Source organism: Maricaulis sp., from assembly GCF_017642925.1.
Lineage (GTDB): Bacteria > Pseudomonadota > Alphaproteobacteria > Caulobacterales > Maricaulaceae > Maricaulis.
Genome location: NZ_JAEPOL010000013.1, coordinates 1 through 57,671, shown reverse-complemented (window position 1 = coordinate 57,671; position 57,671 = coordinate 1). Strand labels below are relative to the sequence as shown.

Annotated in this window: 47 protein-coding genes and 4 tRNA genes; 30 read left to right on the top strand and 21 right to left on the bottom strand. The window is 64.5% G+C overall.

Annotated features, from left to right (window positions below; genetic code table 11):
• Positions 1-110: 110 nt before the first annotated feature.
• Entirely contained in the window at positions 111-788 is a 678-nt protein-coding gene (locus tag JJ918_RS11805; protein ID WP_291887444.1) for a hypothetical protein, read from the bottom strand.
• Positions 789-1,229: 441 nt separating this feature from the next.
• Here JJ918_RS11805 and JJ918_RS11800 point away from each other — a divergent pair, with 441 nt between their 5' ends.
• The 10 genes from JJ918_RS11800 (at position 1,230) to JJ918_RS11755 (ending at position 15,335) form a co-directional block, all read left to right on the top strand.
• Positions 1,230-2,948, top strand: coding sequence for a carboxylesterase family protein (locus JJ918_RS11800; protein WP_291887442.1), 1,719 nt, complete (start codon positions 1,230-1,232; stop codon positions 2,946-2,948).
• A gap of 114 nt (positions 2,949-3,062) precedes the next feature.
• Positions 3,063-4,934 (top strand): monovalent cation:proton antiporter-2 (CPA2) family protein, encoded by a 1,872-nt coding sequence (locus JJ918_RS11795; RefSeq protein ID WP_291887440.1) that lies wholly within the window; start codon positions 3,063-3,065, stop codon positions 4,932-4,934.
• 96 nt (positions 4,935-5,030) lie between these two features.
• Complete coding sequence (locus JJ918_RS11790) at positions 5,031-6,599, top strand: L,D-transpeptidase family protein (protein ID WP_291887437.1); 1,569 nt, start codon at positions 5,031-5,033, stop codon at positions 6,597-6,599.
• Between the two features lie 247 nt (positions 6,600-6,846).
• A complete protein-coding gene (locus tag JJ918_RS11785; protein WP_367277698.1) occupies positions 6,847-7,965 on the top strand; it encodes an OmpA family protein in 1,119 nt (372 codons plus the stop codon).
• Between the two features lie 251 nt (positions 7,966-8,216).
• Positions 8,217-9,503: a cystathionine gamma-synthase family protein gene (locus JJ918_RS11780; protein WP_291887431.1), complete on the top strand. Its 1,287-nt coding sequence runs from the start codon at positions 8,217-8,219 to the stop codon at positions 9,501-9,503.
• Between the two features lie 82 nt (positions 9,504-9,585).
• Positions 9,586-10,848, top strand: coding sequence for a hydrolase (locus JJ918_RS11775; protein ID WP_291887428.1), 1,263 nt, complete (start codon positions 9,586-9,588; stop codon positions 10,846-10,848).
• A 25-nt stretch (positions 10,849-10,873) separates the two neighbouring features.
• Positions 10,874-11,890, top strand: coding sequence for an arginine N-succinyltransferase (locus JJ918_RS11770; RefSeq protein WP_291887426.1), 1,017 nt, complete (start codon positions 10,874-10,876; stop codon positions 11,888-11,890).
• A gap of 4 nt (positions 11,891-11,894) precedes the next feature.
• The gene (gene astD, locus JJ918_RS11765; RefSeq protein WP_291887423.1) at positions 11,895-13,343 is read left to right on the top strand and encodes a succinylglutamate-semialdehyde dehydrogenase; all 1,449 of its coding nucleotides are present in this window, start codon (positions 11,895-11,897) and stop codon (positions 13,341-13,343) included.
• Positions 13,343-14,686 carry an N-succinylarginine dihydrolase gene (astB, locus tag JJ918_RS11760; RefSeq protein WP_291887420.1) on the top strand — a complete coding sequence of 448 codons (1,344 nt, stop codon included), beginning with the start codon at positions 13,343-13,345 and terminating at the stop codon, positions 14,684-14,686. Before astD ends, astB begins: the two co-directional genes overlap by 1 nt.
• A 199-nt stretch (positions 14,687-14,885) precedes the next feature.
• Complete coding sequence (locus JJ918_RS11755; RefSeq protein WP_291887417.1) at positions 14,886-15,335, top strand: response regulator; 450 nt, start codon at positions 14,886-14,888, stop codon at positions 15,333-15,335.
• A gap of 10 nt (positions 15,336-15,345) precedes the next feature.
• On the opposite strand, the gene phhA is transcribed toward JJ918_RS11755, so the two are convergent.
• The 3 genes from phhA to JJ918_RS11740 all read right to left on the bottom strand — a co-directional run bounded on the left by phhA (position 15,346) and on the right by JJ918_RS11740 (position 19,933).
• Positions 15,346-16,227: a phenylalanine 4-monooxygenase gene (gene phhA / locus JJ918_RS11750; RefSeq protein WP_291887415.1), complete on the bottom strand. Its 882-nt coding sequence runs from the start codon at positions 16,225-16,227 to the stop codon at positions 15,346-15,348.
• 171 nt (positions 16,228-16,398) lie between these two features.
• Positions 16,399-17,637, bottom strand: a complete 1,239-nt coding sequence (locus tag JJ918_RS11745; protein WP_291887411.1) for a beta/gamma crystallin-related protein — start codon at positions 17,635-17,637, stop codon at positions 16,399-16,401.
• Between the two features lie 163 nt (positions 17,638-17,800).
• On the bottom strand, positions 17,801-19,933 hold the full coding sequence (locus JJ918_RS11740; protein WP_291887408.1) for an AsmA family protein: 2,133 nt from the start codon (positions 19,931-19,933) through the stop codon (positions 17,801-17,803).
• A 127-nt stretch (positions 19,934-20,060) separates the two neighbouring features.
• Between JJ918_RS11740 and JJ918_RS11735 the strand changes: the two genes are divergently transcribed.
• On the top strand, positions 20,061-20,876 hold the full coding sequence (locus tag JJ918_RS11735) for a M48 family metallopeptidase (RefSeq protein WP_291887405.1): 816 nt from the start codon (positions 20,061-20,063) through the stop codon (positions 20,874-20,876).
• Between the two features lie 320 nt (positions 20,877-21,196).
• Positions 21,197-21,273, top strand: a tRNA-His gene (locus JJ918_RS11730).
• A 70-nt stretch (positions 21,274-21,343) separates the two neighbouring features.
• On the opposite strand, the gene JJ918_RS11725 is transcribed toward JJ918_RS11730, so the two are convergent.
• The 4 genes from JJ918_RS11725 to JJ918_RS11715 form a co-directional block, all read right to left on the bottom strand.
• Entirely contained in the window at positions 21,344-23,437 is a 2,094-nt protein-coding gene (locus JJ918_RS11725) for a DEAD/DEAH box helicase (protein ID WP_291887402.1), read from the bottom strand.
• Complete coding sequence (locus tag JJ918_RS11720; protein ID WP_291887399.1) at positions 23,434-24,291, bottom strand: DUF1837 domain-containing protein; 858 nt, start codon at positions 24,289-24,291, stop codon at positions 23,434-23,436. The genes JJ918_RS11725 and JJ918_RS11720 overlap by 4 nt, the downstream gene beginning before the upstream one ends.
• A 144-nt stretch (positions 24,292-24,435) precedes the next feature.
• Complete coding sequence (locus JJ918_RS17250) at positions 24,436-24,579, bottom strand: DUF1778 domain-containing protein (RefSeq protein WP_367277702.1); 144 nt, start codon at positions 24,577-24,579, stop codon at positions 24,436-24,438.
• An 83-nt stretch (positions 24,580-24,662) separates the two neighbouring features.
• Positions 24,663-24,962: a HigA family addiction module antitoxin gene (locus JJ918_RS11715; RefSeq protein ID WP_291887396.1), complete on the bottom strand. Its 300-nt coding sequence runs from the start codon at positions 24,960-24,962 to the stop codon at positions 24,663-24,665.
• A gap of 235 nt (positions 24,963-25,197) precedes the next feature.
• Between JJ918_RS11715 and JJ918_RS11710 the strand changes: the two genes are divergently transcribed.
• Entirely contained in the window at positions 25,198-26,106 is a 909-nt protein-coding gene (locus JJ918_RS11710) for an alpha/beta hydrolase (RefSeq protein WP_291887393.1), read from the top strand.
• 10 nt (positions 26,107-26,116) lie between these two features.
• Here JJ918_RS11710 and JJ918_RS11705 read toward each other — a convergent pair whose 3' ends face one another.
• A complete protein-coding gene (locus JJ918_RS11705; RefSeq protein WP_291887392.1) occupies positions 26,117-26,614 on the bottom strand; it encodes a DUF6491 family protein in 498 nt (165 codons plus the stop codon).
• 177 nt (positions 26,615-26,791) lie between these two features.
• On the opposite strand from JJ918_RS11705, the gene JJ918_RS11700 reads away from it, so the two are divergent.
• The gene (locus JJ918_RS11700; RefSeq protein ID WP_291887389.1) at positions 26,792-27,616 is read left to right on the top strand and encodes a hypothetical protein; all 825 of its coding nucleotides are present in this window, start codon (positions 26,792-26,794) and stop codon (positions 27,614-27,616) included.
• An 82-nt stretch (positions 27,617-27,698) separates the two neighbouring features.
• Complete coding sequence (locus JJ918_RS11695) at positions 27,699-28,835, top strand: DUF2336 domain-containing protein (protein ID WP_291887386.1); 1,137 nt, start codon at positions 27,699-27,701, stop codon at positions 28,833-28,835.
• 81 nt (positions 28,836-28,916) lie between these two features.
• Here JJ918_RS11695 and JJ918_RS11690 read toward each other — a convergent pair whose 3' ends face one another.
• From JJ918_RS11690 to JJ918_RS11675, 4 genes are all read right to left on the bottom strand, one after another.
• Complete coding sequence (locus tag JJ918_RS11690; RefSeq protein ID WP_291887383.1) at positions 28,917-29,411, bottom strand: Hpt domain-containing protein; 495 nt, start codon at positions 29,409-29,411, stop codon at positions 28,917-28,919.
• Positions 29,412-29,424: 13 nt separating this feature from the next.
• Positions 29,425-29,880, bottom strand: coding sequence for a response regulator (locus JJ918_RS11685; protein WP_291887381.1), 456 nt, complete (start codon positions 29,878-29,880; stop codon positions 29,425-29,427).
• A gap of 74 nt (positions 29,881-29,954) precedes the next feature.
• Entirely contained in the window at positions 29,955-30,719 is a 765-nt protein-coding gene (locus JJ918_RS11680) for an NAD kinase (RefSeq protein WP_291887638.1), read from the bottom strand.
• 42 nt (positions 30,720-30,761) lie between these two features.
• Positions 30,762-31,820 (bottom strand): DUF2336 domain-containing protein, encoded by a 1,059-nt coding sequence (locus JJ918_RS11675; protein ID WP_291887377.1) that lies wholly within the window; start codon positions 31,818-31,820, stop codon positions 30,762-30,764.
• A gap of 284 nt (positions 31,821-32,104) precedes the next feature.
• On the opposite strand from JJ918_RS11675, the gene JJ918_RS11670 reads away from it, so the two are divergent.
• Positions 32,105-32,872 (top strand): class II aldolase/adducin family protein, encoded by a 768-nt coding sequence (locus JJ918_RS11670; protein ID WP_291887374.1) that lies wholly within the window; start codon positions 32,105-32,107, stop codon positions 32,870-32,872.
• Positions 32,873-33,089: 217 nt separating this feature from the next.
• The gene (locus JJ918_RS11665; RefSeq protein WP_291887371.1) at positions 33,090-33,857 is read left to right on the top strand and encodes a hypothetical protein; all 768 of its coding nucleotides are present in this window, start codon (positions 33,090-33,092) and stop codon (positions 33,855-33,857) included.
• A 170-nt stretch (positions 33,858-34,027) separates the two neighbouring features.
• On the opposite strand, the gene JJ918_RS11660 is transcribed toward JJ918_RS11665, so the two are convergent.
• A complete protein-coding gene (locus JJ918_RS11660; RefSeq protein ID WP_291887367.1) occupies positions 34,028-34,570 on the bottom strand; it encodes a cytochrome c family protein in 543 nt (180 codons plus the stop codon).
• A gap of 310 nt (positions 34,571-34,880) precedes the next feature.
• On the opposite strand from JJ918_RS11660, the gene JJ918_RS11655 reads away from it, so the two are divergent.
• Together JJ918_RS11655 and JJ918_RS11650 are read left to right on the top strand one after the other, a co-directional pair.
• Positions 34,881-37,988 (top strand): TonB-dependent siderophore receptor, encoded by a 3,108-nt coding sequence (locus JJ918_RS11655; RefSeq protein ID WP_291887365.1) that lies wholly within the window; start codon positions 34,881-34,883, stop codon positions 37,986-37,988.
• Between the two features lie 257 nt (positions 37,989-38,245).
• The gene (locus JJ918_RS11650) at positions 38,246-41,335 is read left to right on the top strand and encodes a TonB-dependent receptor (RefSeq protein ID WP_291887363.1); all 3,090 of its coding nucleotides are present in this window, start codon (positions 38,246-38,248) and stop codon (positions 41,333-41,335) included.
• A gap of 114 nt (positions 41,336-41,449) precedes the next feature.
• Here JJ918_RS11650 and JJ918_RS11645 read toward each other — a convergent pair whose 3' ends face one another.
• The 4 genes from JJ918_RS11645 to JJ918_RS11630 all read right to left on the bottom strand — a co-directional run bounded on the left by JJ918_RS11645 (position 41,450) and on the right by JJ918_RS11630 (position 44,910).
• The gene (locus JJ918_RS11645) at positions 41,450-42,217 is read right to left on the bottom strand and encodes a LytTR family DNA-binding domain-containing protein (protein ID WP_291887361.1); all 768 of its coding nucleotides are present in this window, start codon (positions 42,215-42,217) and stop codon (positions 41,450-41,452) included.
• Positions 42,198-43,892: a sensor histidine kinase gene (locus tag JJ918_RS11640; protein ID WP_291887358.1), complete on the bottom strand. Its 1,695-nt coding sequence runs from the start codon at positions 43,890-43,892 to the stop codon at positions 42,198-42,200. The genes JJ918_RS11645 and JJ918_RS11640 overlap by 20 nt, the downstream gene beginning before the upstream one ends.
• Positions 43,893-44,310: 418 nt before the next feature.
• Positions 44,311-44,386 (bottom strand) — tRNA-Thr (locus JJ918_RS11635).
• An 89-nt stretch (positions 44,387-44,475) separates the two neighbouring features.
• Positions 44,476-44,910: a DUF1761 domain-containing protein gene (locus tag JJ918_RS11630; protein WP_291887355.1), complete on the bottom strand. Its 435-nt coding sequence runs from the start codon at positions 44,908-44,910 to the stop codon at positions 44,476-44,478.
• 119 nt (positions 44,911-45,029) lie between these two features.
• Between JJ918_RS11630 and metG the strand changes: the two genes are divergently transcribed.
• Genes metG through JJ918_RS11610 form a run of 4 tightly spaced genes read left to right on the top strand, consistent with a single transcriptional unit; the run spans position 45,030 to position 49,251 of the window.
• Entirely contained in the window at positions 45,030-46,739 is a 1,710-nt protein-coding gene (metG, locus tag JJ918_RS11625; protein ID WP_291887353.1) for a methionine--tRNA ligase, read from the top strand.
• Positions 46,740-46,766: 27 nt separating this feature from the next.
• A complete protein-coding gene (locus tag JJ918_RS11620; RefSeq protein WP_291887351.1) occupies positions 46,767-47,690 on the top strand; it encodes a peptidylprolyl isomerase in 924 nt (307 codons plus the stop codon).
• Positions 47,687-47,980 carry a hypothetical protein gene (locus JJ918_RS11615; RefSeq protein ID WP_291887349.1) on the top strand — a complete coding sequence of 98 codons (294 nt, stop codon included), beginning with the start codon at positions 47,687-47,689 and terminating at the stop codon, positions 47,978-47,980. The genes JJ918_RS11620 and JJ918_RS11615 overlap by 4 nt, the downstream gene beginning before the upstream one ends.
• Positions 47,980-49,251, top strand: coding sequence for a flavohemoglobin expression-modulating QEGLA motif protein (locus JJ918_RS11610; RefSeq protein WP_291887347.1), 1,272 nt, complete (start codon positions 47,980-47,982; stop codon positions 49,249-49,251). The genes JJ918_RS11615 and JJ918_RS11610 overlap by 1 nt, the downstream gene beginning before the upstream one ends.
• A gap of 15 nt (positions 49,252-49,266) precedes the next feature.
• On the opposite strand, the gene JJ918_RS11605 is transcribed toward JJ918_RS11610, so the two are convergent.
• The gene (locus JJ918_RS11605) at positions 49,267-49,992 is read right to left on the bottom strand and encodes an ABC transporter permease (RefSeq protein ID WP_291887345.1); all 726 of its coding nucleotides are present in this window, start codon (positions 49,990-49,992) and stop codon (positions 49,267-49,269) included.
• Entirely contained in the window at positions 49,989-50,915 is a 927-nt protein-coding gene (locus JJ918_RS11600; RefSeq protein WP_291887343.1) for an ABC transporter ATP-binding protein, read from the bottom strand. Before JJ918_RS11600 ends, JJ918_RS11605 begins: the two co-directional genes overlap by 4 nt.
• Positions 50,916-51,102: 187 nt before the next feature.
• Between JJ918_RS11600 and JJ918_RS11595 the strand changes: the two genes are divergently transcribed.
• The 3 genes from JJ918_RS11595 to JJ918_RS11585 all read left to right on the top strand — a co-directional run bounded on the left by JJ918_RS11595 (position 51,103) and on the right by JJ918_RS11585 (position 54,865).
• Positions 51,103-52,452, top strand: coding sequence for a M20 family metallopeptidase (locus JJ918_RS11595; protein ID WP_291887340.1), 1,350 nt, complete (start codon positions 51,103-51,105; stop codon positions 52,450-52,452).
• 92 nt (positions 52,453-52,544) lie between these two features.
• On the top strand, positions 52,545-53,726 hold the full coding sequence (locus JJ918_RS11590; protein WP_291887338.1) for a DUF819 family protein: 1,182 nt from the start codon (positions 52,545-52,547) through the stop codon (positions 53,724-53,726).
• Between the two features lie 131 nt (positions 53,727-53,857).
• Positions 53,858-54,865: a DUF2807 domain-containing protein gene (locus tag JJ918_RS11585; RefSeq protein ID WP_291887333.1), complete on the top strand. Its 1,008-nt coding sequence runs from the start codon at positions 53,858-53,860 to the stop codon at positions 54,863-54,865.
• A gap of 34 nt (positions 54,866-54,899) precedes the next feature.
• Here JJ918_RS11585 and rlmB read toward each other — a convergent pair whose 3' ends face one another.
• A complete protein-coding gene (gene rlmB, locus JJ918_RS11580; RefSeq protein WP_271185290.1) occupies positions 54,900-55,748 on the bottom strand; it encodes a 23S rRNA (guanosine(2251)-2'-O)-methyltransferase RlmB in 849 nt (282 codons plus the stop codon).
• Between the two features lie 80 nt (positions 55,749-55,828).
• Here rlmB and JJ918_RS11575 point away from each other — a divergent pair.
• From JJ918_RS11575 to JJ918_RS11560, 4 genes are all read left to right on the top strand, one after another.
• A tRNA-Tyr gene (locus JJ918_RS11575) sits at positions 55,829-55,913 on the top strand.
• Between the two features lie 599 nt (positions 55,914-56,512).
• Positions 56,513-56,749 (top strand): GIY-YIG nuclease family protein, encoded by a 237-nt coding sequence (locus JJ918_RS11570; RefSeq protein ID WP_291887328.1) that lies wholly within the window; start codon positions 56,513-56,515, stop codon positions 56,747-56,749.
• A gap of 302 nt (positions 56,750-57,051) precedes the next feature.
• Positions 57,052-57,125, top strand: a tRNA-Gly gene (locus JJ918_RS11565).
• A gap of 407 nt (positions 57,126-57,532) precedes the next feature.
• Positions 57,533-57,671 (top strand): GTP-binding protein (locus JJ918_RS11560; RefSeq protein WP_291887634.1); only part of this gene is annotated, 139 nt, incomplete at its 3' end.

Below are 57,671 nucleotides of genomic sequence, written 5' to 3'. Positions count from 1 at the left end.
AGGCGTTGAATCCGCGTGGACCTGCCAATCCGCGGTGGCTCAACACTTCATGTTCTGAGAATGAGTCGGGCAGCTGGCAGACTGCGAGGTGCGAATCTCGCCTGCTTGGTTCAAATCCGTTGGATGGCTTTCAGGACGGCGTCATCGTCGCTGTAACCGTCGATGACAGACCAGCCTGCGAAGAGCTGCCAGAAATAGCCGCTCAGCGATTTGATTTCGTCATAGTCTTCGCTTCGGGTAACGTTGTAGTGCGTGTATTGGGTGAAACGCTTGAGGAGTTCCAAGAGTTCTTCATCATCCGACTCCACAGCGAGGAGGAAAATCCTGAACTCGTCTCGCAGGTGCTCCATCTTTCGCGCCAATGCATCAAGGTAGTACCCGTTCAAGCCGTTTAGAAAACAGTCCCATCGTTCTTTTTCGTTCGAATTTGTTTGCTTGAAGAAGGCGCGAAACTCTCCCAGGTCAAGCAATCGTTTGGCAGTGTCATTGTCTTGTGGGGAAGCCGATAGCACTAGAAAAATGTCGATGCACTCCAGTTTGAAGGACCGATATTGCTTGGCGAATATCCGTTTTAAGCGTTCGCGTTTCTGGTGGTGAGGCAGCTGAACTAGAACCCAGTAGAACAACACGCTGACTGCCGAGCCGGCCGAAAGCGTGTGAACTAGCGAATTCCAGAATTCTGGCTTTGGCGAATAAAAACAGACGCCAAAGGAACACAATGCGCTTCGGGCGAATGGATCTTGTGCGGTCGCTGCCAATAAGGCCAGCGCTCCGAAGAACACCAGCATCAGCCACGGATTGAATATCCGAATTATCTTCCGCGCGATCGGAGTTGAGGTCACAGGGTACGTCACGGCGACAGCTTACCCGTGTATATCGCGCGACTCTAGCTGCGTTGCCGGACTTAACGAATGCGGCAGTATTGGCGAGAACTATTTGCGATAATACTCGTATTGGTTTCGGGGCGGGCTCTTGGCGTCTGCCGGCCACTCGCGGGTTGGAGATTCCCAAAACAACGCATTGAAACGCATTGGGCGGTTAGTCAGTTTAGCTCATGTTAGCCCATTGAAATCCCACATCGTGCACCCCCCTGTCGGCTCACCATTTCGCCCCCAGCATTTTTGTTACGCCATTCGCGACCGCGGGCGATTTTCCCGACCTTGCCGCGATCTACAGCTTGACGCTGCCGCCGCCCCGGCCAAACCTTCCCGCTCAAACGGGAGGGGCCGATGAAGAGATGTGTGTGCTTGGCAGCCGTTGCAGCGCTGCTGACGCTGGCGGGGTGTAACGGGGCGGAGGAGACTCAGGTCCGGACCGAACCGGCGCCGGAGACGCAGCGCACGCTCGCCCAGGGCGAGATTGTCGGTTTCCATTCCGGAGAGGCGGCCTCCGCCTGGCTGGCCATACCCTATGCGGCCCCGCCTGAAGGCGATCTGCGCTGGCGCGCGCCGCGTCCGGCCCTGGCTTTTGACGGGGGCCGGCTCGAGGCGATCGAACACGGCGCCGTCTGTCCCCAGGTAACCAATGAACTTTCCGCCCGGGCAGCCGGTGTCGAGGCCGGCGTGCTGATCGGCGAGGAAGACTGTCTCACACTCGATATCTACGCCCCGCGCGATGCCGCGCCCGAGGCCGGGTTGCCGGTCATGGTGTGGATCCATGGCGGGGCGAATGTCTGGGGCTCGTCCTCGGCCTATGACGGCTCGCAGCTGGCGGCCGAGCGCGATGTCGTGGTCGTTGCCGTGCAATACCGCCTGGGCCCGCTGGGCTTCCTGTCGCATCCGGCCTTGCGCGAAAGTGCCGAACACCCGCTGGACGAGGCGGCCAATTTCGCGCTGCTCGACCTGGTCGCCGCGCTGGACTGGGTGGACGCCAACATCACCGCTTTCGGCGGCGATGCCGACCGGATCACGATCTTCGGAGAAAGCGCGGGCGCCTTCAATATTGCCGCCCTGATGGCGTCCGAACCGGCGCGCGGCCGCTTCGATGCGGCCATCATGCAGAGCGGCGGAACGGGAACGAACAGCCGTGAGGTCGCCGAAAACGGCGGCGGAAACGACCTTCATCCCGCCCTGGAAGCCGTGGCCGCCTTTGCCGGACCGGATGCGGACGGGGCGGCGATGCGGGCGGTGCCGCTGGAGGATGTCTACGCGGTCTATCGTGACGAAAACGGCGCCTTCACCTCGCTGCCGCGCATGATCGAGGACGGGGTGAGCCTGCCCGAGGACGGCATACTGGGCGCTGCGGCGCGGCCGGGCGGTTTCGCGCCCGTGCCCCTGATCACCGGTGCCAATCGGGACGAGATGAAGCTCTACACCGCCTTCGATCCGCAATTGACGCGGCGTCTGGGGCCGCTCGTCTGGCCGCGGGACGTGGCGCGCTACCAGGCGGCGGTCGAATATCCCAGCCGCAGCTGGCGGGTGGGGGCTGTCGATGGTCTGCTCGACCGTCTGCGGTCGGCCGGCCATGAGGATTTGTGGGCCTACCGGTTCGACTGGGACGAGGGCGGCAAGGTTCTGCTGACCGATACCGGCATTCTGCTCGGGGCCTCGCACGCCATGGAGATCCCGTTCGTCTTCAACCATTTCGAGCTGTTCGGCCCGTTCGATCGCGTCCTGTTCAATGACCGTAATGCGCAAGGCCGTGCGGCACTGGCCGATGCAATGGGCGGCTACTGGGGGCAGTTTGCCCATACGGGCGAGCCCGGCACGGGCGGTGGTGCCGGTCCGGACTGGCCGCGCTGGGGCGAGACGGCCCGGCTGATGCGGTTCGACACGCCGGCGGATGGCGGTCCGGAAGTCATGACCGGGCGGGACACCCCGGCCGCAATCGCCGCCGATCTTGCCGCCGACACCCGCCTGCAGCCGTCCGGGCGTTGCGCCGTGGCGGCCGGGATCATGCGCCGTCAGCCCGCCATCGCGCAGGCTTTCGAAAGCGGGATGGATTGTTGAGGCGGGGCGAAGCCGTCTGAGGGAAAACGCGCGCGGGGCATGGCGCCGCGGGCGCTGCGCGCTATTCTGGCGCCGACCATCCCTTCAACACGTCTTTGATTCGGCGGCCCGACCATGAACGAGCTTCTCCTGCAGGCGGTGATCTATCTCGGTGCCGGCGTGATTGCGGTACCGATCGCCCACCGCCTCGGGCTGGGATCTGTGCTGGGCTATCTGCTGGCCGGCGTGGCCATCGCACCTTTGCTCGACTGGATGGGGTCGGATCCGGAAAACGTCCAGACTTTCGCCGAGTTCGGCGTGGTGATGATGCTCTTCCTGATCGGCCTGGAACTGCAGCCGCGCCTGTTGTGGGACATGCGCATGCGCCTGTTCGGGCTGGGCGGCCTGCAGGTGGCGGTGACGGCGCTGGTCGTCGCGGTCGCGTGCCTGGGCTTCGGGCTGGACTGGCGGCTGGCGCTGGCACTCGGCCTGATCATGGCGCTGTCCTCGACGGCCATCGTCCTGCAGACGCTGGGCGAGAAGGGCTGGCTGCGCACCGAGGGCGGGCAATCGGCCTTCTCGGTCCTCCTGTTCCAGGACATCGCCGTCATTCCCATGCTCGCCCTTCTGCCCTTCCTGGCAACGGCCGGCGTGGACGCCGGTGCGGCGCATGGCGGCGGAGCTCATGGCGGGCCGGCGCCGTTCGCAGCCTGGCCGGCCTGGGCCCAGGGACTGATCACGCTCGCCGTGGTCGTCGGCGTGGTTCTGGGCGGACGCTATCTCACACGCCCGGCCTTCCGCATTATCGCGCGCACGGGGCTGCACGAGCTCTTTTTTACTGCGGCCCTCGTCCTGATTGTCGGCATTGCCGTACTGATGAGCATGGTCGGACTGTCGCCGGCGCTGGGGACCTTCCTGGCCGGGGTGCTGCTGGCGGAAAGCGAATACCGCCACGAACTGGTCTCCGATCTCGAGCCCTTCAAGGGCCTGTTGCTCGGCGTCTTCTTCATCACGGTCGGTGCGGGCATGGAGTTTGCCCTCCTGGGCGAGGAATTCGGCCTCATCATCGGCCTCACGCTCAGCCTGATCCTGGTGAAGGGGGCGATCCTGCTGGCGCTGGCGATCCTGTTCCGCATGAAGGGGCGGGCCCGCTGGCTGTTCACCTTCGCCCTCGCCCAGAGCGGCGAGTTCGGCTTCGTGCTGCTGGCCTTCTCGACCAGCCTGCACGTCATCCCCGACGAGATCGCCGCCATCGCCTCGCTGGTGGTCGCCCTGTCGATGATGGCGACGCCGCTGCTGATGATCGCCTTCGAACGTTTCGTGTCGCCGCGTGTGGCCCGCAGGACCGGGCATGAGCGCGCCGAGGACACGATCGAGGAGGAGGCGCCCGTCATCATTGCCGGCATGGGCCGTTTCGGCCAGATCGTGCACCGCCTGCTGGTGATGGATGGCTACAAGCCGATCGTCCTGGACAATTCGGCCGAGCATATCGACGGGCTGCGCAAATTCGGCATCCAGGTCTATTACGGCAACGCCCTGCGGCCCGGCCTGCTGGAGGCAGCCGGCATCGCCCGCGCCAAGCTTCTCGTCGTGTGCACCGATAATCGCGAACGCGCCGTCGAACTCGTCCAGCATGTCAAACAGCGCTACCCGCATGTGCATGTCATCGCCCGCGCCGCCAGCCGCGAGCATGTCTACCAGCTACGCGCGGCAGGCGCGGACAGCGCCGTGCGCGAGATGTTCGGCTCCTCCCTCGAGGCCGCGACCCAGTCGCTCGAAGTGCTGGGCGAAACGCGTGAGCGGGCCGAGAAGAAGGCGAAAGCCTTTGCCCATCATGACGAGGAAAGCCTGCGGCAATTGTTCGAGGTCTGGGATGCCGAGATCGATGTCTTCGACAATGAGGCCTATATCGAGCGGGCCCGGTCGCGCGTCGTCTCCCTGGCCGAACTGATGGCCGAGGATGTCGGCGAACCCGATCCCGAAGACGAGCGCGACCCGCTGTCCTGAGCGCCGCCGGCCGGCCGAAACACGGTTTCGTCCCGCATCCTTAATGGTTAATGTCGGCCCGCTTTCGACTCGGGGACAAGCTTGGGACGTTTCCTCTTGGCAATTTTTCTGGCCATGCTGCCAGGCGCGGTGACCGCTGCGTCTGACGACGAGCCTGTGATCGCCTCGGAAATTCCCGAAATGCCGCAGCCGGTGCGGACGGCCGATCTCGACCGCTGGGCGCTGCAGGTCACCGGATGGACGCCGGACACGGTCGCCGAACTGGCCGGCTTTCTCTACGAGGCACCGGGACACGGACTGCCGGCGCTGGATGCTGTTGCCGACTATCTGCTCAATCCGGATGAGGCATTCGAGCCGCGGGCCGCAGCGGCGTCGCGGGCGGCGCTGCAATACACCGCCTGGCTGGAATACGGGCTGATCGACCAGGACACGCTGACGCTGCGCCTGCTGACGGACAATGAGGCGTCCCGGCTGGTTGCGCGCCTCGTGGCCGCGCTGGACGCGGGGCATGTCGAACAGGCGATTGCCGAAAGCCTGCCGGCTGTGCGCGACTACGACATTCTGCGCCGGGAGATGTTGCGCCTGATGATGCTGCGCCCGATCTGGCCGCAGATCGAGGGCGGTGATGCGCTGACGCTTGGCGATACCGGCGCCCGGGTCGACCAGCTGCGCGCGCGGCTGGCGGCCGAGGGGCTCCTGGCGCCCGGCTGGTCGAGCGGCGATGCGTTCGACATGCGGCTGGACACCGCCCTGCGGCGCTATCAGGGGCGGGTGAACCTTTCGCCGACCGGGCGTCTGGACCGGCCGACCCTGCGCCAGCTGAACATCACGCCGCAGGAGCGGATCGCGCAATTGCGCGCCAATCTCGAGCAGCGGCGCTGGCGCACCCGGCAGCTGGGCGAGCGGCATATCTGGGTCAATCTCGCCGATTTCCATCTGGAGGCCTGGGAGAACGGGCAGCTGGCGCGCGAGCATGAGGTGATGATCGGCGGCCAGACCTCCTCGACGCCGGAATTCTCCGAGGAGATGCAATACATCGTCCTCAATCCCTGGTGGGGGCTGCCATCCAGCTCGGCGCGCGCACGCTTCGCCTCGATCCGGCGCAATCCGGGCATTGTCAATTCGCACGGTTTCCGCATCTACAATTCGGCCGGCGAGCCGGTTTCGGTCTACGAGGTCGACTGGAGCCGCTGGAACGACCGCTGGCCCTACCGGCTGTCGCAGCCGCCCGGGCCGACCAATCCGATGGGCGAGGTGAAGTTCATCTTCCCCAACCGGCACAATATCTACATTCACGACACGACCGAGCGCGACCGTTTCGTGCGCACGCGCCGGGATTTTTCGGCCGGCTGCATCCGCGTGCAGGACCCGCTCGCCCTGGCCGAATGGGTGCTGGCGGGCCAGGCGGACTGGTCGCGGGCGCGGATCGACCAGGTCGTGTCGGGCAATACGCCCACCGTCGTCTGGCTGGACCGGCGCATCCCGGTCCATATTGCCTACTGGACGGTTGTGGGGGAGGCGGACGGTTCGGTGCGCTACCTGCACGACCTCTACCGTCGCGACGGCCGCCTGGTTGCTGCGTACGCACAGGCGTTCGCGACGGCAACCGCAGCGGGTGAAGCTGGCCGCACAGGGGTGTTCGACACGATTGCAGCCCTGCGCTGATTACGGGTTTCGGCATTCTCCGAAAAAAAAGCGGGAACCGATCGTGAGGCTTCTGCGTTGTCCGGTTGTACGGGGATGTGTGGCCCGGTCCCGGGACACACTGTATCCTTGCTGCAACGCGACAAAATTTTCCGGTCTTATCGGGGCTTTACCTGTCTGACCTATGGCGCTCGCGAGGTAATTGTAGTAGGGGACGTACTAGGAGCGTCCGTCAGGACGATTCTTCGCGCCCGGCACAGTGCCGGGCATGGTCAGTCACACCAAGGAGGCGCGAGCCTCTGGAGGGGGAATGATGAAAAAACGGCTTTTTACGGCGGTCGCCGTTGGGGCCTTCTTGGCAGCGGGTCCCGCGTTCGCTGACGAAGGCTGGTATGTCCGTGGTGCAGTCGGTTACGGCGGCCCGGGCGACACCGACGTTTCCGGCTCGCTGAATGGTGAAATCAACGGCAAGGGCAATTGGCGCGAAGCGGCAGCTCTTGGCTATGAATGGGCTGACGGCTTCCGCCTCGAAGGCGAACTGGCTCACCGTTACAACGACACCGGTGCGGTCGGCGGCTTCGAGCACAGCCTGAGCGACTTCCAGATCTGGTCCCTGATGGCCAACGCCATCTTCGACTTCAATCCGGATGGCGCCTACCACCCGTATGTCGGTGTCGGTCTGGGTCTGGGCGATGTGTCCGGCACCCTGACGGGCTTCTCGGCCGGCACCATGCCGCCGAACCCGACGCCGGCCGATTACGTTGTCGCTCAGGACAGCGACAATCCGTTCGTGTGGCAGATCCTCGCCGGTATCGGTTGGGACCTCACCGAACAGCTGACCCTGGACACCGAGTATCGTTACTTCTCGGCTTCCAGCACCGACTACGCCCCGGGCGTGAGCGTTGACGCTCTGGCCGGTCACGAGGCCTGGATCGGCCTGCGGTATTCCTTCGCGGCTCCGCCGCCCCCGCCGCCGCCCCCGCCGCCGCCTCCGCCGCCGCCTCCGCCCCCGCCGCCTCCGCCGCCGCCTCCGCCGCCGCCGTCGTGCGATGACGTGAGCTTCCCGGTCTACTTCGAGTGGGATCGCGCGGATCTGACGGATCAGGCCCGGGCCGTGATCGCCCAGGCTGCCAACCAGCGCGGCAATTGCGGTGTCACCCGCGTGTCCGTCGCCGGCCACGCCGACCGTTCGGGCGCTGCTGCCTACAATGTCGGCCTGTCCGAGCGCCGTGCCCGCGTCGTCCGCGACGAACTGGTCCGCCTCGGCGTTCCGGCGAGCACGATCTCGATGGAAGCGTATGGCGAAACCCGCCCGGCGGTTCAAACCGCTGACGGTGTTCGCGAACCGCTGAACCGTCGTTCGGAAGTGGTCATCGTTCTGGACTAAGTCCGGATCCGAATGATCGAAGGATTGCGGCCCGGCATCTGCCGGGCCGCTTTTCTTTTGCGTGAAGGCCGGTGCCGCCGGTCTGGCGCCGTTTTGGCAAAATAGTGCACGAAACGCCCCTTCACGGGGTCGATCTGGTCGCTTTTTCCGTCCTGCTGAGGCTGCGCTTGACCCGTTCGAAGCGCCGGTTCACACCGGGTGCAACGCGGCGGCAGGGGCCTGGCCGCACCTGCAGACAAGGGAGAACTTCCATGAGCAAGCCGGACAAGCCGTATCGCAAACGCGAGATCGCCGGACACATGCTGAGCCCGGAAACCCAGATGATGAGCTACGGCTATGACCCGAAGCTCTCGGAAATGTCGATCAAGCCGCCGATCTTCCTGACCTCGACCTTCGCTTTCGAAAGCGCCGAGCACGGCGCCGCCTTCTTCCGCGTCACGCTCGGCCAGGCCGAGGAGGGCGATCCGGAAGCCGCCGGCCTGATGTATTCGCGCTTCAACAATCCCAATATGGAAGTGCTCGAAGACCGTCTGGCCCTCTATGACGGCGCCGAGGAATGCTGCGTCTTCTCCTCCGGCATGGCGGCCATCTCCACCACGCTGATGGGCCTGGCGCATTCCGGCTCGGTGATTCTCCAGTCGACGCCGCTCTATGGCGGCACGGAAAGCCTGATCCGCAAATTCCTGCCGAATTACGGCATCCAGTCGGTCGACTTCTTTGCCGGCGCCCATGAGGACGAGATCCACGCCGCCGCCGACGAGGCGCTGGCCAAGGGCGAGGTCTCGGTCATCTACACCGAGACGCCGACCAATCCGACCAATGACCAGGTCGATCTGAATGTCTGCCGCCGCCTCGTCGACCTGATCGAGAAGAAGCAGGGCAAGCGCCCCTATCTCGTCGTCGACAACACTTTCCTCGGTCCGGTCGGCCAGAAGCCGATGGAGCTGGGTGCCGATGTCGTCGTCTACTCGCTGACCAAATATATCGGCGGCCATTCCGACCTGATCGCCGGGTCTGCGTCCGGAACGACGGAAGCCATGGCACAGATCCGCGGCCTGCGCGGCTATCTGGGGACGAATCTCGACCCGCACACCTGCTGGATGCTGCTGCGCTCGCTGGAAACGGTGAAGCTGCGCATGGAAGCGGCCGCCCTGGGTACCCGCAAGGTCGCCGAGTTCCTGCGCGATCATCCCAAGGTCAATCGCGTGCGCTATCTGGGCTTCCTGGAAGAGGGCACGCGCGACGGCGACGTCTTCAAGGCCCAGTCCTCCTCGGCCGGCTCCACCTTTGCTTTCGATCTGGAGAGCGAGGCGGCAGCCTTCCGCATGCTCAACGCGCTGCAGGTGATGAAGCTGGCGGTCAGCCTCGGCGGTACCGAGACGCTGATCTGCCACCCGGGTTCCACCACCCACCGCGGCGTCGATCCGGGACTGCGCAAGCGCCAGGGCTTCTCGGACGGTCTGGTGCGCATCTCGGTCGGTATCGAGAACCCCGACGATCTGATCGCCGACCTGAAACAGGCGCTCGAACACGCCTGATCCTGATCCCTCTCGCACTGCCCCCGCGCGGTCTCTGCCGCGCGGGGGTAGACCCGTCCGTTTAAACGGCTATCACTGGGACATGCAGGACAAACTCGATCTCAACCCCGACGAGCGCGCCGTGCTCGACTGGATCGACAGCCGCGCCGATCACATGATCGACACGGTGAAGGCGTGGTCGGCGATCAATTCCGGCAGCCGCAATGCGGACGGTCTGGAGCGCATGCGCGCCTGTCTGGAAACCGCTTTCGGCGAGCTGGGCGGCGAGATATCCGCCATCGACCTGCCGCCGACGACGATCGTCGATCCGGACGGAACGGTGCGCGAGCAGGCATTCACACCTTCCTTCCATTGCCGGCTGCGGCCGCAGGCGCCGATCCGCATCGTCATGACCGGTCACCACGACACGGTCTTCCCGGCGGACAGTCATTTCCAGTCGACCGAGCTGTGGGATGCCGACACGCTGAACGGTCCCGGCGTCGCCGACATGAAGGGCGGCATCCTCGTGATGCTGCACGGGCTGCTGGGGCTGGAACGCTCGCCCTGGAAGGACGAGATCGGCGTCGATGTTCTGATCAGTCCGGACGAGGAAATCGGCTCGCTGGGCTCCGGCCCGGTCCTTGCCGATCTGGGCGCCGGCGCCGATATCGGCATGACCTACGAGCCCGCCCTGGCCGACGGCTCCCTGGCCGGCGCGCGCAAGGGATCGGGTAACTGGTCGCTGAAAGTCTCCGGCCGGGCGGCTCATGCCGGTCGCGAGCATCATCTGGGCCGCAATGCCCTGGCCGCAGCCTGCCAGTTCGGGCTGGGACTGGACGAGCTCAACGGCCGGCGCGATGGCGTCACCTTCAACCTTGCCCGCATCGATGGCGGCGGTCCGCCGAATGTCGTGCCGGACAATGCGGTGGCGCGTTTCAATGTGCGCGTGAAGACCGAGAATGACCGCACCTGGGTGGAGGCCGAGCTGGAACGCCTGGTCGACGAGATCCGCGTGCGTGACGGTATCGCGGCCGAGCTGCATGGCGGCTTTACCCGCCCGCCCAAACCCATGAGCCCGGCCAATGCGCGCATGTTCGAATGGACGAAGGCGGCGGGCGGTGCGCTGGGCCTGGACATTCGCTGGCAGGACACGGGCGGCGTGTGCGAAGGCAATAATCTGTGGGCGGCCGGCTGTCCCAATGTCGATACGCTGGGCGTGCGCGGCGCCGATATCCATTCCGATCGCGAGATCGTGAAACTGTCGAGCTTTGCCGAACGGGCCAAGCTGTCGGCGGTAATGCTGATGAAATTTGCCCGGGGCGAATTCAACGCCAAGGAAGCGCGCGCCCTGGCAAGAACCCAGTAAACACAGGCATGATCGGGGGAAGAGCATGCTGATTGTACGTGCGGCCAAACGCACCGACACAGACGCCCTTGTGCGTCTGGCGCAGGAAGCGGGAACCGGTTTCACATCCCTGGCCGTGCCGGCGGATGTGCTGGCGGCGCGCCTGGAAAAGTCCGAGGCGATCTTTTCGACGCCGGAGCCGGGCCAGACCGAGGATGCCTACCAGCTGATGCTGGAAGACACCGGGACCGGCCGTATCGTCGGCTGTTCGGCCATCAAGGCGATGGTGGGTGTGTCGAAACCCTATTGGGATTTCAAGATCATCACCCTGGCCCAGCATTCCCAGGAAGCCGACCGCCGCTTCGACATGGATGCCATGCTGCTGGTCAATGACTTTGCCGGCGCCTCGGAAGTGGGCACGCTCTTCGTGTCGGAAGCCGGGCGCGGCACCGGCGCCGGACGGCTCGTCGCCCAGTCGCGCTATCTGATGATGGCCGCCGACCGGTCGCGCTTTGGCGAGCGTGTGCTGGCCGAGCTGCGCGGTGTGGTCCATGACGACGGATCCTCGCCCTTCTTCGATGCGGTGTCGCGGCCCTTCTTCCGGATGGATTTCGACGATGCCGACCGGCTGTCGGCATCGACCGACAACCAGTTCATCCTCGATCTGGGCCCGCAGCACCTGATCTATCTCGACCTGCTGCCGCCCGAGGTGCGCGAGGTGATCGGCAAGCCGCATCCGCACGGAGAGGGGGCGTACAACCTCCTGCTCTGGGAGGGGTTCCACTATGACCGCTATGTCGACATTTTCGACGGCGGTCCGCTGGTCTCCACCTGGACCGAGAATATCCGCACCCTGCGCGAGAGCCGCGAGGTGACCGTGCGGGCGGCGACGACGACGGGCGGTGTCGACAGCATCCTGTCGACCGACCGCTTCCCGGATTTCCGGACCTGTCACGCCCAGGTCGTCGATGATGGCGACATTCTGGGTATTTCCTACGAAACCATGCAGGCGCTCGATCTGGCCGAAGGCGATCGCGCCCGCTTCTGGCGACGAATGAGGTGATTTCATGCTGCTGATCGATGGCCAATGGCGCGCGGGCAATGGCGCTGACATGCACTCGGAAAACCCGGCCGATGGCAGCCGCGTGTGGAGCGGCCAGGCCGCCACGGCGGACGATGTCGACGCCGCCTTCAAGGCCGCGCGGGCGGCTTTCCCGGCCTGGGGGCGCAGCCTCTATCCCGAGCGTGTTGCCATCGTCGAGGCCTACCAGGCCTATCTCGAGGCGCACAAGGCCGCGCTCGCCGAGCTGATCTCGCGCGAGACCGGCAAGCCGCGCTGGGAAGGCCTGGCCGAAGCCGGTGCCATGATCGGCAAGATCGCCATATCGAAGACCGCCTATACCGAACGCACGGGCGAGCAGTCGTCGGACACGGCTTTCGGCTATGCCGCCCTGGCGCACAAGCCGCTGGGCGTGATGTTCGTGCTGGGCCCGTACAATTTCCCCGGCCATCTGCCGAACGGCCATATCGTGCCGGCCCTGCTGGCGGGCAATACGATCGTCTTCAAACCGTCCGAGATGACCCCGGCCGTGGGCGAGTTCATGGCGAAGGCCTGGGAGGCCGCCGGCTTGCCCAAGGGCGTGCTGAACCTGGTCCAGGGCGCGCGCGAGACCGGCGCCGCCGCGCTGGATCATGCCGATCTGGACGGTGTGCTGTTCACCGGGTCCTGGGGCACGGGCAAGTTCATCCACGAGAAATTCGCGGGCCGCACCGGGATCCAGCTGGCGCTGGAAATGGGCGGCAATAACCCGCTCGTCGTCTGGGATGCCGAAGATGCCGAAGCCGCGGCACGTGTGGCGGTGCATTCCGCCTATATCACGGCCGGTCAGCGCTGTTCCTGCGCGCGCCGCCTGATCCTGCCCGAGGGCGCAGCCGGCGATGCCGTGGTCGAGGCGATCGACCGCATCGCAGGCCAGCTGAGCATTGGCCGCTGGGATGCCGACCCGGAGCCCTTTATCGGCCCGCTGGTCTCGGCCCAGGCCGCGCGCGGCGTGCTGGCTGCCCAGGACGACCTCCTGTCGCGTGGTGCCAAAGCGATCCGCAAGGCCGAGACGGTCGCGGAACTGGGCGAGGCCTTTCTGCGTCCCGGCCTGATCGACGTCACCGGTGTGGATGTGCCGGACGAGGAAGTCTTCGGCCCGCTGATTCAGATCGTGCGCGTTGCCTCCTTCGACGACGCCATCGCGGCTGCGAACGACACCGCCTATGGCCTCTCGGCCGGGCTGGTCTCGGACGATGAAGCGCTCTGGGAGCGGTTCTGGGTGGAAGCGCGCGCCGGTATCGTCAACTGGAACCGGCCGACCTGCGGTGCGGCCTCGAACATGCCGTTCGGCGGGCCGGGCCAGTCGGGCAATCTGCGGCCCAGCGCCTTTTATGCCGCCGATTACTGCGCCTATCCGGTCGCCACGCAAGCCCAGTCGAAGCCCGAGCGCATGCCGGTCAAGGGAGTGGATTGATGGCGCGCGCGGTCGAGGCGAATTTCGACGGGCTGGTCGGCCCGACGCATAATTATGGCGGTCTGTCCGAGGGCAATCTGGCCAGCGCGAAGAATGAGGGCCTGGTGTCCTCGCCGCGCCAGGGCGTGCTGGAAGGCCTCGCCAAGATGAAACGCCTGGCCGATAGCGGCCTGGTGCAGGGTCTGCTGCCGCCGCATGAACGCCCCTATCTGCCGCTGCTGCGCCGGGCCGGTTTTACCGGCTCCGACGAAGCGGTGATCGAGGCGGCCTGGAAGACGGCGCCGGGCCTGCTGCGCAAGGCTTGCTCGGCCTCGCCCATGTGGGCCGCCAATGCTGCGACCGTGTCGCCGTCGGCCGATACGGCCGACAGCCGCCTGCATCTCACGCCGGCCAATCTGCTGACCACGCTGCACCGCTCCATCGAGGGCGAGCAGACCCGCCGGGCCCTGCAATGGGCTTTCCCGGACACGGCCCGTTTCGCCGTGCACGACGTCCTGCCCATGCAGCCGGACTTCGCCGATGAGGGCGCGGCCAATCATGTGCGCCTGTGTGCCGAGCAGGGCGGTCCGGGTGTCGAGATCTTCGTCTATGGCCGCGAGGCCGGCGAGGCGTGGAGCGGCAAATTCCCGGCACGCCAGACGCTGGAAGCCTGCCAGGCGGTCGCCCGTTCGCACGGGCTCGACCCGAAGCGCACTGTCTTCATCCGCCAGTCGTCCGAGGCGATTGCCGCCGGCGCCTTCCACAATGACGTCGTCTGCGTCGGTACGCGCACCACGCTCTTCTTCCATGAACTCGCCTTTGCCGACCGCGAGGCCGCCCTCGCCGAAATCCGCAAGGCGGCCGAGGGCCTGTTCGAGCCGGATTTCGTCGAGGTGCCCGAGGCCGAGGTGCCGGTCGGCGACGCCATCACCAGCTATCTGTTCAATTCGCAATTGCTGGAATGGCCCGGCGAGGACCGCCTGGTGCTGATCGCGCCGAAGGAGACCGAGGAAACCGCAACGACGCGCGCTTACTGTGCGGCGATGACGGCAGGTAATGGTCCGATCGGGCGGGTGGAGTTTGTCGAGGTGCGCCAGTCCATGCGCAATGGCGGCGGACCGGCCTGCCTGCGACTGCGCGTCGTGCTGACCGCGGAAGAGCGGGCCGCCGTGGCGCCGCAGGCGCTGATGTCGGACACGCTCTATGACACGCTCGTGGCCTGGGCGGGCAAGCACTACCGCGACCGGCTGGAACCGAATGATCTGGCCGATCCGGCCCTGCTGCGCGAGAGCCGCGAGGCGCTGGACGCGCTCACCGGAATTCTCGGCCTGGGCGGGGACTATTATCCGTTTCAACGCGCCTGAAGCATTTTCAGCAAAAGTGGGAACCGGTTTTGCGGTTCGAAAATGCGAACACTCAAAACCGGAGTCATTTCATCGGCCGCAATGGCGATGAGATGGCTCCGGGCTTGCTTAACCGCGTTCTTGCGAGACGTTCGCTTCGCACTATTCAAACCGGCAAATCATGATAGGTTGCGCGCCGTCTGACTGTGGGGAGCAGATATTGAGCGAGAACCAGAGCGTTTCCGTCATTCTGGTTGACGATGACCCGGACGAGCATTTCCTGTTCCAGGCGGATCTGGAAGATGCCGGCGTGCGGTTCCGCTTTGCGGCGTTCACCCGCCCCGAAGACGCACTCGTTCACCTGCGCGACCATGGCGACGGTCCGGCTGTCGTCTTCACCGATCTTTCCCTGGCCGGCGCAAATGCGCTCGATTTCATTGTCTCGGTCCAGCCGCTGCTGGGCGGCGGGGCCGTCGGTGTCTATTCCGGTGCGCGTAATCCGGAGATGGAAGCGAAATGCCGGGATGCCGGATCCAGCTTCTACATCGTCAAACCGGTCACCCGCGAGAACTTCTCCCGCATGATCGCCGGGCTGGGTGCGGTGTGCCTGGAAGAGGACCGCGAGACCGGCGATCTGCACCTGCGCCCCGCAGGCAGCGCCGCGGCCTGAACCGCCTGAGCTAGACCGCTTCCGCCTTCGCCGGCAGGCCGCCGGCTTTCGCATATTCCTGCGTACCCCTGGTGTAGATCCTGTCGCCCTCGACCGTGTCGGAGGGTTTCAGCTCGTCCAGGCCGGGCAGGCGGGCATAGATCGGCGCGAAGTCCTCATAGGTCGCTTCCATCAGCTCGTCATAGCTGTCGATCACGAAATAGCTCTGCTGGAAATCGTCATAGCGGTAATCGGTGCGCATGATGCGTTCCAGATCGAAATGGATCCGGTTGGGCGAGCGCGCTTCCAGCGAGAAGATCGACTCGGCCTTCGAGGAGACGATGCCGGCGCCGTAGATGCGGCGGCCTTCCGGCGTGTTGATCAGGCCGAATTCCACCGTGTACCAGTACAGCCGCGCCATGTGCTTGATGGCGTCGAATTCCAGCGAGCGCAGCCCGCCGCGGCCATAGGCCTGCATATAGTCGGCAAACACCGGCTGGGTGAGCAGCGGCACATGGCCGAACACATCGTGGAAGATGTCCGGTTCGGGCAGGTAGTCCAGCTTTTCGCCATCGCGGATGAAGCGGCCGGAGACGAAGCGGCGATTGGCCAGATGGTCGTAGAACTCCCGCTCCGGGATCAGGCCGGGCACGGTGACCACGGTCCAGCCGGTCAGCTTTTCCAGCTTCTCGTTGACGCGCCGGAAGTCGGGAATGCCGCCCTCATTGAGATTGAGCAGTTCGAGACCCTTGAAGTGTTCCGGCGCGGCGCGGCCCTTGAGCACAGACATCTGGCGCTCGTAGAGCGTCGTCCAGATGGCGTGTTCCTCGGACGTATAGCGGTCCCACTTCTGGTCGATGGTAAAGTCGGCGGCGGGGGTCTGTTCCGCCACGATCGGGTCATTGACAGGCATGACGGGTCATCCGGCGTGTAACTAGTTTCATTTGTAACTAAATATACGCCTGATTGGCGCGCCACCCAAGAGGGCCGCGCAGACTTTGTTATGCACGCCGCCAGCGCCCATGAAAAAGGGCCGCCCGGCATGTCCGGACGGCCCGTTCTCGGTCTGGCTGCGGCGATCCGCTCAGTAGCGGTCCAGCCGGCGCACCGAGGAGATTTCCCGGTTGAGCAGGTGGAGATTGTCCACCTCGCCGGAGACTTCCTCGCAGCGGCCGCGGAAGCCGGCATCCTCGCACACCAGCCAGCGGTCATAGCCGCGCACGTCCAGGCTCAGGGCCCGGTCGTTGAAGCCGAGGCGTTCCAGATTGTCGATCTCGTGCTCGATACGCACCGAACGGCCGCGCTGGCTGAACTGGTCGTACAGGATGATCTCGCCGCCGCGGTCCCAGCCGCCGCCGGGATAGCCGCCACCGCCATTGCCATAGCCATTGTCGATGCGGCGCAGGGAGGTGATCTCATTGCGCAGGCCGTAGCGGCCCAGATCGTTGACCTCGCCCTGCACGCGTTCACAGCGGCCGCCGAAATCATCGTGCTGGCAGATCAGCCAGGTCTCGCCGCGGGCGATGACGAGGCTGTCGACCCGGTCGTTGAAGCCCAGGCTGGACAGGTTGGCGACATCCCAGCTCACATCGACACGCTGGCCGGTGAAATTGGGGCCGTCATAGAGGAAGACGCCGCTGCGCGGGCGGTTGTCGCTGCCCGGACGTCCCGGACGGCCGGGGCGGCCCGGACGGCTGCCGTAATCCGGCTCGACCGAAGAGATCTGCGCGGCCATGCCGCCGCCGATGGAGGGGATGTCGCGATCCACTTCCATGCAGGCGCCGTCGAAATTGGCGTGCTGGCAGACGCGCCAGGACGAACGGCCGGAATGGCGGATCGAGCGCGCCTGGTCGTTGAAGCCGAGCTGCTGGAGATTGCTCACCGTATCGGTGATCGTCACCGAGCGGCCGGTATAATTATAGCCCGAATAGAGCGTGATCGAGCTTTCGCCGGGGCGTCCCGGACGGCCCGGACGGTCCGGATAGCCCGGATCGGGGCGGCCCAGATAGGCGGGGCGCACGGAGGTGATCTGGTTGTCCATCCGGCCCAGCGAGGGCTGGTCGTTGCGATGGGTTTCGCAGGTGCCGTTGTAATCGTCGTGCTGGCACACTTCCCACTCGCCGGAGACGATCCGGAAGGAGGAGGTGCGGTCGTTGAAACGGCGGCTCGACAGATTGCGGTCGGCGCCGGTCACGCGGACTTCCTGGCCGGTATAGTTCGGACCGTCATACAGGATGATTTCCTGGGCCTGGGCCGGTGCGGCGGCGGGCAGCCAGGCTGCGGCGAGCAGGGCTGCGCCGAGTGTGGCGGTGCGGATGGACATGGGTTCTCTCCCTCTTGCCAATGCGGTGCGAGCATCACCCTGCCAGAGCCTGCCTGAACCGCATTCGAGCGGACAGTTCATGCGCGGTTCATGGCCCGGGCGCGGCCCGCAGCCGCATCCCCCTTGCCGGCACCGCCGGGTGGTGCCGGTGTCGATGGCGAGCCTAGTTCGGATCGCCGGAATTGTCGTCCGTCTCGTCGGACTGCGAGCGGTCGCGGCGCTGGTTGAACAGGCCGCGCAGCAATTGCTCGGCCGGATCGACCTCTTCCTCATCGGTCTGACCCTCTTCGCCGGCCGCGTCCTCGCTGTCCTGATTGCCCAGGCCCAGCGCATTGCGCAGCGCGTCGCGGGCGGCATCTTCGGGCGACTGGTTGCGATTGCCGCCGATGGCATTGCTCAGCGCGCCCTGCAGCAGGGCGCGCGTCACGGCCTCGGTATCGACGCCATAGCTGACAGTGTTGAAATCGCCGCGGAAGCGGATCGGCACGACAATGCCCTGCAGGTCGGTCGAACCGCCCTGGCCCTCGATCGAGGCGACAGCCCGCGGACGCAGGCGATAGTCCAGCGTCTGGCTGGGCAGATCGACCCAGCCCTGGCCTTCCACGCGCAGGAGCGGGGAGAGCATCAGGAGGTCGTTATTCGTCAGCCGGCCATTGGCGATGGCAAATGTGCCGCCGAGGCTGGAGAAGTCGGTCTCCTGGCGCTCGCCGACACTGGCCTGTTCGCTGTCTTCCTCGCTGGTCTGCGCCGCCTGGGCGCCGCCCGCGCGGTCCAGGAAGCCGGACACATTGCGGATCGTCTGGGCGATATTGATGCCGACAATGGCGCCGTCGGCGAAGTTGAACTCGCCATTACCGCCCAGATTGCGCATCATCGCCGCCTGGCTGTTGCCGGAGGTGGCCAGCGACAGCGTCATGGCGCCGGTCCCGGCCAGCCGGTCGAACCCGGCTGCTGCGTCCAGGAAGGGCAGGGCGTCCAGACCGGCCAGGCTGGCATCCAGCGAGAAGGAGGGCGTCGCCGTGCGGGCATTGGCCACGATGGTGACATTGCCCTGGCCTTCATAGAGCGAGATCCGCTCCAGCACGGCCTGCAGGCGGCGATTCTCGACCACGGCCCGCAGGGCCGCATCGGTCACCTCGATATCGCGCACCTGCAGCCGGCCGACATTCAGCGACAGATCGGCATCGGCAATACCCAGGCCGGCAAAATCGATCGCCTCCTCGCTCCAGGGCGGGATACCGCCGCCGGCCGCCGGGGCGGCATCCTCGGCGGGGGCGGGCAGATAGGGGTTCACATTCAGCTCGTCCAGATCCAGACGGCCGGTCAGGCGCGGCCGGCTGCCCGACAGATCGGCGGCCAGATTGCCCGAACCGCGGATTTCGTCGAAGCGGATCGAGCGGGCCGTCAGGCCCAGGCGCGAGGTCGTGCCCTCGATCCGGCCCTGCGCGGCAAAGCGCTGCAGGTTCTCGCCCGGCGGGAGCGGGCTGCCGGCAAAGGCGGCCAGCGCGCGGATGGAGGGGATGTCGGCGGAAAAGTCGCCGGCAAACTCGATATCCTCGGAAGCCGGGATTTCCCCGTCAAAGCTGACATCGACCAGATTGCCGCCCAGCGACAGGGTGAGCGGTGTGGCGCGGCCCTCGAAGAAGTCGCGGATCGAGCCCAGCTCGGCATCGAATGTCATCGCCTCGCCGTCGGCCGAGAGCGAGCCGTCGATCGCGGTCGGTGCGTCCAGCGAGGGCAGGGCGATGGCCAGGTCCAGACCGGTGATCTCGCGGCTCTGGCTGCCATCGCTATAGAAGATCGAGGCGTTCTCGATGCGCACATCGCCGAAACTGGCATCGATCGGCAGGGCGCCGGGCTGGCGCACGAAACCGTCGCCCGCCGGTGCGGCCGGGGCGGGCGCCGCCTCGGGATCGGCAAAGGTCCAGTTATTGCCGCCGGCGCGCTGTTCCAGCCGGATCACCGGATCGACCAGCACGAACTCGGTGATCTCCACCCGGCGCGACAGCAGCGGGATCAGCTCCACACCCACCCGCATCTCGCCCATCTGCGCGAAGGGTTCGTCCGAGAAGCCCTCGGCATTGGCGATGGTGACATCGCGCGCCACCACCTGCACCCGCGGCAGGATGGTCAGGCTGACATCGCCGGCCAGCTGAACCGGCCGGTTCAGCGCGTCGCCGGCGGCGGCTTCCACGCGGTCGCGATAGGCCGAGGCCGGGATCACGGCGGGCAGGATGAAGGCGGCGCCGATCACGAGGACGACGAGGACGAGAAGAATGAGGCCGAGGCGTTTCATGGGGGACAGGCTCCAAAGGGATTCGGACGCACACTAGCACCTGCAATTGTCGCTTTCTTGGCAAGACGGGCAGGCGGCTGTGCGTTATTGTAAAGGAGAATGTGTCGGAAAACCAAAGGGGAAGGGTATGCCGGACACCTGCTGCAACCGCACCGCATCCGCCAGCGGCCTTGTGCGCCGCCGCGAACTCATCATCGGACTGGCCGCCGGCACCGTGCTGCCGCTGGCCGCGGGCTGTGCCGACAATGCCGCGCTGGGCCGCTCCCAGCTGATGCTGGTCTCCGACGGCCAGCTGGCGCAAATGTCCAACCAGGCCTGGCAGGACACGCTGCGCGAGGAACGCGTGCTGCGCGATCCCAGCTATCAGCGCCGCCTGGAACGCGTCGGCCAGCGCATCGTCCCGGCCTCCGGCCTCACCGGCTATCAATGGGAATTCACCGTCTTCGACAGCGAGGAGCGCAATGCCTGGGTCCTGCCCAATGGCAAGGTGGCCTTCTACAAGGGCATCATGGATCTGATGGAAGGCGACGGGCATATCGCCACCGTGCTGGGCCACGAGATCGCCCATATCGCCGGCCGCCACTCGGCCGAGCGGGCCAGCCAGCAGCTCGCCTCCCAGGTCGGCATCTCCCTGGTCACCGGCGCGCTGGGCAACAGCGAATACAGCCAGTACAGCCAGGAGATCGGCGCCGCGCTGGGCATGGGCGCCACCTATGGCATCATCCTGCCCTATTCGCGCGAGCACGAATACGAGGCCGACCGGATCGGCGTCGATTACATGGTGCGCGCCGGATACAATCCCCAGGACGCGCTCGACTTCTGGATGGGCATGGCCGCCATGAACCAGCGCCAGACCGCCGAATTCGCCTCCACCCACCCCTCCGACGCCAACCGCATCGCCGCCATGCGCGAGCACATGCGGGCGCGGGGGTATGGCGCTTAGGGAGCGGTTCCAGGACGGCGTCGCGGGCTCCAGGTCCTCGCCCTCGATGGGCGAGGGGGACCACGCCGCAGGCGTGGTGGAGTGGGTGGGAGCGAGGTGTCTGAATGGACACGCTCCGCGTTTCACCCCTTCCGTCCCTTCGGGACACCTTCCCCATCAAGGGGAAGGACCGACAAGCGCTCGGGATCAGCCGTTTCCCGCCCGTCGCAGTCCGCCCGCACGGCGGCCTGCAAATCGCCTGACGAAGCAGTTGCCAGCGCGCGGGAGGGACGCTAGTTTCCCGCGCCTCACGCCCCCTTTGCGGACCGTGACACCCGAGTGCCGCCTTAGCTCAGTTGGTTAGAGCGCTAGATTGTGGATCTAGAGGTCTCCCGTTCGAACCGGGAAGGCGGTACCATTTTTCTTCAAGTTGAGTGAAAGCGAACTTCAGTATGCCTTGTGCGTGCTGGGCGTCTGCCGGTTTGAGGTCAGCGCCTCGAGCCTAGCGTGAAGTCCAGAACAAGGACGTCATTGTCGGACAGTATGGTTCCTGATTCCATTAGTCGACGGGTCTCCGCTACGGCCGCATCAATGTCGAAAGTGTCGATAAAGCCTTCAAGCTTCCTGATTATGGGCTCGGGAATTCCTACCTCCTCAAGTGCTTTTGAATGCCCTTGAAGCCCCCAGCTGGAAATTCGCGCCAAAAATACAGAGTAATCAATTTCTCCGGCTTTTCCTAATATTTCTTCGGCGATATCTTGAACAAACTCAAGCGGCTGAACAAAGGAGTACTCCACCCCCCTAAGAAAGTTAAACGCCAAATCGATATCTTCATCAGTATTATCTTCTGAGACGATTTTTTCTAAAAATGATCTAATGCTTTTTGAGTATTGAAGTTTATTTGCGAAAAATGCAAATTGTCTCGCTGAGTGAACTCCGTGCTTGTCAAACTGAATTCGTCCCCAAATTATTTCCATGCTCGCTAGAATTTCCTTGTAGCCTTTCAGGCCCGTCCAAAGGATTTTCCGGCTTCCGGTAGAAAGCATTTCTTCGAGTTCGTTATAGCAGAGTTCAATATCACCTACGCCGTATCGCGCGTACTTTTCCAATAATTTGGTTGGCAATGGAGAGTTTTCGATAAACTCAGCTTTACGACGAAGATTCGTATCGGTGAGGTGCTCCTCGGGAACTTGAAACAAGTCTCTGTCAGAAATCCTACTTCTGTCCTGCAGCAAAGGGATGTCTAATGGGTCCCAAATTTCATGAGGCGCTTCGTTGAATAGATATATGCGCCCGATGAAGTGGCGGAACATGCGTCCAGCCCGACCTTTGATGTTGTCAAAAGTAAATCGGTCTAATTTTCTTGTGCTGATTTTCTTGTCGTATATAAATACCACTTCAGCAGTCGTGTTGACTCCTTCGATCAGTGAGGATGTGCAGATTAAGATGCCAATCTTTCGCTGATTGAAAAGGCTGACCATTAGGTGGGCAATCGCGCGAGGTACGCGGCCATGGTGAATGCCTATCCCTTGTTCAAGCGCGTCCGCGACGTACCAGCCATCATGGTAGTTTTGGCGCAACCAATCGGCAATTCGCTTTACTGTTTTGGTGGGCCGTCCGACTTTGCGCTGTATGAGCTCTCGCGAGAGATCTCGCGCTGACCGAGGCGACTGGCAGTATATCAAACGGGATGCTTCGGCCTCCTCGTGCAGGTATTTTGCAAGAACATCTGGATCTGTTCCCTGAGGCTCAACGCTGATGACGTCGGCTGCCACTGGCGAGTACTTGGTCTTCACAAACTCGAAGTCGGGTCGCTCTTTCGTATTGACTGGGTTGTCAGGTAGGGAGGGGCCGAGGAGATAAACCTGTCTCGACTGATCAATGTACCTCGCTAACAGCGCATGCAGCGTATTTGCGCGAGTATCGCCTCTTGTGAGGTCGAGCTTGTAGAACTCGTCGATGACAAACAAATCTGGTTTGTGCAAGTCGGTGCGGTCGAAGATGCGTTCTTGGGTTCCTATAACGATAGTTTTTTGGTCCGTTATGGCTTGAAAATTCTGTGAGATGACATCGTAGTCGGTGAAGCGGTCTACGATGGTCCGTCTTCGCTCCTCCAGAAGTGCGATAGTGGGAACGACTATCACGGCCAGTTTCGGTTGGCGGTGTGCGATCAGGGCGTCAACAAGTAGCGTTTTGCCAAAACTGGTTGGGGCGGACAGGATGACATTTTTTCCTGACGCCAGCTTTCTGAATACTCGTAGCTGTTCAGAATGAAATACGGTGTCGTCGAGGCCCGGAACTCGATGCGTTTCTAGTGCTATTTCGTCTCGCGTAATCGATACCTCGTCCAAGTACGGAAACAGGCCTGCTTCTCGCCCAATTGCTTGAATGATTGTCTTTGCGCCTGGTAGTACTTCTTCTAGATCGTCTGCTCGCGCAAACAAACGAACCGCGATCTCCGCGTCGTCTTCGATAGCCCGCTCGCCACTAAGCCAATGGGTAGAAGCAGAGTTGAGTAGTTTAAGAGCTGCCGCGGCGTCAGGAATCTCTCCACCAAGGGCCTCAATCAGGGTCGATTTCATTCTTCGAAGCCCTTTATCAAATTGATGAACTCGGTCTCGAGTGCAGCCTTGGATGCCAGCGGGATGTAGATCGCGACTACACGCACCTGTGCGGCGATTGGTGAGCTTGCCAATCGCCCGCTCACATACTCATACTCTTCGAGAACCAACTCACGGTAGGTCTCGACGTTCCCATCGAAATTCTGTGCTGCCTCACTTTCTGAGGCGATAAGAACGGGGACGACAATGCGATCGATGATCTCATCCAAGGTGCTGGCATCGTCGAAGAGCCATTGAAGTTTGGCGTACCCAGGTGTGTCGGCTTCGATCTTTGGCCCAACAAGGATTTTGGTCTCTTTTAGAAACCCCTCCTTCAGGTGTGTTTTTAGACTCGCCAGTGCAGCGGAAACTGCGTCTTTGGTGTCACTGTAGAACTTCGCTTCGCCGAGCCATAGTTCTATTTCTTCAGTGTTTTCATCGTAGGTAACAAGTGCAGAATCAAAGCCAGTTACTTGGTCGTTAGAGCGCATTTTGTAAAAAAGTCGGGAAACGAAAGCGTGAGCCTTGTATTCCGTGACTGAAATTATGTGCAGAAGTAGTTCGCCTATCTCACCCCGGCTTTTTCCGCTTGATGACTGGAAGACTCTGGTAGCGGCATCGCGCAACAAAAGCCACGGGTTTTCGGACCCAATAGATTCTATTTCTTGTCGCCTTAGTGCAAAGTGAGGCAGCCAATTTACTAGATGCTCGGCAAGCTTCCGAGCGCGCCACTTCTTGAACTCAAATCCGGCGCAAGCAGTCAACCCGACCTGCTCGTCATCCTCAACATGAAGGATTTTAAGGAATTTCTTGGGCGGTCGAGGGGTAGCTACCATCTAAGACAGAACTCGTTACTTTAAGTATGATCCATCTAATAATTCGGACAGAATCAAATGAGTGTATCAAATGGTTAGCATCTGCTTAGGTTGTGTATCAAGCCTAGCGTAGAACATGGTCGGAAAGCTGACCGAAAGTCTAATCTAGTCGTAGTCCGATTGATTGATGGCGGCGGCCCCCGCCCGTCCCACAGCCGCGGACACCATGAACGCCGACCGGCTCATGCCGGCGCGGGTGGCGGCCTGGTCGATCAGGGCGAGCTGGCCGGTGTCGATGGAGAGGTTGATGCGGGTGGTGCGGCCGCTGGTGATGGCGGGCGCGATCAGCGGGGTGAGGACGGCGTCCCGCCGGTCCTCCAGAAACTCCGGCTCTATGCGGCCGCCAGGGGTTCGATACTGGTCTCGATCTCGTCACCGGCCTCGATGCGGGCCATGGCCAGGTCGTACTCGGCCTGCAGGTTCAGCCAGAATTGCGGTGTCGTGCCGAACAGGCGGGCAAGGCGCAGCGCCATGTCGCCGTCGCAACGCGCGCCGTTGAGCAGGCGCACGGCGCGCTGCCGGCCGATGCCCAGCCGTTTGGCGAAGGTCGGCGCCTTCATGTTGTAGTCGGGCAGATAGTCTTCGCGCAGATGATCTCCGACGCTGGCCGGCGCGATGTCGCGATCGCTCATTCTTGCCTCCATCCCGGGCCGTCGCCCTAAGTCTTGCGGGCGGTCGGGGTTTGCCAGAGCATTGTGTAACGAGAAGCGTTACACGAGTCGATCAGGAGGGCCCGCTTCCCCCTCCGGCCGCGTATTTCCGCCATCAACTTATCCACTGCCCTGCAGCCCGTGCGATAATGGGGGATCGGGTTAGGCTGGCGCCGGTTGGCAGAGCTGGCAGCAGAGCCGGCAGGAGGCGGATGCAATGGACGGAACGGGTCCGGATTGGACGGTGCAGACGGTATCCCTGCCGGGCGGGACGGTGTCGCTGCGCGTCTGGTCCAATCCCGGCAAGCCGCGCCTCGCTTTCCTGCACGCCAATGGTTTCTGTGCCTCGGCCTATCGCCAGGTGTTCGAAAAACTGGCCGGAGACTACGAGATCTACGCCCCGGATCTGCGCGGTCACGGCGCCACAACGCTGCCGGCCGATGCCGGTATGCACCGCTCATGGGGCATTTATGTTACCGATATGATGGCTTTGTGGGGGCAGTTGGGCTTCGTTCCGGATGCCATGGCGGGCCATTCCATGGGCGCCACCACGGCCCTGATGACCGCAGCCCGCCTGGCCCGCGAGGGCCGGACTATCCCCGCTCTGGCCCTGATCGAACCGGTGATCCTGCCCCGTCCGGTCTACTGGCTTGCCCGCTCGCCCTTCTTCGCGCTCAACCGCAATCGCATGCCGATCGCCCGCCAGGCGCGCCGCCGCCGCAATGGCTGGCCGGACCGCGAGGCGGCCCGGCAGCGCTATGCCAAACACCCCGGTTTTGCCCGCTGGGCGCCGGGCGTTCTGGAAGATTATCTGGAGGGCGGCCTGAAGGCGGCCGGGGCCGCGGTTGGGGACGGGGACAAAAAACTTATCCTCGCCTGCGATCCCGCCTGGGAGGCGGCGAACTATGAAGCCCAGGCCCACAATCCCGACGCTGCCGCCCGGCTGGTCGCTGGGCACGCACACGTGCTGCAGGCGGGACATGGCTCGACCCTGATGCGTCCGCGCGCGCTGACCCGCTACGGAGCCAGGCTGACGCGCATGGACGATCTGGGCCATCTCGCCCCGATGCAGGCACCGGACCGGGTTGCCGCCTGGCTGTCCGGTGCCCTGCGGGGCGATGACTGAGGCGCGGCGGTCAGCGCTGGCTGGGCGTGTCGTCCCCGTCCGCCGCCTCTTCCGCCGCATTGCGGCGCTGGACGAGGGCGCGGGCCGTCTCGACACTGTCGATTTCCTCGACGGTGTGGATCGAGCAGCGCATTTCAGGCTCGCCGACATGGATGTATTCCACCAGCGGCGGGTAGAGCGTGGCCGTGTCGCCGAAACTGGTGCCGATCTGGATGCCCGTGCGCAGCTCCGGGCAGGGGTGACGCAGGGTCACGAGATAGTGGCGGCGGGCTCCGCCATTGAGCACGAGGTGCTCGCGGTCGATCACCGAATAGCCGTTGATATTGACCACGCGGATCCGGTCGGTGGCCGGTTCCAGCGGATAGGCTTCGGCGGCCGCAACGGCCTCCGGATCGATATCCTGGGCGGTGGCGGCCGGCGCCGCCATCAGGGCCACCGCTCCGGCCGCGGCCAGAAGCGGCGCGGCGGTCCCGGCGAATGTCAGGCGTGCGAATGTCAGGCGTGTCATGGCGTATCCTTTATGCATCCGTTCAAAGGATCCCTCGCTCCCACAAGGATATCGGCGCTCTGCGGGGTGCCGTCAACCGTTCTCCCGGCGGCACGGCGCCGCATCGTTAACGCCGGATTAGCCATGAGGCGCGAGTCTGGACGTCGATTCGCAGCAACCGATTCTCCGGAGCCCGCCTTGGTCAGCCCCGTCGACGCCAACAACCAGGACTTCATGACCCGCACCCTGCGCCAGGCCGCGCAGGAGACCGGCACGGATTTCAACTTCCTGCTGCGCACCGCTGCGCGGGAAAGCAATTTCGATGTGCGGGCCGAGGCCTCGACGTCTTCGGCGACCGGTCTCTTCCAGTTCATCGAGCAGACCTGGCTGGGCGTGATGCAGCGCCGCGGCGCCGAGCACGGCTATGAAGACGCCGCCGCCGCGATCAGCCGCGATGCCAACGGCCGCTATGTCGTCGAGGATCCGGTGCAGCGCCAGCGTATTCTCGATCTGCGCTTCGACGCCGAGGCGTCCGCCCGCATGGCCGGCGAACTGGCCGCAGAGAATGCCGCCGTGATCCAGACGCGGATCGGCCGGCCGGCCTCCGGCGGCGAGCTCTATGCCGCCCACTTCCTGGGCGCCCAGGGGGCTGCCAGCCTGATCGAGGCCGCCGAGAACAATCCGCAGGGCCGCGCCGACCAGCTCTTCCCGGCCGCTGCCCGCGCCAACCGTGCCATCTTCTACGAGCAAGGCCGCGCCCGCTCGACAAGTGAAGTCCTGGCCTCGCTGACCGGCGACCGCCCGGCACCGCAGATCCCGGCATCCGCAAACCGCGCTGCGGCGCCCGACCTCAATGACAGCGGCAATATCCGCCTTGCCGGCAGCTACACTCCGGCCCGCAATACCTCGCCTGTCGCGCCGGGCAGTCACCGGGTCGGCAATGGCGAGCTGTCGCCGGCACTGGTGGAAATCCTGGCCTCGCTGGACGCCCCGCGCTCGGCCGGCCGAGCGCGCAATTCGTAAACCCGCGAAACGGGTTGCAAGCTTTCGTTAAGCATACCGGGCCTAGAAATAGGGCCGATACATTCAACATGATGGACCTGCCATGAGCGTCGTCGCGCTGCGCAATCGACTGACCCAGGACGATATCCGCCGTCTGGTAAAGGGCGAGAACGAGGAAGTCCGTGCCTCGGCCGCGCAGAAGATCTGCCGCCGCATGGATGCGGCCAGTCTGACCGATGCCGAGCGCGGTGCCGCGCGTGACATTCTCGACCTGATCGCCCGCGACGCCGCCGAACTGGTGCGCCGGGCCATGGCCGTCACCCTCAAGCAATCCCGCAACCTGCCGCGCGACATCGCCGTGAAACTGGCGATGGATGTCGATGCGGTGGCCCTGCCGGTGCTGGAAAATTCCCCGGTCCTGGAAGACGAGGACCTGCTGCGCGTGCTCGAGCATGCCGGCAGCGACAAGCGCTGCGCCATTGCCGGCCGGCCGCATGTCGCGCCGATCATCGTGCACGAACTGCTCGACAGCCGCGACGAGCGGGCCGTGTCGATCGCCGCCGCCAATGACGGGGCCCGGTTCGACGACGCAGCCTATCAGCGCGCCTTCGCCGAGTTCTGCGAGAACCCGCAGGTGATGGACAGTTTCGTCGCCCGCTCGCAATTGCCGCTGGATGTCACCGAACGCCTGATCTCGCACATTTCCGACACCGCGCTGCAGCGTCTGGTCTCGCACCACGCCCTGCCGCCGCAAGTCGCCGTGGAGATTGCCGAGGGCGCGCGCGAGCGGGCCACGCTGGACCTGGTCGACCAGGCCGGCCTGGCGCACGACCCCAAGCATTTCGTCCAGCAATTGCGCCTCAATGCGCGCCTGACGCCGTCGCTGATCCTGCGCGCCCTGCTGCGCGGACATGTCGCCTTTGTCGAGCACGCCTTCGCCGAACTGGCCGGCATCTCGCACGCCAAGGCATGGCTCCTGGTGCACGATGCCGGGCCGCTGGGCCTGCGCGCGGTCTATGACCGCACCGGCATGCCCTCGCGTCTCTATCCGGCGATCCGGGCCTGTTTCGACGTGCTGCACGCGATGGAAGTCCCGCACGACACGGCCAGCCGCGAACGTTTCCGCCGTGCGCTTGCCGAGCGGGCGATCACCCGTTTCCAGGGCATCCCCGAAGACGATCTCGACTACATCCTGTCGCGCTTCGAGGATGACGACGAACAGCTGGCCCGGGCCGGCTAGTTTTTCCTGTCCTTGCGGACGTGAAAAGAAAAAGGCCGCCCGGAGAGGCGGCCTTTCTTGTGTCTGGCGATGCGGAAAGGATCAGTCCTTCCAGGGCTCGGCAAAGGCGGCGGATTGTTTCTCCAGCTCGCCGGCGAGTTCGGAGGCCACGGCATCCTCGTCATTGCGGATATTCTGCGACAGGGCAGCCCGGATCGCACCGACATGGGCGAGGGCGAGAGCCAGCGGGGCCTTGTCGCGCTTCTCCTGCATGTCGATCATCTTGGTCAGTGAGCCGGCCAGGCGTGTGACGATCGGGAATTCATAAGTCGAACCCAGACCGCGCAGGTCGTGGGCCCGCACGAAGAGTTCTTCGCCTTCCGGACCGGCCAGGCCGGCCGTCTTGACCACCTTGGCAGCGGCTTCCAGCTTGCCGACTTCCTCTTCCAGCCACTGGCCGAAATCGGCGCGCAGGTCCTTCAGGGCCTCTTCGGCCTTCTCGATCATGTGCATGTCGGCCTGGCTGATCGGGCCGCCAACCTTGGCCTGCAGCAGGTTGGGCACCGAAATCACTTCAGCATCATTGGGTTTGGCCATGGTCTTATCCCTCTCAGTTCGCGGGGGAATGGGCGGCATGGCCAGCATCGGCATGCCCGGAAAAACGGCTCAGGGTCTCGCTCAGCGCGCCGGCCAGGGAGGCCGCGGTGAAGGGCTTGACCAGGAAGGTGTCGACGCCGGCGGCGGTGGCCTCGGCGATGCGCTGGCGATCGGAATAACCGCTCAGCATGATGACCGGGATGAAGGCGGTCGGACTGGTCGGCCCGCGGCGCAGGGTGCGCACGAAGTCCAGACCGTCGCGCGGCTGCATCTTCCAGTCGGTAATGACGAGATCGACCGGACGGCTGGCGAGCACATCGAGGGCGCGGTCCACCGTGTCGGCCTCGATGACCTGGGCGCAGCCGAACGCATTCAGGGACACCCGCAGCGCGCCGCGCAGGGCCGCGTTGTCGTCGACCAGCAGCACGCGCAGGCGGCTCAGATCGGTGGGCAGTTCGGGTGCAGTCATGGCGTCGGCGAATCCGGTTCGGGTCAATTCGACTCGAATACTAGCCGGCCTTGCTTAACGTCAGCCTAAACCGGTCAGCTTTCGAACTGCTCGATCAGGATGCGTTCGGCCAGGTCACGCCCCTTATCGTACAGCAGGGTGAGGGTGACGTCATTCGCCTCGACGATGTCCACGCGCGCGACCTCGCGGAATTCGCGATTGTCGGCCACGGCCGAGACGGGGCGCAGGCGCGGCTCGACGATCTCGAACCCCACCCGCACGGTGTGCGGCAGCAGGGCCCCGCGCCAGCGGCGCGGGCGGAAGGCGCTGATCGGGGTGAGGGCGAGTACCTTGGAATTGAGCGGCAGGATCGGGCCATGGGCCGACAGGTTGTAGGCGGTGGATCCGGCCGGCGTGGCGACCAGGACGCCATCGGCCTGCAGTTCGCCCATCCGGTCGCGGCCGTCGATCGTGATCTTGATCTTGGCGGTCTGCCGGGTTTCGCGCAGCAGCGAGACTTCATTGATCGCCAGCGCCTCGAAGGGCTGGCAGTTCACATCCTCGCCCCAGGCACGCAGCGGGTGGATCCGCACATGTTCGGCCGTCGCGATACGTTCGCGCAGACCGTCCGGCCGGAACTCGTTCATCAGAAAACCGACCGAGCCGAAATTCATGCCGTAGACACGGGCGCCGGTCTTGATCGAGGTGTGTAGTGCGTCGAGCATGAGACCGTCGCCGCCCAGGGCAATGATCGTGTCGGCCTCGTCCAGCGGGACGCAGCCATACAGCTCTTCAAGGCGTGCTTTGGCAGCCTTGGCTTCAGGCCTGGGACTGGCCAGGAAGGCAAATGAATCGGAGATCGCGGGGCTCTGGGAAAAAGACGTTACCGAACACGTCTTTATTCAACCCCTGGAACCCATCTGACGCAAGACCTTGGCCGCTTTCTCCGGGCCGTACATGCGGAACACGTTGGCTGCGGCCGACATGGCATCGCCTTCGAGCGCCTGGTGCATGCGCCCGGACCGCTGCAGCGCCTTGTGGATCACCGGATAGGCGGTGCGTTCCAGATTGGCGGCCTGGCAGGCCATCGCCGCGGCGCGGACACCGCCCATGGCCAGGGCAATCCGCCACTGGGACACCTTGATGCCGCAGAGATGGGCGATGGCATGATCGAACACGGCTTCCTCGCCGCGCACCAGCGCATCCAGCGCATACTTGCCGTCCAGCTTGCCGTCCTTGGCCGCGTCATTGACGCGCCGGGCGGCGTCCTTGTCGACATCTTCCGGGGTCGCGGAGAGGGCGGTCTCGACAGCAAGCGCCTCGACCTTGTCCTTGTCCAGACCGAAGCGGCGATAGAGTTCCTCGCGCCAGTTCTCCGGCAGCATGATGCACAGCTGTGTCGCGAAATCGGTCGTCAGATCGTGGCGGCGGGCGAGAGCCTCGCGCAGTTTGGGATTGTCGCGCGCAACCGTCAGGCAGATATCCAGCGTGTTCTCGGATATCTCGGCCGTCGAATTATTGGCCAGGGCGCGCAGCACGATGGCTTCGCCGGGGCGGGCGAGCGTGTCGCTGACGGCGAGGCAGAGATTGGCCCGCATGGCGAGCACTTTGCGGTGCTCGGTCGTGCCGCTCTCCGCCAGCTCGATCATGTCTTTCTGGGTCAGTTTCGAGCTTTTCTCGATGATCACCGCCGAGACTTCGATCGGCTCGAAGGCGAGGAAACGGATGATATCGTGAGGGGCCCAGTCGCACGGGGCGAGCCTGGCGGCGATTTCCGCCTTGGTCGCGGTGTCGCTTTTGGCCGAAAGGGTAACGAGCAGCTCCCCGGCGACCGGATCGGCGGTCGGGCTGAGGGGCTGTGCCAGGCACAGATCCACGACACCCATGGCCAGCTCCCGGCGCTTGCCGGGATCTTTCATCTGGGCCAGGACATTGAGAGTTTCCGCGGTATTGGCAGGCATGGAGACGCAGCTTCTTGATTGTCGTTGCCTGCCATTAAGTCAGAAACGCCTTGAAAACTTGTTAATCGGCACTGACAACAATTTGTGCGTGATTTCAAAGACTTGATTAACCCTGTATTGGGTGCTCTCTACTGGTAGATGCAGAGTAAAAAGCAAGCACAGGATGTGTTGCCCCGTGTGGCGTTTTTCGGCCCTCATCGCGTGCCACGGAAGGGTTTGACGGCGATGGAACATCGGCCAATACTTACAGGGTTGGCGATAAAGAAAACCCCGGGGAGTTCAAAATGGACGATCAAGCAAACCTGTCGGTCAAGGACCAGGTCTCCGAGGAAGAATGGAAGGCGCGCTGCGATCTGGCGGCGCTGTACCGGCTGGTGCGCATGCACGGCTGGGACGATCTCTTCTTCACTCACATTTCGATGCGTGTGCCCGGGCCGGACGAGCATTTCCTGCTCAACCCGTTCGGCCTGCTTTATGAGGACGTCACGGCGTCGAACATGGTCAAGGTCGACCTGGACGGCAATGTGCTGCCGCCCTCGCGCTATGGCATCAATCCGGCCGGCTTCACGATCCACTCCGCCATTCACGCGGCGCGGCCGGATGTGAAAGTCGCCCTGCACCTGCATTCCGACGACGGTGTTGCGGTGGCCGCCCAGAAGCGTGGCCTGCTGCCGATCTCGCAGCTGGCGATGAATGTCTACAATGATGTGAGCTATCACGAATACGAGGGCATCGCGCTCGATCATGACGAGCGGGAACGCCTCGTCGCCGATCTGGGCGAAAAGAACCTGATGATCCTGCGCAATCACGGCACGCTGTCGGTCGGGGATCACCCGTTCTCGGCCTATGTGCGGATCTACCTGCTGGAGAAGGCCTGCCGCATCCAGATCAAGGCGCAGGCCGGCGGGGAGCTGATCGAGTGGGACGAGAAGATGCAGGATCGCGTCTTCGGCCAGTCTTCCGAGATCGCCTCGAACGATCTGTTCAAGGAAATCGCCTGGGCGGCGGTTCTGGACCGGGTCCGTCGCGAAAGCCCCGGCTTCGACAGCTGAGCGAACAAGGTTGCGCCCGGCGGATGATTGTCTGCCGGGCGTTTTCTGTTCTCCTCAGAGAAAGCAATTATTGGTGGCATAAATTTGCAATAACCCGTTTTACGGGCATGCTCGCTGTCCCTGACCGCCGGGGCCTCTGTGCAGCCGCGGCCGCAATCGGGAAGGATGCCCGATGGGATGGCGAAAACAGTCTTGCCACCGGCCGTGCGCCGCAAGCTTGTTGGCCATCGTGTCGATCGCGGCCGCGCCTGGACCGGCCGAGGCGGGTGCCTGGCTGCAGCGGAAGGGCGAGGGGCTGGCTATCGTCACGACGCTGGCCGACCGGGCCGACCAGCGTTTCGATGCCGGCGGCGACCGGGTCGATGACGGCTATTTCTACAAGGACGAGACGGCGCTCTATGCCGAATACGGGATCACGGCACGGCTGACGGCAGTGGCGCGGCTCGCCTGGCAGTCCGTCGAGCGCCGTCAGGGCGCGATCCATGACGCGGCCCAGGGGCTTTCTGCGAGCGAGTTCGGGCTGCGCGCAGGTATCTGGCAGGACGCGGGCCGGATCGCCACCCTGCAGGTGACGGCGCTCCTGCCCGGCGCCGGCGAGAATGTGTCAAACCAGCCGCTTGGCGCCGGTGGCGAGGCTTGGGAAGTGCGCGCGCTTTGGGGCCAGTCGTTCGGAAACGACCGCTTTGCCGATATCCAGCTGGCGCATCGCTGGCGGGCGGAGCCGGATCTGGACGAGGTGAGGCTCGATATCAGCGCCGGCTGGCGCCCGGCGCCCCGCTGGCAGGTCATCGTCCAGTCGCTGTCGGTCTGGAATGCGGAAGCGGCGAGCCCGGCCCGTCCGGCCTTCAGCCAGCACAAGCTGCAGCTCTCGCTCGGCCGTGAAATCGCCGGCATGGAATACCATGCCGGCGTCTACTTCACGCCCGCCGGCCGCAATACGCTGGACGAGCGGGCAATCTTCCTGTCCGTCTGGCGGCGCTTCTAGGGCCCGAGCGCTTTCGGCAAAACCGGTGCCGATTTTGCTGAAAACGCCGGGTCCTTGGCGACCGCATTTTCGAACCGCAAAACCGGTGCCCACTTGTGCTGAAAATGCTGGGTCCTTGGCGACCGCATTTTCGAACCGCAAAACCGGTCCCCACTTTTGCTGAAAATGCTCTAGTCAGCCGTCTCGACAGCGAGGTAGCCGATCACGTCGCGCCGATCGTGGGCCTCGCGCAGGCCGACAAAGCTCATGCGGTTGCCGGGCACCATGGCGCGCGGATTCTCGATCCAGGCGTCCAGGGTCTCGACATCCCAGGTCAGGCCGGCCCCGGTCAGCTGGGGGGAATAGTTGAAGCCCTCGGCCGAGGCCGCGGCGCGCCCGATGACGCCATGCAGATTGGGACCGACCGTGTGGCGGCCGCCTTCATTGAGGGTGTGACAGGACTGACAGCGCCGGAACTGGCGCGCACCATTGGTCAGGTCGGCATTGGCGTAGTCGCCGCCCAGGGCTGCCAGGATCGCCTCGGCATCGTCGTCATCGTCATCGTCACTGTGGGCCATTGCCGTGGCCGTCGACGATGCAGTCGCAGACGGTTCGGCGGCGGGCGCCGCGGCTTCGTTGTGCGCGGCCGGAGCCGCATCGGCGGTATCGCCGGTTTCACCGCCGCAGGCTGCGATGATCAGGGCGCCTGCAAGTGGAACGAGACTGCGCAGCATGCCGGAATCCTCCAGTTCTTCAAAACGCTGGAACCCCATATAGCGCAATCCGTCCGCTGCGGGGTGCGACAGACTGCCACCGGCGTCACACCTTTGCAGCCCGGCGGGGGCGTTTGCAGCAGAATCCGGGCCGTTCGGTGCATCATCTCTCAATCGGGAACGCCTGCCCGGCGTCAGCCTCATTGGAATTTTCCTGTGTCCGGTTTTTCAAGCCCTGTTCGCCTGCGCGTCACGAATCCGACACGCCGCCGGGTCCGCCCGGTGCTTCGGACAACGCCCCGAAGGGGCCGACTTTCCAGGGGGATAGGTTTTGAAAACCTCAGAAAAAATGCAATGGCTCGGATCGACCGTTCTGGCCGGGATGATGGGTGTCAGCCTGCTGGCTGCCCCGGCCTGGTCGCAGAACCAGACCGAGACGCCGGACGATCAGCCGGTCCGGACTTCCGCGGGGGCGGAAGAGGATACGGCAGACGATTCCGAAGACTCAATCACGATCACCGGTTCGCGGATCGTGCGCAACGAGTTCTCCACGGCGGCACCGATCCAGGTGATCGACGGGGAACTGTCGCGCGATCTGGGTCTGGTCGACGCGGCTGACCTGCTTTCCCAGACCACGGTTGTGCAGGGCCAGCAGACGACGACCGGCCTGTCCACCTCGGCCGGTCTGATCACGGACAGCGGTCCGGGTTCCGCAACGGCCGGTCTGCGCGGCCTGGACGCCGGACGGACCCTGGTTCTGGTCAATGGCCGCCGCCTGGCGCCGGCCGGTGTGCGCGGCGTGCCGAGCGCGCCGGACCTCAACATGATCCCGGGCACGCTGGTCGATCGCGTGGAAATCCTGCTCGACGGTGCGTCGTCGGTTTATGGTTCCGACGCTGTGGCCGGCGTTGTGAACTACATCCTGCGCGACGATTTCGACGGGCTGCAGCTGGATGCCTATCTCACCGACCCGGAAATGGCCGGCGATGGCGGCCGTCAGCAGGTCTACACCGGCACGCTGGGTGTCAGCGGTGATCGCGGCTTCATCGGGTTCGCTGCCGAGTACACCAAGACGGAAGGCTTCACCGGCCGCGAGTTCGGCAGCTTCTACGAGCCCTACGCCGGTAACTGCATCACGAACTACAGCTATGGCGCCAGCGGCGAGATATACGAGGATTGCGGCGCGTCCTTCGGTGCCGGTGTCGGTGTTTTCCCGGCGCTCGGCTATGTCGGTTATGAGGCGGGCCGCCAGCATCCGGGCTTCCCCGACGGCTTCTTCCCGATCCCCTTCACGCTCGACCTGCTGCAGTCCGGCAGTGCGAACGGTGCCGCGCTGCTGCTGTGGCCGGAGGAGCTGAACGGCAGCCAGATGCCGGACTTCAACCGGACCTCGCTGTACTCGATCGGCGAGTTCGATCTGGGCTTCTATGGCGGGATGACGGCCTATTTCGAGGCGTCCTATACGCAGCGGGAAAGCGAATCCACCACGATCTCCCAGGGCGGCCTGGCAATGCCGGCCAACTATGCGCTGAACCCGTTCGGCCAGGCTGGCGACATCTATTTCCTCGAGCGCTATACGACCGAGACGGACGTGTCCCAGATGCGCCTGATCGGCGGCCTGCGCGGCGATCTGCCCTTCATGGACAGCTTCGGTCCGATGCACGGCTGGAGCTATGATGCCTATGCCAGCTTCAGCCGGTCCGACGGTTTTGACCGGGTGCAGGGGCTGTATGACTATTCCCGCTATCTCCAGGTGTTGAGCAATACGACTGTGGATGGCAGCGGCAACGCCTCGTGCGCGCCGAACTTCGCCCCGAACTCGACGCAGGTGATCGAATGCCGTCCGCTGGACTTTTTCGATGGCACCTTCCTGACGACGGGCCGTTTTGCCGATCCCGAGGATAATGACTACTTCTTCCCGAACCGCCTGACGCGGACGGTCGTCGAACAGTCTGTCCTCAGCGGCTATGCCACCGGTACGCTGTTCGATCTGCCTGACGGTCCGGTCGGCCTGGTGCTGGGCGGTGAATACCGCAAGGACGCCATCGTCACCGATACCGACGCGGGTGCATCCGGCGGCGAATTTGCGGGCTTCTTCTCGGATCCGGGTTCGACCGGTGACCGCTCCCTGATGGAAGCCTTCATCGAGATGGAAGCGCCGATCCTGATGGATCGTCCGTTCGCCGAGGAACTGTCGGTGAACGTCGCCGCCCGCTGGACCGAAGAGTCCAACTATGGCGCCAGCTGGACCTACCGGATCCAGTCGCTTTATGCGCCGAACGAATGGCTGCGTTTCCGGGCCACCTACGGCACCTCCTTCCGCGCGCCGAACCTCGGCGAACAATTCGGCGGGCGCGTGCAGTTCTTCGGCAACCCGCAGGATCCGTGTCGTGTGCCGGGTCTCGCCATCGTCGAGGTCGATCACGACAATGATCCGTCGACGCCGAATATCCGGCAGTACGATCCGACGCTGGAAACCCGCAGCCCGACGGTCGTCCAGAACTGCCAGAATGGTGGCGGCCCCTACAACCTGCCGGGCGTTGACCCGTTCTCGCTGGGTACCACTGGCCTGGGCACGTCCAACGTGACCTTCCTGGGGGCCAGCACTCTGGTCGCCACGGGGTCCAACCCGGACCTGGATGCGGAAACGTCCGAAGCCATTTCGGCCGGTTTCGTGATCGATCAGCCCTGGTTCGACGCATTCGATCTGCGTCTGTCGGCGACCTATTATGACATTTCCGTCGACGGTCAGGTGGAGTCGCTGTCATCGCTGGCGATCGTGGCCCTGTGCTATGACTCGCCGAACCTCACGAACAATCAGTGCCAGTACATCACGCGTGGTGGTGACGGCGAGATCAGCTTCGTGGAAGCGCTCAACCAGAATCTGGGCGAGCGGGTGACCGAAGGTATCGACGTCAATATCGAGTTCGGGATGGACTTCACCGCACCGGTCATCAACCGTCCGATGCGCTATGATGCCATCTTCCGGGCCACGCACACGCTGACGCAGTTCGAGGAAGAAACGGGCGCCGATGGCGTCACGATCAATGACGATCTGGGTGAGTACGGCTATCCGCAGAACCGGTTCAGCCTGACCAACGTGTTCTCCATCGGTGACTGGAGTGCATTGTGGCAGACCCGCTATGTCGGCGAGATGATCGAGGCGAATGACGACCCGTTCGATCCGCTCGGTTCGGGCCTCTACGCCTGTGTCGCGGCCGGCGATACGCCGTGTAACGTGTACGAGAACTCTCCGGAGTACTTCGTCCACGATGCCTCAGTGACGTGGCGCAATGACGATCTGGTGGTTCGTGCCGGTGTGAACAATGTGTTCAACGATGCACCGGAGCCGCAGAGCAATCACGGCTATGTCATCCGGGGTGTGGGTTACGATCTGAACGGCCGCACGCTGTTCATGAACGTCACCAAGCGCTTCTAGCCTTGCTGGAAATGCAGACTGCGAAGGCCCGCTCGTCAGAGCGGGCCTTTTGCGTTCGGGCGCCTTTTGTCATCCGCCCCGGAAAACCCGTCATTCAACGGCATTTTGTTGTTCGCCGACCCGGCTTGGCGCAGGCCGAATTCCGCTGTCGGCCGGTCCGGCCTCCCCGTAACCCCATTCGATGCGCTCGTGCGCATTCAAACGTGCATGCGGCTTGCCGCATGTGAGGGGATATCCAAGCCGGGGAGTAAATCGGCATGAAAAATCAAGCATTCAGGTCATTCGGCAGCGGTCTGGGACGATCCGCTTTGCTGGGCGCGACCATGCTGGCAGGCCTTGCGGCCGTGTCGGCACCGGCCTTCGCGCAAGAGGATACGGCCGGGGACGACGAGGTGATCGTGATCACCGGCTCGCGGATCGCGCGCCAGGACTATGTCGCCGACAGCCCGCTGGTCTCCGTGACCGGCGACCAGGTCGTCGCCAATGCGGACATCACGATCGACACCTATCTCAACACGCTGCCGCAGGTGAACCCGGCCGGCACCACCACGTCCAACAATCCGGGCAATGGCGGTCAGGCGAATGTCGACCTGCGCGGTTTCGGCGCCAACCGGAACATCGTTCTGATCGACGGCCGCCGTGCGATGCCGTCCAGCGCGGGGCTCACGGTCGACCTCAACACGATTCCGGCCGCCCTGATCGACCGGATCGAGGTTGCAACCGGCGGTGCCGGTGCCGTGTACGGTGCCGACGCCGTGGCCGGTGCGGTCAACGTCATCCTGCAGGATGATTTCGAGGGCGTCGATTTCCGCGCGACCTACGAAAACTCCACCGAATACTGGGATGCCCAGGAGTACGGCGTGTCACTGGTGATCGGCGGCAATGTCGATGACGGTCGCGGCAATGCCGTGATCGCATTCGACCGCTCCGTGCGCGAGGGCATGATCAAGAGCCAGCGTCCCTTCGCCGAGCAGGCGACGGCGACGACCAGCTTCTTCCCGGCCGGTTCGCTGCTCTTCGGTGCAGCCAACCGTCCGACCGAAGCCTCTATTGACGCGGTCTTCGCTTCCTATGGCGTCGACCCGGCCAATGTCAGCGTCGGTAACCGCTTCGGTTTCAACCTGGATGGCACGCTGTTCTCGGCGGGTATCTTCAACCACCCGTCGGACGTCGAGAACTTCCGGTATGACATCGACGGCAACGTCAACCAGAACATCTTCCCGGATGCCTATTCCTACAATTTCGATTTCGTGAACCTGCTCACCCTGCCGATGGAGCGCGACAGCTTCATGGCCCGGGCAGACTATGATCTCGACAATGGCGTCAACATCTTCGGCAATATCGCCTGGGCGCACTACACGTCGGCTTCGGCGCTGGCACCGACCCCGATCCCGACTGTTCAGACCCGCGCGCCGGGCGAGAACACGGCGATTCAGGCTGTTTCGGCTCTGGTCGAGCCGGGCCGCACCGTGTCCAACCAGCTGATCATTCCGGTCACCAACCCGTTCATCCCGACCGATCTCGCCGCCATTCTGGCAAGCCGGACCGGCGACGATCCGAACCTGGTCGGCTCAGGCGCCCTGGAACCCTTCCTGATGCGTCAGCGGACCCTGTCCGCCGGTCTGCGTCAGTCGAACTTCGAGAACACCGTGACCAGCTACACTTTCGGCGCCGAAGGCCCGATCGGTTCCAGCGGCTGGACGTGGCATGCCTATGTCTCGCGCGGTGACACCGAAATCGACCGCCGCCAGGAAGGCAATATCGATACCGATCGTCTGCAGATACTGCTGGAAGCCGCCGATGGCGGCGACAGCACCTGCGCCGGCGGCTTCAATCCGTTCGGCCGCCAGCCGCTCTCGGCGGAATGTGTGTCCTACCTGGAAGTCTCCTCGACCGCGTCGACGGAATTCTCCCAGACGGTGGGTCAGCTCTATGTTGCCGGCGACGCCTTCAACATGCCGGCCGGTCCGGTGTCGATGGTGCTCGGCGCCGAATATCGCGGCTTCGAGTTCGACTTCGATCCGGGTTCGGGTGCCGGTCCGATCTCCGGCTTCAACGCACAGAATCCGAACTCGGGCACCAACTCGTTCGAAGACCTGTTCGGCGAGGCGCTGATCCCGCTGGCCGGCGACGATGCGCCCTTCGGTGCGATCGATCTTAGCCTGGGCTATCGCGTCTCGCGCAGCGAGTTCCGCGACGGTATAACCGGTGATACCGGCGGCTCGAACGACCCGGCCTACAAGGCCGAGCTGAGCTGGGAGCCGCTGGACTATGCCCGCTTCCGGGCGTCCTATCAGCACTCCGTGCGCGCGCCGAACTTCGGCGAGCTGTTCGGCGGTGGCGGTTCTGCGCCGCAATACTTCGATCCGTGCTCGATCACCGGTGTCCAGCGTTCCGGACCCGACTCGGTCCAGATGCGGGCCTTGTGCGCGGCAACGGGCGTGGCCTCTCCGGATGCCTATGTCCAGACGCCGGGTACCCAGGCCTCTGTGACCACGACCGGCAATACGGACCTCGATCCGGAATCGGCTGACACCTTCACCATCGGTGCGGTGTTCCAGTCGCCGGTCTCCAATCGCTGGCTGGACCGTTTCCAGGGCACGGTCGACTACTGGCGTATCGACATCTCCTCGCCGATCCTGGCGCCGGGGGTGAACCAGCTGATCGCCGATTGCTACAATTATTACGGCACCAATCCGACCTATGATGTGAACCGCTATTCCTGCGCCGGTATCGTGCGGGGCGGTGGTGACATCTTCGGTATCAACTTCGTGGACGATCCGAACGGCAACTTCCCGGGCGTCAACGGCGGTTCGCAACAGGCCTCGGGTATCGACTTCGCCTTCGGCTGGGGCTTCGATCCGGAATGGCTCGGTGCGCCGTCCTGGGCCGGCAGTGTCACCACCAGCGTTATGCTGACGCACCTGCTGGAGTGGAAGCAGCAGGATCTCAACAGCCTGCCGGATCTCGACTACGCCGGAACCGTGTCCTTCTTCGGCGAAGGCCTGGGCACCTCCTTCCCGGAATGGAAGGCTGTCTGGAACACGCGCTGGAGCGTGGCGGACTTCGACTTCGATGTGCGCGCACAATACATCGCGTCGATGGACAACCGCGCCAGCGTGATCTTCCCGGTCGAGACCAGCTTCACCGGTACCGACGCTGTCTGGTACTGGGATGTGGCCGGAACCTGGAACATCACCGACAACGCCTCGATCCGTCTGGGCGTGAACAACCTGTTCGACGAACAGCCGCCGGAATACGCACCGAACGTGCAGTCGGGCACCGACCCGTCGCTGTACGACGTCGTCGGACGCCGCGTGTTCGGTCAGATCGCCCTGCGTTACTAGTGAGGGGAGACGCACCTGCCCGGTCTCTGGCCGGGCAGGGCTGCGTGACAGGGGAAGGGCGGCGAACCGATGGGTTCGCCGCCCTTTTTCATGCGTGATTGCGGGAGGTGGGGGTCAGTCGGCGATCTGGCTGAGCGCGGTGCGCAGGGCGCCTTCATAGGACCGGCCGACACGCACGATCTGGCCATTGTCCAGATGCACGAGACGGCCGCCATGCTCGGTCGTGGAGGACATGGTGATGCGCTGCTTGTTGACGATCGCCGAGCGGTGCACGCGCATGAACATGCGCTCGTCCAGCAGGCCTTCCATCGCCGTCAGCGTGTCGCGGTGCAGCCAGGACCGGTCGCGGCAGTGCAGGCGGACATAGTCGCCCTCAGCCTCCACCCAGTCGATCGTGCGCTTGGGTACGCGCACCATGCCTTCACGGCCCTTCACCCAGAGCGCATCGTCGGCCCCGGTGCCATTGCCGCGCAGGGCATCGATCACCGTTTCCAGCTCGCCGATGCGCGACTGGGCGTCCTGCAGGCGCAACAGGCTGCGCGCGCGGGCGAGGGCAGTGTCCAGCCGTTCCGGCTTCACTGGTTTGAGCAGGTAGTCGACGGCGGCTTCCTCGAAGGCCTCGGCGGCGTGATGGCTGTAGGCGGTGACGAAGATCACGGCCGGGGCATCGGGCCCGTTGAGCTGGCGCGAGACCAGCAGACCGTCCGTGCCGGGCATGTGAATGTCGAGCAGCACGACGTCCGGGCGCAGGGCCGAGATCATCTCCATCGCCTCGTCGCCATCCCGGGCCACACCGACGATTTCGTATTGCGGCCGGCGGGCCAGCAGGACTTCCAGCCGGCGCGAGGCCAGCCGCTCGTCATCAACGATCAGGATGCGCATCCTTCTTCCCTCCCTGGGTCTGTCCTGTGTCTGTTTCGGTCGCCGCGGCCGTCACCGGTTCGCCGACCTCAAGCGGCAGGCGGATACGGACGGCAAAGCCGCCGCCCTTGACCGGGCCGGCCGCCAGATCGGCGTGCTTGCCGTAAAGGACTTCCAGCCGGGCGCGGATATTGTTCAGCCCGACGCCCGTGCCTTCCGGCGGCGTGGCGGGGACCGGGCCGCCGCTGTCGGTGATATCCAGCACCAGCATCTCGCCCTCGCGCCGGGCCCGGATGGCGATATGCACCTGCACCCGCGACCTGGAGACGGCGTATTTCACCGAATTCTCCAGCACAGGCTGCAGGATCAGCGAGGGCACGAGCGCCTTGCGGACAGCCGGGTCGATATCGCGCTCGACGTCGAGTCGGCTGTCGAAACGGGCCTTCTCGATCCCCAGATAGAGATCCTGCGCGGCCAGTTCCTCGTCCAGCGGCACACGCTCGTCCGGCGAGGTCTGCAGCGCAAAGCGCAGGAAATCGCTGAGCCGGCCCAGCATGGTCTCGGCCTCGTCATTATGCCGGTCGATCACCAGCGAGGAGATGGCGTTGATCGTGTTGAACAGGAAATGCGGATTGAGCTGGAAGCGCAGCATTTTCAGCTGGGCTTCCTGGGCCAGAACGGCGGAATCATATATCTGCCATTCCTGGGCACGGATGCGGCCGAAAGCCTCGATCACCAGATAGATCGCCGACCAGGCAATGAAGGCGGGCATGTTGAAGACGAACCAGCGCGGCGCGATGTGGGTCAGGCCTTCCCAGCCTCGCGTCGTCATGCGGCTGTTGGTGAACTCGGTCGGGAAGACCTCGTACCACATCAGCCACATCATCACGATGTAGAAGCAGGTCGCCAGCATCGAGCTGCCCATGATCAGGGCAAAGCGTGTCGACAGGTCGAGCTGCCGCGTGGGGCGCAGCACCGCATAGTGGATCAGCGTGGTGGCGGCGAGCCCGCTCGCCTCGATGACGACATTGCGCCACAGATTGTAGACGTCCTCGATCATCGCGATGCTGGTGAGGACGGTGAACAGCAGATTGCAGGTCCAGAAGACGATCTGCATCCGCCAGAATACCGCCGCCCGCATGCCGTCATTGGCGCGGTCGATCGTCGTCGTGGGCAGCCGGTTCGCCGATCCCAGCGTCCGGTTGAGCCGCGATTGCAGGCCGCGCTGGCGCGCCGGGTCCGGCCGCCGGCTCTGGTCGAGGCGCCAGGTCAGCGCACACCAGCCGGCAAACACCCAGACATCCGTCATCCAGCGATGGCCGACCCGGGTCAGCATGTCCCGTTCGATCCCGCCGGCCCCCTCGCGCGCCGTGAACAGCAGGTTGACGACGGAGAAGACAAGCGCGGTCGCGGCGATGGCGATGATGAGGGTGGTGAACCGGCGCACAGCCGGCAGCTCGCGCGTCCGGCGGATCAGGTCCGTCAGCATGAAGGACAGCAATCCTCCTGCTGTGGAAACCGGCACCAGCCGCGGCAGCAGCCCCGGCCGGGCGACGAATTCGTTCCAGTCGGCCACGAGGTTGAAAAAGGCGACCACGCACCAGAACAGGACGAGGGCGATGGCGAGGTGGCGGGCGGCGAGACGGTCGCTTCTGAACGCGTCCGGGGCCGGCGAGAGAGGCGGTGCACTGAACATGCGTCCAGCCTAGTCGCGCCCCTGCGCCACCCAAATCGGCGCGCGCGTCGTTCGTCGGGTTTATCAGGGCGTTTGTCGCAGATATGCGGCGTTCACGGCGTTTGTGGTGCCGTTAGGGCACAATCCGGTGCGACGAATGGAGCGTGGCGTAATCGTTGCGGTGGATGTGAGAGGCGTACAGAGCGCCAGACCAAGCTCGCTCCCCGCAGCCTTGAGCGTGCTTCATGTGAGCACGAACCCCACCACCGGCAGTTTGACCGGGTACGGGTTCGAGCGGAGCGGAAGCAATCGAGAAATGGTGCCGGCTGAGGGATCGGGCTCGCTCCCCGCAGCCCTGAGCGCGTTCCATGCGAGCATCGACCCCGACACCGACCGCGGTGACAGGCTCGGGTCGAGCGGAGCGGGAACAAAGGAAAAATGGTGCCGGCTGAGGGACTCGAACCCCCGACCCCCTGATTACAAATCAGGTGCTCTACCAGCTGAGCTAAGCCGGCAACCAAGGGCGACCTGATACGCGGGGCCGGGGAGCGGGACAAGTCCCTGATGCAATCGGAACTGCCCGGTCCGCCGGCCGTGTCGCGGATCAGTCCTTGACGGCGACGCCGTCCATCGCGGTGAGGATGGCGGCGGCGATCACGAAGCCGATCAGCGTATGCGCTCCGTCGAGCACCAGCAGCATCATGGGCTGCATGGCGTAGGCGATGTCATAGGCCATGGTTGTCACCACGAAACCGGCCCACAGGAAGACGGCCCATTTCACGGCACTGGCAAGGCCGTCGGCTTTCAGCGCTTTCAGGGCCAGACCCAGAAAGGCCGTGGTGACCAGCGTGATGGCAAAGCCCATCGCCATGGCCGGCCCGGCGGACGCTTCGGCGGCGGCCATCTGGGCGTCGGTGAAGCCCCACAGCCCTGTCCAGAGCTCGGCGAACAGCGCGCCGTACCAGACGGCGCCCACAGCGTAGAAGGCGAGTGTGGCGACGATGAGCGCCACAATGTTCAGCCCGAGAATTCGCGGCATTTGGTGTTTCCTCCCCATTGAAGGGCCTGTATGTCTCACGGCCCCGGGACGAGTCCCCTTTGGCTCGCCCCTGACGCGAACACTCTACTCCAATCGCCGCGCAAGAGAAGAAAGTCGAAATGGCCCGGATACTGATCACCAGCGCTCTGCCCTACATCAATGGCGTCAAGCATTTGGGCAATCTCGCGGGCTCGATGTTGCCCGCCGATGTCTATGCGCGCTTCCAGCGGGTGATGGGTCATGACGTGCTCTATGTCTGCGCCACCGACGAGCATGGCACGCCGGCCGAGCTGGCAGCAGCAACGGCCGGTCAGAGCGTGCGCGAATATTGCGACGAGCAGCACGATATCCAGAAGCGCGCCGGCGACGGTTTCTCTTTGAGCTATGATGTGTTCGGCCGCACCTCCAGCCAGCCCAATATCACCCTGACGCAGCATTTCGCCGAAGTGCTGGAGGCCAGGGGGCTGATCGAGGAGCGTCTCGAACACCAGGTCTTCTCGATCGATGACGACCGCTTCCTGCCGGATCGCTATGTCGAGGGCACCTGTCCGCATTGCGGTTTCGAGCGCGCGCGCGGCGACCAGTGCGATAATTGCGGCCGCCTGCTGGAGCCGACGGACCTTAAAGAGCCGTACTCCAAGATTTCCGGCTCGAAGAATCTGGAAGTGCGCGAGACCAAGCATCTCCATCTCCTGCAGACGAAGATGGAAGCCAGGATCCGCGACTGGGTGGACGCCTCCACCGAATGGCCCAGCCTGGCCAAGTCGATCGCCTATAAATGGCTGGACGAGGGGCTGCGTGACCGTTCCATCACGCGCGACCTGAAATGGGGCGTGCCGGTCACCAAGGACGGCGCGCCGCGCGAGGGCTTCGAGAACAAGGTCTTCTATGTCTGGTTCGATGCGCCCATCGGCTATATCGGCGCGACGGTGGAATGGGCCGAGGCCAATGGCGGGGACTGGGAAAGCTGGTGGCGCACCGACAAGGGCGCGGATGACGTCACCTATGTCCAGTTCATGGGCAAGGACAATGTCGCCTTCCACACCGTGTCCTTCCCGGCGACCATTCTGGGGTCCGAAGAGCCCTGGAAGACGGTCGACAAGCTGAAGGCGTTCAACTGGCTGACCTGGTATGGCGGCAAGTTCTCGACCTCGGAAAAGCGCGGCGTCTTCATGGACCAGGCGCTCGATCTTCTGCCGGGCGATTACTGGCGCTGGTATCTCACCGCCAACGCGCCGGAAGGCTCGGACGCGGCTTTCACCTGGGAGCATTTCCAGAGCCTGATCAACACCGACCTGGCCAATGTGCTGGGAAATTACGTCAACCGCATCCTGCGCTTCAACAAGTCGCGCTTCGACGGCGTCGTTCCGGAAGGCGGCACGTGGGGCGAGAACGAGGACTGGCTGGCCGGCGAGATGACGGAACGCCTGAAGGCCGCGGAAGCGCATTTCGAGGCAATGGAATTCCGCAAGGCCGCCAGCGAGATCCGCGCGATCTGGGCGCTGGGCAATGAATACCTCACGAAGGCCGAGCCCTGGACCAAGTTCAAGACCGACCCGGACGCCGCCGCCATCGGCGTGCGCACGGCGCTCAACTACATGACGGTGATGGCCAGGGTAGCCCTGCCGGTCATCCCGAATGCGGCCGCCACCATTCTCGATGCGCTGGGGATCGCCGATAGCGATCGCGTCTGGCCGAAGGGCGAGGCAAAGTCCATGCTCACCGCGCTGCCGGTCGGTCAGTCCGTCGAGCCGCCTGAAGTCCTGTTCAAGAAGATCGAGGATACGGACGTGGCGGAATGGTCCGAACGTTTCGGCGGGGCGGGCTGAGTAGTATCGCGAAAAATGAGGGCAGGTATGTGGCGCAGCGGTATTGTGTTGACGGTCTTGATGCTGGGCGCGTGCGACCGCACGGGGCCGGAACAGCGCCAGGGCGTGATTGACTATTTCGACGAGACAAGCGCCCCGGCTGCCCGACCGGATTTCACCGGCATTCCCGACTGGCGTGCGGTCGACCCGGAAGACCTGCTCCTGATCGAGGTCGACGACGGCACGATCGCTATCGAACTGGCCGACTGGATTGCGCCGAACCATGCCGCGCGCATGCGGCAGGCAGCCCGTGACGGCTTTTTCGACGGGCGGGACTTCTATCGCGTGATCGACGGTTTCGTGGCCCAGGCGGGGCGCGGCGAGGACGCCGACTCGATCGAGCTGCCGCAATATCCGGCGCTGGCGGGCGAATTCACCGTGCCGGCCGGAAGCGTCACCTTCACGCCGATGATCGATGCCGACCTCTATGCGCCCACCGTCGGCCATGTCGCGGGCTTCCCGGCGGCCATGAACGCGGCGGGCGATGAGGTCTGGCCGATCCATTGTCCCGGCACGGTCGCCATGGCGCGCGGCAATGAGCCGGACAGCGGCGATGTGGAATTCTACATCGTCATCGGGCACGGGCCGCGCCATCTCGACCGGATCATGTCGGTCTTCGGCCGTGTCATTGACGGCATGGAGCATGTGCAGGCGCTGCGCCGGGGAGATCCGGCCGTCAATTCGGGCGTGATCGCCGATCCGGCGGCCCGGGACACGATCCTGTCGGTGCAGGTGGCGGCCGACCTGCCCGAAGCCGAGCGTCCCGCCTACGAGATCATGCGCACGGACAGCCAGGCCTTCCACGACGCCAAGGCCGCCCGCCGCAACCGCACGCATCCCTTCTTCTTCGAGACGCCGCCGGCCGTGATCGAGGCCTGCCATATGCCGGCGGCTGTGAGGCGTGCCGGATGAGCGCTACCGAAGACACGGTGCAGTCGATGATCGGCGCGGCGCTGCACGCCGATGCACCGGGCGATATCATTGCCGAGATCGAGGCCGCGCTGGGGTCGGACGACCGCTGGGTGCTCAATGCCTGCATCCTGTCGATCGGTCACATGGCGCGCCGCTTCAAGACCTATCCGGCCGATCTGAAGGCCCGCGTCTGGCTTGCCGCACGGACGAGTTCCCACGCCGATGTGCTGGCGGGAACGCTGGGGGATGCGGAAAGCGATATCGCGACATTCAAGGCCGAGGCTGTGTAATGGGGCAGCCGGATATTTCAGCGGCAGAACTGGATCGTCTGGAACGGGCGGCAGCGCTGTTGCTGGAAGCCGAAGACCGGCTGCCCGTCCTCAAGACCATTGCCTGGAACCGCTCCCTGGCCGACGCTTTCTTCGAGAGCGGCGAGCGTGAACTGCCGCGTCCGGTCTATCCGCACATCGATCCCGAGCCCTCGCTGGAGCGTGTCGCCGAGGCGCGCCGCCTGATCGACGGGTCGAGCCCGGTGCATGACTGGCTGCTGCGTCTCAGCGAGACGGTCGCCGATACCGCCCACATGCTCGAGGCGGTCGGGACGGCAGATTTTCACCGCTATTCCAGCCGGCTCTATGGCGGGCCGGCCAGCCCGATTGCCGACGGCAAGCGGACGGCGCTGGATCTGGCGCGGCGGTTGGACGATGTGCTCGCCGATTTCGACGGCGCGGCGGTGCGGCTCGAACCGCCGGAGGTGCTGACGGCCGACGATCTCAAGGCGCGGCTGGATGCCGAACTGCCGGCCGCTTTCGGTGCGGTGGCGCCGCGGGTCGAGGTAACGCTGGACGTGTCCGCCAAGGCCGCGGCCGGGCGCGACTATATCAAGCTGCGCGCGGATGCGGCTTTCTCGGATCTCGACGTGGTGCAATTGCTGCAGCACGAGGCCTTCATCCATATCGCCACCAGCCAGAACGGGCTGCGCCAGACGCATTTCCCGGTGCTGGCGGAAAGCCATCCCGGCAATGCACGCACCCAGGAAGGCCTGGCCGTCTTCGCCGAATTCATCTCCGGCGCGCTCGATCCGCGGCGCTTCCGGCGTCTCGCCGACCGGGTGATTGCCATCGACATGGCCGCCCGGGGCGCCGATTTCATCCAGCTCTACCGCTTTTTCCGCGAGCGCAATGACCGCGACGCGCCGATCGAGGCCTTCGAGAGCGCGCGGCGCGTGGTGCGCGGCGGCGTGGCGGGCGGCGGTGCGCCCTTCACCAAGGATTCCATCTATCTGGGCGGGCTTCTGGAAGTGCACAATTATCTGCGCACGGCCGTGCGGGCCGGCGATATCGCGCTGATCCGCCTCCTGTTCGTGGGCAAGATCGACCTGATGGATCTGGAAGCGATGAAACAGCTGCGCGAGGGCGGGCTGATTGTCGAGCCGGCCTTCATGCCGCCCTGGGCGACGGATTTGCGCTATCTCCTGTCCTACCTCGCCTATTCGACCTTCCTCAACGAGATCGATCTGCGCCATGTCGCGGCGCGTTACGAGCCGCTGTTCACCAGTTGATGGCAGCTGCGGGCGTCAGGCCCAGTCGCGGCGGCTGAGCCAGATCACCAGCAGGACGAAGAGAAGCGTGCCGCCGCCGCCGCCCAGGGCGAGCGCGATCTGCGCGCGTTCCGGATCCGTCGCCAGCATGTTCACCGGCATCAGCCAGGGGAAGAATATCCCGTATTCGGAACTCGTCGCCGCGACGGCCACGAAGGTGCCGCCGATACCGATTGCTACCGGGGCGGCAAAGCTGCGGAAGCGGTGGGCGATGCCCCATTGCACGGCGGCGACGCAGATCCCGGCGACCCACATCTGCCCGTGCAGGCGAAACGCCAGCGCCCAGTCCGGCGCGCCTGCAATGACAAGCTCCGGATCGACCAGAAGCGCGCTCCACGCCGCGGCGAAAGCGGCCAGCGCCACACTGGCCGAGACGAGCGCCATCGTGCCCAGCAGGACCAGGATCTTGGCGGTGAAGATCTGCCAGCGCGGCACCGGCAGGGCGAGCGACCAGGACCAGGTGCCCGGACCGTGTTCGGTCTGGGCCATCAATGCAGCCAGGCCGATCGTGGTCATGGGCAGAAGGAAATAGGCCCAGATCGCCGAGCCCGACATGACCAGTACGGTCCACTCGCCGGCGCCATGCCCGCTGGTCATGGCCAGCACGCCGAGCAGATACACCATGACGGCCGGTGTCGCCGCGACGAGCAGGACGAGCGAGCGGCGCAGTTTGAGGATTTCACATCCGATGGCGCGGATCATGCGGCGGCCTCCTTGCGGGGAGCGGACGTCAGGTCGAGGAAAAGGCTCTCCAGATCCGCGCGAAGCGGGGCGAGGGCGCTGACGGCAATTCCGGCGCCGACGAGGGCGGCGTTGAGCCGGGCCGGATCGCCATCGCCGGTGAGGACAATGGATCCGGTCACATCGTCCCGGCTGAGCACTGAAAAGCCATGTGCGCCTGCCAGCGCGATGGCCGAGTCAGGCTTGTCGCACCGGATTTCCAGACGCTGGCCGGTGCGGGCTGCGAGCGCGCCGATGGCGCCGTCGAACACGGTTTCGCCCTGGCGCATCACCCCGACATGGGTGGCGATCTGTTCGACTTCGGACAGGAGGTGGCTGGACATGAAGACGGTGGCGCCCGTGCGTTCGGGCAGGTCGCGGATCAGGGCGCGCATGTCGCGCATGCCGGACGGGTCGAGCCCGTTGGTCGGTTCGTCGAGAATCAGCAGCCGGGGTTCCCCGATCAGCGCGCGGGCCAGGCCCAGCCGCTGGCGCATGCCCAGCGAGTACTGACCCACCTTGCGCCCGGCATCGCGGGTCATGTCGACCGTCTCCAGCACGGCGCCGATGCGCGCCTTGGGCAGGTCGAGATAGCGGCAGGCCAGTTGCAGGTTCTCGTATCCGGTGAGGTTGGGATAGAGCGCCGGTGTCTCGACGACGGCCCCGACACGCGTCAGGGCGGCCCGGCGATTGCGCCGGATATCGTGACCGTCAACGCGCACCGTCCCGGCATTCGCCCGGATGAGGCCCAGAAGGCAGCGGATCGTCGTGGTCTTGCCGGCCCCGTTGGGGCCGAGGAAGCCGTAGATCGCGCCTTGCGGCACGGCGAGATCGACACGGCGCACGGCATCGACGCGGCCATAGCGCTTGGCCAGCCCGCGGACATCGAGGGGCAAGTCGGTCATGTCGCAGAGACTCCTGTCCAGTCCGGCCAGACTGTCCGGCGCCCGTCCAGCGGCACAGGGGGAAAATCCGCGCCTCCATCCCGTACGACGGCGCAAGCGCCTTATCCGTCCTCGTGCAAGATCATCGATTGACGTTTGCGCTGGGCCCCGTTCGAATGGCGAAAATCACTCAGAGGGGAAGCCTGTCATGAAACGCCATCTTTTCGCCGCCACGGCCGTGCTCGGCCTGTCGCTCGCTGCCCAGCCGGCCGTGCTGGCCCAGAGCGAGGATGCGCTCAGCCGTGCGATCGCGGCGGACTATGATGCGCACCTGGAAGCGCTCTACCAGCATTTCCACGCCCATCCGGAACTGTCCCACCAGGAGGTGGAGACCGCGGCACGCCTCGCCGAGGAGCTGCGGACGCTGGGCTTCGAGGTCACTGAACAGGTCGGCGGCACCGGCATTGTCGCCGTGATGGAGAATGGCGAGGGGCCGACGCTGATGATGCGGGCCGACATGGACGGGCTGCCGGTGCGCGAGCAGACCGGCCTGTCCTATGCCTCCACCGATACCGGCGTCGATCATCGCGGCGTCGAGAACCCCACCATGCACGCCTGCGCCCACGACACGCACATGACGGCGCTGGTCGGTGCGGCACGGCAGCTGGTCGAGCGCACGGACGACTGGTCGGGCACGCTGGTGCTGATCGGCCAGCCGGCCGAGGAGCTGGGCGAGGGCGCCATCGCCATGATCGAGGACGGTCTGTTCGAACGCTTCCCGACGCCGGACTTCAACATCTCCTTCCACACCTTCTCGGCCATCCCGACCGGCACGATCACCTATGTGCCCGGCTATGCGATGGCGAATGTCGATTCGGTGGACATCTATGTGCGCGGCCGTGGCGGCCACGGCGCCTATCCGCACACCACCAAGGATCCGATCTATCTGGCCTCGATGATCGTGGTCGGCCTGCAATCGCTGATCTCGCGCGAGCTGTCGCCGCTCGAGCCGGGCGTGGTGACGGTCGGCGCCTTCAATGCCGGCGCCAAGCACAACATCATCTCCGACGAGGCACACCTGCAGCTCACCGTGCGCTCCTATTCCGACGAGACCCGCAATCACCTGCTCACGGGTATCCAGCGCATCGCCAATGCCCAGGCCGAGGCCTACGGGCTGACCGAGGCGGAGTATCCGCGCATCGAGATCGAGGAGACCTATACGCCGGCACTCTACAATAATCCGGATCTGGCCAGCCGCGCCGTCGGCGCGCTGCGGGCCCGTTTCGGCAATGAGGCCGTGGTGGAGACCGATCCGGTGATGGGCGGCGAGGACTTCTCGCAATACCACCGCACCGAACACGATATCCCGACCTTCATGTTCTGGGTCGGCGGCACCACCCAGGCGCGGCTGGACGAATACACCGCCAATGGCCAGGTGCCGCCGTCCAATCACTCGCCCTTCTTCGCGCCGGACGATCCGGAAGGCACGATCACCCAGGCGGCCGAAGCCATGACCAGCGTCGCCCTGGACATCCTCTCGCCCGCCGAAGGCGAATAGGCACAAGACCGGTGTCCGGCTTCGGCAGCTGGCGAATTGCCGCTGCCGGGCCGGCTCACTAGTTTGGGGGCCTACCAAGGGGAGGGTGAGGCATGTCGCTGATTCCGGCAGACAATCATCTGGCCGTCATGGCCGCATTGTTCACGATCGCCGCGGTGGCGTTTCTTCTGGAGAAGACCCGCATCGGCGCGCTGGTCACCGGCACGGTCTCGGCGATCTTCATTGCCATCCTGGCGGCCAATCTGCGCATCATCCCCAGCTCGGCCCCGGCCTATGATTTCGTCTGGACCTATTTCGTCCCGGTCCTGATCCCGCTCTTCCTGATGAAGGCGGACCTCAAGCGGATCTTCTTCGAGACCACCCGCATGGCGGCAGCGTTCATGCTCGCTTCGGCGGCGACCGTGATCGGTGCGGTCATCGCCTTTTCCCTGATCCATGTCGGCGATTACGAGGCCGGCGCTGTGGCCGCGGAGTACGGATCCCGCCAGGCTGCCGCGGCCGGTGCTTTCACGGCGACCTATATCGGCGGTTCGGTGAATTACGGCGCGCTGATGAGCTCCACCGGGCTCGGCGCTGCAGACCCCAGCTTTGCCTCGGCGATGACGGCGGTCGACAATCTCTATTCCGGCTTCTTCCTGGCCCTGCTGGCCATTATCCCCGGTGTCAGCTGGATCGCCTCGCGTTTCGTCCAGCGCGATCACAGCCAGGGCGAGATCGAGGTTGCCGAGGAGGATCCGATCTCGCCGGCCTCGCTGACCCTGTCCATGGCCTATGCCCTGGTGGTGGTCGCGCTCGGCTCGCTGGTGGCCGACCTTCTCGACCAGGTCTGGGACGATGCCGGCCGCAAATGGAAATTCGCCATCATCTCGGTGCTCTCGCTGATCCCGGCCACGGCATTCCCGAAGACGATGGGGCGCCTGCGCGGCGGCTACGAGATCGGGATCGCGCTCAGCTTTGTCTTCTTCGCGATGATCGCGGCGGGCGCGGATGTAGTGTCGCTGCTGCAGCTCGCACCGATCCTGATGCTGCTGATCGGCATTCTTCTGGTGGTGCACGCGATTGTCCTGTTCGGCCTGGGCAGCCTTCTGCGCCTGTCCCTGCCGGAACTGATCACGGCCTCGAACGCCGCCATTCTCGGCGCCACGACGGCGCCGGCCCTGGCGGCGGCGAAGGGATGGAAGGATCTGGTCACGCCCGGCGTTCTGGTCGGTGTGCTGGGTTATGCCATCGGCACGCCCATCGCGACGCTCGTGTTCGAGTTCTGGCCGGGCTGACGCGCCCGCACGACATTACGCGAGCTTCACACCGCCTTCAGCTGCCCGAAGGATGCAGGCTGTCATAGACTGCATCCGATAGGGACCTCCCGTGCATCCAAGGGGGGAGAAGCGAATTTGGAGGGAGTTCCATGACTGACAGAACCATGACCGGAAAGATTGTCGCCGGTGCCGTGGCAACAATGGCCGGTATCGGTGCACTGTCGATGGCGGCCAATGCCCAGACGGGCGGCGGGCAGAGCTATGACGGCGATCATGTGCGCGTCGAGAACTTCATCGGCCGCGTTGAAATCCGCACGGGCGGATCGGACATCCGCGTCGAGATCCGCAATCCCGGCGATGTCGCCGAAGATCCGGTCGCAAGCGGTTCCCGCGACGGTGTGACGATCAATGGCGGCCAGAGTGTGCGCAATCTGAACTGCCGCACCCGCAACAACGAAATCCGGATCGGCCGCCGCTTTGCGAGCCATTCCATCGACGAGTATCCGACCCTGGTCATCACGGCGCCGGACACGATCACCTTCGAGCTCGATGACAGCGCCTTTGTCGGCCAGGCCGGCGATCTGGGCGCGCTGAACCTGTCGATGAACAGCTGCGGCCGGTTTGAAGCGGGCGCCATCAGCCGCGAAGCAGAGATCCGCATCAACGGGTCGGGCGACGTGGATGTCGCCAATATCGGCGGCGATGCCGAGATCCGCATCAATGGTTCGGGTGACGTGGTGACCGGTACGATCGGCGGCCGGGTCCAGGTCAGCATCAACGGATCCGGCGATGTGGAAACCGATGACGTCGCCGGCGATGCCGATGTCGATATCAACGGCTCCGGCGATGTCGAGTTTGCCCGGGTTGCCGGTCTCGATGTCGATATTTCCGGTTCGGGTGATGTGGTGGCCGGCAGCATGGACGGCGCTTTCAGCGCGGGTATCGCCGGTTCCGGTGATATCGCGGTGCGCCGCGGTCAGGCCCAGCCTTTCGAGGCCAGCATCAACGGCTCGGGCGATATCAGCTTCGGCGGCACGGCGACCGATGTCCGCATCCGTGAAGGCGGTGGCGGCGATGTCGAGATTGCCGAGATCGAAGGCTCGATCGACTGGCGCCGCAATGGCCGCACCGTGCTGCGCTCCGGCGGCAGCAAATAGTCTCCAGCAAGTGGCGTCCCGGTCCGGTCCGGCCTCACGGCCGGGCCGGGCGCCATTTTGCTGCTTCGTACAGGGCGATCGCGGCGGCGTTCGACACGTTCAGGCTTTCCACCGCCTGCGTCATCGGGATGCGCACCAGCTGATCGCAGGACGCGGCTACACGCGGCCGCAATCCTTTTTCTTCCGACCCCATCACCAGCACGATACCCGGACCGTGACCCTTGCCGTCCGGCCCGGCCAGCGCGGCTGCCAGCTCGGTCTCGCCTTCGCCGGCCAGGCCCAGCACGAAGCGGCCGGCCTTGCGGAATTCGGTCAGCGTGTCGGCGATATTGGTGACGCGCACATGGGCGACCCGTTCGGCCGCGCCCACGGCGCTCTTGCAGACCGTGCCGAAAAGCGGCGGGGCCTTGCGGTCCTGCATCACCACGGCGCGGACGCCGAAGGCCGCTGCCGAGCGCAGGATTGCGCCGACATTGTGCGGGTCGGTGATCTGGTCCAGCACGAGCAGGGCACCATGGGTCGGATCCGTGACGCCAGCCACCGGTTCGGCATCGAGAGCCGCCGCGCGGGCCGCGAAGCCCTGGTGCACCGCACCGGGCGGCAAATCATTGTCCAGTGCGCGCGGTTCGACCGTGTTGGCCTGTGTGCCTTCGGGCAGTTCGCGCGCGGCATTCCGGGTGACACGAAGCTCGAGGATTTTCCGGCGCGGATTCGCGACAGCGGCCAGCACTGCGTGACGCCCCCATATCCACCCCGAATCGCCTGTGCCAGCAGGCCTGGAGCCGCGGCTGTAATCGGGCCGTTTGGGGCTGTTGCGCCTTGGGTTCTTCGTCACTATAGTCCGCGCTCCTGTTTCGGGGCTCCGCCCGGTGAGGCCTGCCATAGCACGGCTGAAGCCAAGCTGAGAGACTTCGTTGCAGGACATCCTTCCGCCGGTTATTTCCGGACATGAAGGCACCCTGTGGAGGGGTGGGAGAGTGGTTAAATCCAGCAGACTGTAAATCTGCCCGCTATGCGTACGCTGGTTCGAATCCAGCCCCCTCCACCAGCCTTCGCTCGCTGGCGCGAGCTTCGGCTAGGCAAGCCACCACATTTCCCGAGCGAAGGCTGTCGCGCCGAAGCCTTGGCGTAGGCGGACCGTCCGCGACACGCTCCGACATCCTATGCGGCTCGCTGGCGCGAGCTTCGGCTAGGCAAGCCACCACATTTCCCGAGCGAAGGCTGTCGCGCCGAAGCCTTGGCGTAGGCGGACCGTCCGCGACACGCTCCGACATCCTATGCGGCTCGCTGGCGCGAGCTTCGGATAGGCAAGCCACCACATTTCCCGAGCGAAGGCTGTCACGCCGAAGCCTTGGCGTAGGCGGACCGTCCGCGACACACTCCGACATCCTATGCGGCTCGCTGGCGCGAGCTTCGGCTAGGCAAGCCACCACATTTCCCGAGCGAAGGCTGTCACGCCGAAGCCTTGGCGTAGGCGGACCGTCCGCGACACGCTCCGATATCCTGTGTGGCTCGCTGGCGCGAGCTTCGGCCGATAAGTCTCCAGGTAGCCTCGCGCGCACTCATGATCACGGTAGACACGATCGCCGAACTCTTGGTGAGACGGCGGTCACACGTGTTGAACCGGGCGATTGGTATTGGTCGTGAATGACCTTTGTCTACATCCTGCAGTCGCAATGCGGTCGGCACTTTTATGTCGGCTTGACCAGCGATATCGGAGCGAGGCTCACCGCTCATAACGAAGGACGGGTCCGGCATACATCCAAGTTTCGCCCTTGGGTTCTTCGAAGCTACATCGCCTTCTCTGATCGTTCGCGTGCCGCGGCGTTCGAGTCGTATCTGAAATCCGGCTCGGGACGGGCGTTCGCGACCAAGCGGCTTTGATCTCACGGCAACTCGCTTCGCTCGCGCCTCCGATGGGGCGGGCTGACCGCCCGACGCGCGGTCGCGCGTGCGAACCCTTTGGGTTCGTAGCGGTTTGTTCTGCGCTGATTTCTTGGGACCGTGTTGCGGCGTCAATCTCACCGCAAAGTTGCCCCGCGCGCGGTTGGGTTTGCGAACCTTGCGGGTTCGTACCGGTTCGTCTGGCCAAGTTTGGGCACACGCTTCCAGTTTAGCCACTGCAGCGGTGTTCAATTGCTCTCTCGACCTTTGGCGCGGTTACCGGTAAACACCAGCGCCCTGATGCGGGTATAGCACAATGGTAGTGCAGCAGCCTTCCAAGCTGAGGATGCGGGTTCGATTCCCGCTACCCGCTCCAGCCTTCGCTCGCTGGCGCAAGCTACGGCTAGGCAAGCCCCCGCATTTCCCGAGCGAAGGCTGTCGCGCCGAAGCCTTGGCGTAGGCGGACCGTTCGCGACACGCGCGGTTTCTCCTTTGTGATCGAGTGCCGGCCCCCCGCAGCGCGCCTGGGCGCAGGCGGACTGTCCGCAACACCAACGCCGCCCCGACGCAAGCATCTCCGGCCAGTCCGCGAAATGCCGGCATGACCGCGTGCGGGGACTGCCGTGCGCAGCCGCATCATCCCGCGCTTGCCTCTTGCCTTTGGGTAAAACCGGCGCTATCCCGCGCCCGGTCCTTCGGGTACGGCCGTATCCGAACAGTTTCACTTGCATCTACGTCGATGGCCATCTTCGCGATTAGGTCGGCGTCCAAGAGGAAAACACGATGGCGAAGGAAAAGTTTGAGCGCACTAAGCCGCACGCGAACATTGGCACGATTGGTCACGTTGACCACGGCAAGACGACGCTGACGGCGGCGATCACGATGGTGCTGGCCGAGCAGGGCGGCGGCACGGCGAAGAAGT

Bases quoted from the DNA above. Each gene is read 5' to 3' on its own strand.
- JJ918_RS11725 (WP_291887402.1), bottom strand. From the start codon at position 23,437: ATGAAATCGACCCTGATTGAGGCCCTTGGTGGAGAGATTCCTGACGCC.
- JJ918_RS11780 (WP_291887431.1), top strand. From the start codon at position 8,217: ATGAGCAAGCCGGACAAGCCGTATCGCAAACGCGAGATCGCCGGACAC.
- JJ918_RS11605 (WP_291887345.1), bottom strand. From the start codon at position 49,992: ATGATCCGCGCCATCGGATGTGAAATCCTCAAACTGCGCCGCTCGCTC.
- JJ918_RS11590 (WP_291887338.1), top strand. From the start codon at position 52,545: ATGTCGCTGATTCCGGCAGACAATCATCTGGCCGTCATGGCCGCATTG.
- JJ918_RS11735 (WP_291887405.1), top strand. From the start codon at position 20,061: ATGCCGGACACCTGCTGCAACCGCACCGCATCCGCCAGCGGCCTTGTG.
- JJ918_RS11610 (WP_291887347.1), top strand. From the start codon at position 47,980: ATGGGGCAGCCGGATATTTCAGCGGCAGAACTGGATCGTCTGGAACGG.
- JJ918_RS11740 (WP_291887408.1), bottom strand. From the start codon at position 19,933: ATGAAACGCCTCGGCCTCATTCTTCTCGTCCTCGTCGTCCTCGTGATC.
- JJ918_RS11785 (WP_367277698.1), top strand. From the start codon at position 6,847: ATGGTCAGTCACACCAAGGAGGCGCGAGCCTCTGGAGGGGGAATGATG.
- JJ918_RS11800 (WP_291887442.1), top strand. From the start codon at position 1,230: ATGAAGAGATGTGTGTGCTTGGCAGCCGTTGCAGCGCTGCTGACGCTG.
- JJ918_RS11650 (WP_291887363.1), top strand. From the start codon at position 38,246: ATGAAAAATCAAGCATTCAGGTCATTCGGCAGCGGTCTGGGACGATCC.
- JJ918_RS11775 (WP_291887428.1), top strand. From the start codon at position 9,586: ATGCAGGACAAACTCGATCTCAACCCCGACGAGCGCGCCGTGCTCGAC.
- rlmB (WP_271185290.1), bottom strand. From the start codon at position 55,748: ATGGCAGGCCTCACCGGGCGGAGCCCCGAAACAGGAGCGCGGACTATA.
- JJ918_RS11585 (WP_291887333.1), top strand. From the start codon at position 53,858: ATGACTGACAGAACCATGACCGGAAAGATTGTCGCCGGTGCCGTGGCA.
- JJ918_RS11620 (WP_291887351.1), top strand. From the start codon at position 46,767: ATGTGGCGCAGCGGTATTGTGTTGACGGTCTTGATGCTGGGCGCGTGC.
- astD (WP_291887423.1), top strand. From the start codon at position 11,895: ATGCTGCTGATCGATGGCCAATGGCGCGCGGGCAATGGCGCTGACATG.
- JJ918_RS11615 (WP_291887349.1), top strand. From the start codon at position 47,687: ATGAGCGCTACCGAAGACACGGTGCAGTCGATGATCGGCGCGGCGCTG.
- JJ918_RS11770 (WP_291887426.1), top strand. From the start codon at position 10,874: ATGCTGATTGTACGTGCGGCCAAACGCACCGACACAGACGCCCTTGTG.
- JJ918_RS11720 (WP_291887399.1), bottom strand. From the start codon at position 24,291: ATGGTAGCTACCCCTCGACCGCCCAAGAAATTCCTTAAAATCCTTCAT.
- JJ918_RS11705 (WP_291887392.1), bottom strand. From the start codon at position 26,614: ATGACACGCCTGACATTCGCACGCCTGACATTCGCCGGGACCGCCGCG.
- JJ918_RS11675 (WP_291887377.1), bottom strand. From the start codon at position 31,820: ATGCCTGCCAATACCGCGGAAACTCTCAATGTCCTGGCCCAGATGAAA.
- JJ918_RS11695 (WP_291887386.1), top strand. From the start codon at position 27,699: ATGAGCGTCGTCGCGCTGCGCAATCGACTGACCCAGGACGATATCCGC.
- JJ918_RS11715 (WP_291887396.1), bottom strand. From the start codon at position 24,962: ATGAGCGATCGCGACATCGCGCCGGCCAGCGTCGGAGATCATCTGCGC.
- JJ918_RS11660 (WP_291887367.1), bottom strand. From the start codon at position 34,570: ATGCTGCGCAGTCTCGTTCCACTTGCAGGCGCCCTGATCATCGCAGCC.
- JJ918_RS11670 (WP_291887374.1), top strand. From the start codon at position 32,105: ATGGACGATCAAGCAAACCTGTCGGTCAAGGACCAGGTCTCCGAGGAA.
- JJ918_RS11645 (WP_291887361.1), bottom strand. From the start codon at position 42,217: ATGCGCATCCTGATCGTTGATGACGAGCGGCTGGCCTCGCGCCGGCTG.
- JJ918_RS11745 (WP_291887411.1), bottom strand. From the start codon at position 17,637: ATGTCCATCCGCACCGCCACACTCGGCGCAGCCCTGCTCGCCGCAGCC.
- JJ918_RS11690 (WP_291887383.1), bottom strand. From the start codon at position 29,411: ATGGCCAAACCCAATGATGCTGAAGTGATTTCGGTGCCCAACCTGCTG.
- JJ918_RS11795 (WP_291887440.1), top strand. From the start codon at position 3,063: ATGAACGAGCTTCTCCTGCAGGCGGTGATCTATCTCGGTGCCGGCGTG.
- JJ918_RS11805 (WP_291887444.1), bottom strand. From the start codon at position 788: ATGCTGGTGTTCTTCGGAGCGCTGGCCTTATTGGCAGCGACCGCACAA.
- astB (WP_291887420.1), top strand. From the start codon at position 13,343: ATGGCGCGCGCGGTCGAGGCGAATTTCGACGGGCTGGTCGGCCCGACG.
- JJ918_RS11600 (WP_291887343.1), bottom strand. From the start codon at position 50,915: ATGACCGACTTGCCCCTCGATGTCCGCGGGCTGGCCAAGCGCTATGGC.
- JJ918_RS11570 (WP_291887328.1), top strand. From the start codon at position 56,513: ATGACCTTTGTCTACATCCTGCAGTCGCAATGCGGTCGGCACTTTTAT.
- JJ918_RS11595 (WP_291887340.1), top strand. From the start codon at position 51,103: ATGAAACGCCATCTTTTCGCCGCCACGGCCGTGCTCGGCCTGTCGCTC.
- JJ918_RS11685 (WP_291887381.1), bottom strand. From the start codon at position 29,880: ATGACTGCACCCGAACTGCCCACCGATCTGAGCCGCCTGCGCGTGCTG.
- phhA (WP_291887415.1), bottom strand. From the start codon at position 16,227: ATGCCTGTCAATGACCCGATCGTGGCGGAACAGACCCCCGCCGCCGAC.
- JJ918_RS11710 (WP_291887393.1), top strand. From the start codon at position 25,198: ATGGACGGAACGGGTCCGGATTGGACGGTGCAGACGGTATCCCTGCCG.
- JJ918_RS11630 (WP_291887355.1), bottom strand. From the start codon at position 44,910: ATGCCGCGAATTCTCGGGCTGAACATTGTGGCGCTCATCGTCGCCACA.
- JJ918_RS11640 (WP_291887358.1), bottom strand. From the start codon at position 43,892: ATGTTCAGTGCACCGCCTCTCTCGCCGGCCCCGGACGCGTTCAGAAGC.
- metG (WP_291887353.1), top strand. From the start codon at position 45,030: ATGGCCCGGATACTGATCACCAGCGCTCTGCCCTACATCAATGGCGTC.